Genomic DNA, 57,492 nt, shown 5'->3' with positions numbered 1-57,492 from the left:
ACCCCGTCACCGTGAACCTTCAAGCCTTTCAGCCCGACTTCACGCCACGCCTCGCCTTCCCTGGCAATCCACCAGACCGGCATTTCTGCCCAATCCAGCGGATCATCACCAAAGGGGTACAACCTGAGCCAGCCCCGAATCCCGTACGGGTCGGCCAACCGACCCAAAACGACGATATCGTTGCCGTTCAAAGCCAAAACGACTTAGGCAGCCTTGGCGGCGTTTTGCTTGACCAGACGGGCAACGGTCGGCGACAGCTGGGCGCCGTTCTTCAGCCAGTGCTCCAGACGGTCGGTAGCGATACGCAGGCCCTCGGCATTGCCGGAAGCAACCGGGTTGTAGAAGCCGATACGCTCGACGAAACGGCCGTCGCGACGGTTACGGGAATCGGTAACAACCATGTTGTAGAACGGACGCTTCTTGGCGCCACCACGGGCAAGACGGATAACAACCATGAGAATACTTTCGTTAGCTGGAAAAAAGACCGGAGATTATATCGCTTTATCAAGGAAAAACAAGCCACTTAGATAGACAAAGAGAGGCCGCGCGACGCATAGACCGCCAGTAGCCGACAGACGGCGATAGTGGCGAACCAAATATTTGCTATCCTCCGCTGCGATGAACAGAGCAAAGGACAATTCTTCGGCAACCACTCCGGAAGCCAATATCAAGGGCATTCTCGAATGGCTCGCCTTGGCGCACGGCTCCTCCGGAACGGAAGACGGCGAGCAGTTGCATCGTCAGCTGATCCGCCTGCGCGACACGCCGATACCCGGCCCGCAGCGGCTCAAGTTACTCGACCTGCTCTTCGGTCAGGCCGAGCGCTACACCAAGGCCGAGCTGCCACAGCTGAACAAAATCAGCCTGCCGATCCCCCGGAAGCTTCGGCAAAGAGTACGAACGCTACTCGATGTTCTTGAGACGCTGACCCAGGATTATTTCAACACCCTGGCTGATCTTTTCGACCCCCAGGGCGACAACGCACCCCGCATGCCGCACATGTCGCTGCGCCGCGCCATGCACGCCATATCCTGGCAGGTTCGCATTGCCCACATGATCGCCTCGCCGATGCCGATCGGATTGTGGCAGCAGTTGCATGCCGCCTTCCGCACAGCCCGCCGGCTCGGCCTGGACGAATTTCCAGGCCCCCATTCCGGACCGAGCATACGACGCATCTACACCTCCATCCTGCTATCCGCCATTGCCCAGCCGGTATCCTTTTCCGCCGACGAACTTGAGTTCATCAGCGAGTATATCGACACGTGCACACCCGACGTCGCCCTGCTCGACACACCCCCTCTCGATGCCCGGGGAATTTTCTGGATCGATCCGGACAAGGACTTCCCGGCCCATGCATTGATCCGCCGCATCCCCAGTCCGGAATCCGAGGTGTTGTATTTTTCCTGCGACGCACTGGCCGAACTGGCACTCGAGCATCGGGCCGGACTCCTCAAGGGCGTGGATGCACAGGACATCGGCTTGCCGCGATTTGCCGACACCCACGCCGGGCCGGGCGTCCTGCTCCGCCTGAACCAGCTTTGGGGCCACCCCGCCAAACGCCGCTTCCCCCGACGGCGGCAATCGTATCGCGCCCAGCTAAGTTCCGGCCTGGGCAACCTTTGGCATTTGATGAAAACCCCGGAAACGCGGGTTGAGCAAAGCGAGTGGATGGTCACCAACGAAAGCCCGGAAGGCTATGCGCTGATGCACATGTCCGGACAGACCCACGACGTCCGGGTTGGCGACATCGTGGCTTTGCAGGCGAGTAGCGAGCAAGCCGAGAGTCCCCAGATTTGGCACATCTGCATCATCCGCTGGGCCATTTCCGAAAATCCCGAGCATATCGAACTCGGATTGCAGCTACTCGCCCCCAAGGCCATCTCGGTAGAAGTAGCACATCCATTCGATCTCGATGCCAGCAAGGTACCGGCACTGATCCTGCCCGCCACCCCGCCGCTGCATCCCAAGCAATCGCTGATTGTTCCCCCTGGGCTCATCCGGGAAAATGCGCGGCACATCGTCGTGCTGCAGGAAGAAGAAAACCTGAGCATTCGCGAACTGCAAGCCGACGAATTGCGCGAACAAACCAGTTCGGTGGAAATCTTCAGCGTTTCGCCGGACGGCTCATCGTAGCCACGATCAGCCCGCCGAAGAGCACCACCGCCCAGGACAGGTGGAGCCAAACGAGGAATACCGGAAACACGGCAAACGCCCCATAGATGCTCTTCAGGGTCGCCGAGCCGACCAGGAACATCTCGAAGCCTTTTTGCATCACCGAGAAAGCCAGTGCCGCAAACACCCCGCCGATCACGGCCGCGCGCCGGGGAACCTGCGCATTGGGAACCGCGTAGTACAGAAACGAGAAGAACAGCCCGAGCAGCAGCATCGCCACTCCCTTCAACGCCATTCGACGCACCCAGAGCGACTCGTCGAACAAACCCAGGGAGGTTGTGACGGCAAACGACATGACGCCGGCCACCGCGCCGAGGACGAACGGCCAGACCATCATCACGAAGGCATAGAGGCGAATACGCGCAAGAAACGGGCGTGGCCTGACCTGCCAAAGATGGTTGAATGCCCGCTCGATAGTGTTCATCAACAGGAAAGCCGTGACACCCAGGAGGCCGATACCCGCCAGGGTAAGCTGCTGCGCCTTTTGGGAAAACTTTCCAATATTGCCGGCAATTGCCCCCGCCGCGCCGCTGGGCAGCAGGGCCTCGCGAACCAGCAGGTCGAGCCGACCGACCAGGACGTCGAAAAATGGGATCGCTCCGGCAACGGCCAGCACCACGGCGACAAGAGGCACCAATGCCATCAGTGTCGTGAACGCGAGGGCCGAACTGGTCTGCATCATGTTTTCGCTGAGGAAGCGGCGAAAGATGCCGACCGGGCCGGCAGGACTGGAGTTGGCCGATCGCGACCGGGGACGCTTTTGCATGGGACCGTATAATAGCCGACCATGCAAGACATTCTCATCCTCTATTACAGCCGTCGCGGCTCGCTTCGAGCCCTGGCCGAACGCATTGCCAACGGCATCGAGGCCGTTCCGGGCATGCAGGCTCGTTTACGCACCGTTCCCCGCATCTCTGCGGTATGCGAGGCGACAGAGCCGACGATCCCTGACTCCGGCGCGCCCTACGTCGAGCTTTCCGATTTGCAGGAATGCGCCGCACTTGCCCTGGGCAGCCCGGTTCGCTTCGGCAACATGGCGGCCCCGATGAAATACTTCTGGGATAGCACCGTCGCCGCGTGGCAGAACGGTACGCTGGCCGGCAAACCGGCCTGTGTTTTCACCTCGAGCGGCAGCCAGCACGGCGGCAACGAGGCAACCCTCCTGTCGATGACACTTCCCTTGCTGCATCACGGCATGCTGGTCATGGGCCTGCCCTTTACCGAGCCTGATCTGACGGCAACCACGACGGGCGGAACGCCCTATGGCGCCAGCCATGTCGCCGGACCATCCGGCAACCCGCAACTATCCAATGAAGAAAGCCGCCTGGCCTTTGCCTTGGGCAAGCGCCTGGCCCTTCTGACCGAGAAACTGAATTGCCCGTGAACGTCCAACAACGCTATCAAACCATTGCCAGCGCCAGCCTGATTCTACTCATCGCGCTCTGCCTCGCCTGGGAAGGCTGGCTCGCCCCGCTCAAACCAGGAGGCTCCTGGATGATCCTCAAGGGCGCCCTGCTGCTGCTTCCGCTCTTCGGCATCCTCCGCGGCAAGCGCTACACCTACAAGTGGCTGTCGCTGTTCATCCAGTTCTACCTGCTCGAGGGCACCACCCGAGCCACCAGCGACACAGGATTGTCGCAATGGCTGGCTGCCGGCGAAACGCTGCTGTCGGCGGTGCTCTTCGTATCAGTTGTTCTCTACATCCGCGCCACGCGCTTGCCGCCGGTCAAAGAAAAAGCCGCCCAGTCGAACTGAAGCGGCTTTTCATCGCGTGCTCGCCGAGGGAACTCAGACGTCGCCCTGGGCCTTTACCTTGTCCAGGCTGGAGTGCAGCTTGTTCAACGCGTTCAGGTAAGAGCGTGCCGAAGCGATCACGATGTCGGTATCGGCACCATTGCCATTGACGATGCGATCATCCTTGGACAGTCGCGTCGTCACCTCGCCCTGCGCATCGGTACCGGTCGTGATGGCATTGACCGAGTACAGCAGCAGTTCGGCACCGCTGCCGACGATAGTCTCGATCGCCTTGAAGGTTGCATCGACCGGACCGCCACCACTGGCTTCACCCTTTTTCTCGACGCCGCCGACATTCAGGATGACCTTGGCAAAGGGCATTTCGCCGGTTTCCGAACAGACGTGCGAGTAAACCAGCTTGTAGTGTTCCTGATCCGGCGTCACGACCTCCTCGGAAACCAAGGCATGCAGATCTTCATCGAAAATCTCATGTTTGCGGTCGGCCAGTTCCTTGAAGCGGGCAAAGGCGGCATTCAGCACCTCGTCGCTTTCCAGCTCGATACCCAGTTCCTGCAGACGCGTCTTGAAGGCATTGCGGCCAGAGTGTTTGCCGAGCACCAGCTTGTTCTGGCTCCAGCCCACATCCTGGGCCCGCATGATCTCGTAGGTTTCGCGATGCTTGAGCACGCCGTCCTGATGGATACCCGACTCGTGCGCAAAGGCATTGGCACCGACCACGGCCTTGTTCGGCTGTACCGGATAGCCGGTGATCTGCGACACCAGCTTGGAGGCCGGGACAATCTGCGTCGTGTCGACACGGGTTTCAACCGGGAAGATATCCGGACGGGTGCGTACCGCCATGACGATCTCTTCGAGCGCTGCATTACCGGCCCGCTCGCCCAGACCATTGATCGTACACTCGACCTGGCGCGCCCCGGCCAGAACGGCGGCCAGCGAATTGGATACCGCCAGCCCGAGGTCATTGTGGCAATGCACCGACCAGACAACCTTGTCCGAATTCGGCACGCGCTCGATCAGCTGGCGCATGGTTTCGGCGTATTGGAAGGGAATGGCATAACCCACCGTGTCCGGTACGTTGATCGTCTTGGCACCGGCCTTGATCACTGCCTCGAAGATACGGCACAGGAAATCGATTTCCGAACGACCGGCATCCTCCGCCGAAAACTCGATGTCATCGGTGTATTGCCGCGCCCAGCCGATGGATTTGACCGCCTGCTCAACCACCTGGTCCGGCGTCATGCGCAGCTTCTTCTCCATGTGGATGGGCGAAGTCGCGATGAACGTGTGGATACGTCCCGACTTGGCCGGCTTGATCGCTTCGCCGGCACGATTGATATCGTTCTCGTTGGCACGAGCCAAGGAGCAGACGGTCGAATCCTTGATCGCCTGAGCAATGGAGTGGATGGAATCGAAATCACCGGGAGAAGCGGCGGCAAAACCCGCCTCGATCACATCGACCCGCATTTTCTCCAGCTGGCGGGCAACGCGGATCTTCTCCTCCTTGGTCATCGACGCGCCCGGACTCTGTTCGCCGTCGCGCAGGGTCGTATCGAAAATTACCAGATGCTGTTTCATGGGATCTCCGGGAATTACTGGGGCTTGCGCTTGAGCAGGCCGATAGCCGCCTGAACATAACCGGACAGGCCATAGAGGACAAAGAAACCGAACAAGGCAATTTCCGGGCTGTAGGCAACCAGCGCAAAACCGAGGGCAATAGCGGCGATTACGAAGAACGGCACGCTCTTCTTCAGATTGATGTCCTTGAAACTATAAAAGCGGATGTTGGACACCATGGTTACCCCGGCAAATATCGTCAGCACGCAGGCAAACCAGCGCACGTCGCTACCGGCCACGCCCGTCTCGATCATCACCCAGACCAGGCCGGCTACCAGCGCCGCGGCGGCCGGAGACGGCAGGCCCTGGAAATAGCGCTTGTCCATGACTTCGAGCGTGGTATTGAAACGGGCCAGGCGCAAGGCGGCACCTGCGCAGTAGATGAAAGCCGCGATCCAGCCCAGCCGACCAAGATCGCGCAAGGCCCATTCGTACATGACCAGCGCCGGTGCTGCGCCAAAGCTGACCATGTCGGACAGCGAATCGTATTCGGCGCCAAACGCCGACTGGGTATTGGTCAGTCGGGCCACCCGACCATCCAGGCCATCGAGCACCATGGCGATGAAAATGGCCATGGCGGCCCGGGCAAAATCGCCCTGCATCGCCTGAACGATGGCGAAAAAGCCGGCAAACAAGGCAGCCGTTGTGAACAGGTTGGGCAGCACGTAAATGCCGCGCCGCTTGACTTCTGGGTTGAACAGCGACTTACGGGGTTTGAGTTCGGTCATGGGGCTGATATGAACGGGCAACCTGCAGAGGATACACCCGGAAAGCATCGAAATCCGCAAACAACAAGGGCGGTGCAGTTTCCCACACCGCCCGAAGCGAAGGCAGCCTCAACTGCGCGGGCGCAGAGCGGCCACCAAGCTAGAGACCTGCTTAGTTCTTGGACTGGTCAACCAGTTTGTTCTTCTTGATCCACGGCATCATGTCGCGCAGCTGGCCACCGACCGTTTCGATCGGGTGCACGGCGTTCAGGCGACGACGGGCAGTCATCGAAGGATAGTTGGTACGACCTTCAAGGATGAACATCTTGGCGTATTCGCCGGTCTGGATGCGCTTCAGGGCATTGCGCATGGCGACGCGCGACTGCTCGTTGATGACTTCCGGACCCGTCACGTACTCGCCGTACTCGGCGTTGTTCGAGATCGAGTAGTTCATGTTGGCGATACCACCTTCGTACATCAGGTCGACGATCAGCTTCAGTTCGTGCAGGCACTCGAAGTAGGCCATTTCCGGAGCGTAGCCGGCTTCAACCAAGGTTTCGAAGCCCATCTTGACCAGCTCGACGGCACCGCCGCACAGAACGGCTTGCTCACCGAACAGGTCGGTTTCGGTTTCTTCACGGAAGTTGGTCTCGATGACGCCACCCTTGGTGCCGCCATTGGCAGCCGCGTAGGACAGGGCGATGTCCTTGGCCTTGCCGGACTTGTCTTGGTAGATGGCGATCAGGGACGGCACACCGCCACCCTTCAGGTACTCGGAACGCACGGTGTGGCCCGGGCCCTTCGGCGCGACCATGATGACGTCCACGTCGGCGCGCGGCACGACCTGGTTGTAATGCACGTTAAAGCCGTGGGCGAAAGCCAGGGCAGCGCCCTTCTTCAGGTTCGGCGCGACTTCTTCGTTGTAAACCTGCGGGATGTTTTCGTCCGGCAACAGGATCATGACAACATCAGCGCCCTTGACGGCCTTGGCGATTTCCTCAACCTTCAGACCAGCAGCTTCGGCCTTCTTCCAGGAAGCGCCATCCTTGCGCAGACCAACGGTGACCTTGACGCCGGAGTCCTTCAGGTTCTGGGCGTGGGCATGGCCCTGCGAGCCGTAACCAACGATGGTGACCTTCTTGCCCTTGATCAGGGAGAGATCGGCGTCCTTGTCGTAATAAACTTTCATGAAATCCTCTTTCTGAGCAAATAGTTAGACTTTGAGAATACGATCGCCGCGACCGATGCCACAGACACCGGTACGGACGGTTTCGAGAATCAGGCCGGCATCGAGCGCGGCGATGAAGGAGTCGAGCTTGGAGCTTGCGCCGGTCAGTTCGATCACATAGGTCGATTCCGTGACATCGATGATGCGACCACGGAAAATATCGGCCATACGCTTCATCTCTTCGCGATCCTTGCCGGTGGCGCGAACCTTGATCAGCATCAGTTCGCGCTCGACGTGCGCAGCCTCGGAGAGATCGACCACCTTGACGACATCAACCAGCTTGTTGAGCTGCTTGGTGATCTGCTCGAGCACCTCGTCGGAGCCCCAGGTCAGGATGGTCATCCGCGACAGCGACGGATCTTCCGTCGGCGCCACGGTCAGCGATTCGATGTTGTAGCCGCGCGCAGAGAACAGGCCGGCCACGCGGGACAGCGCCCCGGCTTCGTTTTCAATCAGGATGGAAATGATATGACGCATTTTTTCTTTTCCTCCCCCGCTCAGATATCTTCGGCGAGGATCATTTCAGTCAGGCCCTTGCCCGCTGCCACCATCGGGAACACATTGGCACCCGGATCGATGATGAAGTCCATGAACACCAGGCGATCCTTGTACTCCGTGAAGGCCTTGCGCAGCGCCGGCTCGACATCTTCCGGTCGCTCGATGCGCATGCCGACGTGACCGTAGGATTCGGCCAGCTTGACGAAATCCGGCAGCGACGTGACGTAGGACTGGGAATACCGCTTGGAGTAGAACATTTCCTGCCACTGACGGACCATGCCCAGCATGCCGTTGTTCAGGTTGATGATCTTGATCGGCAACTCGTACTGCTTGCAGGTCGACAACTCCTGAATACACATCTGGATCGAGCCCTCGCCGGTGACGCAGGCCACCTGCGAACCCGGATTGGCGAGCAGAACGCCCATGCCGTACGGCAGGCCGACACCCATGGTGCCCAGGCCACCGGAGTTGATCCAGCGACGCGGCTTGTCGAACTTGTAGTACTGCGCAGCGAACATCTGGTGCTGGCCGACGTCGGAAGTGATGAAGGCATCGCCACCAGTCACTTCATACAGCTTCTCGACCACGTACTGCGGCATGATGTGCTCGGACTGGCGATAGGCCAGCGAGTTGCGGCCGCGCCACTCATCGATCTGCTTCCACCAGTCGGCGACCTCCGGATCCGCGGTGAAACCGCCGTCCATCAGCTTGAGAATTTCGTCGAGCACGTCATTCACATTGCCGACGATGGGCACATCGACCTTGACGCGCTTGGAAATCGACGACGGGTCGATGTCGATATGGATGACGCGACGCTTCTCTTCGCCGAAATGCTCCGGATTGCCGATCACGCGATCATCGAAACGGGCGCCGATGGCCAAGATCACGTCGGCGAAATGCATCGCGTTGTTGGCTTCGAAAGTACCGTGCATGCCCAGCATGCCGACGAACTGCTTGTCGGTCGCCGGATAGCCGCCCAAGCCCATCAGGGTATTGGTCACCGGGAAATTCAGCTTGCGGGCCAGCGTGGTCAATTTTTCGGCTGCGTCGGACAGGATCACGCCGCCGCCGGTATAGATGATCGGGCGCTTGGCTTCCTGCAGGATTTGCACGGCCTTCTTGATCTGTCCCAGATGCCCCTTGACCACCGGGTTGTACGAGCGCATCTGCACCGACTTCGGGTAGTCGAACTCGCAGACCTGAGCCGTGATGTCCTTCGGAATATCGACGACGACCGGGCCGGGACGGCCGGTGGAAGCGATATGAAAGGCCTTCTTGATGGTCAAGGCGAGATCCTTGACGTCCTTGACGAGGAAATTGTGCTTGACGCAGGGGCGGGTGATGCCGACGGTATCGCACTCCTGGAAGGCATCCTGGCCGATGTACTGGGTCGGGACCTGGCCGCACAGCACGACCATCGGGATGGAATCCATGTACGCGGTGGCAATGCCGGTCACCGTATTGGTGACGCCCGGACCGGACGTCACCAGCGCAACGCCAACTTTCTGCGAAGAGCGCGAATAGGCGTCTGCGGCATGAACGGCGGCCTGCTCATGGCGAACCAGGATGTGCTTGACGTCCTCCTGCTTGAAAAGGGCGTCGTAAATATGCAGAACGGAACCACCTGGGTAACCGAACACATAATCGACCTTTTCTTCTTGCAGGCACCTGATTACAATTTCTGCACCGCTGATCATCATTCTTGAGCCCAAAAAAGCTGTTGCCTAAAAGGGCGTAACCTTAATCGACCGCCAATTTTCGGTCAAGGTTTCCTGGCATATCCCCATACCGCTCAAGGCCTTTAGGAAGAGACCACCCTGGCATCGCCCCAACAACTTTCCTGCTTTCTCGAATCGATCGAACGCCGGGCCTTCAAGCAAGCGATGTTTGCCGTCCATGACGAGGAAGCGGCGCTCGACATCGTTCAGGACGCCATGCTCAAGCTGGCCGAAAAATACGGCGACCGGCCGGACGACGAATTCCCGATGCTCTTTCAGCGCATCCTGCAGAACACCATCCGCGATTACTATCGGCGCAGCAAAGTCCGTTCGATGTGGACAACGCTGCTGTCGGCCTTCTCATCGGACGAGGACGACGACCACGATCCGCTCGAAACGCTCGCTGCCGACGAAGATGACGCCGGACCCAAAACACCGGAAAGCAAGCTGCTGCAGGCACAAACCTTGAATTTGATCGAAGATGAAATAAAAAAGCTGCCGGCACGTCAACGTGAAGCCTTCCTGATGCGTTACTGGGAAGACATGGACGTCGCTGAGACCGCAGCGGCGATGGGCTGCTCAGAAGGCAGTGTCAAGACCCATTGCTCGCGTGCCACCCACACGCTGGCAACCGCCCTGTCGGCAAAAGGTATAAAGCTATGAACGAAGAACGTTATGCATATCGCGTTCGGCAAGCGCTGAACCACGGATTGAAGGACATGCCGCCGGCCGCCTCGCGGCGCCTGGAAGCCGCCCGTCATCTGGCGCTGAGTCGCCAGAAGCAGGCTGCCCCGCAGATGGCCTTGGCCGGTTTCGGCATCTCTTCCTTCCGCGTGGGCTCGCACGTTCCCTATCTCAAGCAGATTCTTGCCATCGCGGCATTGCTGCTGGGCATGTGGATTTCCTTCTACTGGCACAGCGTTCAATACGTAACCGCCCTGGAAGAAGTGGATAGCGCACTGCTCACCGACGACCTGCCCCCCGATGCTTTCCTGGACAACGACTTCTTCGAATGGCTATTAGACGACTCGCCGGAGGAGTGATCCTCACCCTCGGACTGAATGCCGCCATCGCCGTCGAACCGCCGACAACGGCCATTATCGGCACACCGCCGCAACCGGGATGGAACCAGCTCAACGCCCAGCAAAAAAGCACGCTTGCACCGCTGTCCAAGAACTGGGACAGCATGGAGAACATCCGCAAGAAAAAATGGCTGGGCATCGCCGACCGCTACCCGACGATGAAACCCGACGAGCAGCAACGCATGCAGGACCGCATGCGGGAGTGGGCGACACTGTCACCATCCGAACGCAACAAGGTGCGAGACACCTACAAGGACTTTAACCAGCTCCCAACGGAGCAGAAGCAGGTCGTCAAACAGAAGTGGGAGGCTTACTCGAGCCTCAGCCCCGAAGAGCGACAACGCGTCCGCGAGTCCGGCCGCTCGTCAAAACTGCTGACCCCGGTCACTGCACCGGCCGGCACCGAGTCAGCTCCCACCCCAACTCACACCACCAACCCGCAAAACCAATGACAGTCGAACAACCAAGCTTGCAACGACGCCTCGTCTGCATGCTGTATGAAGGACTGGTCGTTTTTTCCATCCTGCTGATCGGCTTTCTTCTCCCTCAGGTCGTGCTGTCGGGTTTTGGCTGGAACGCTGGCGCCAAGGCGCTCTGGATTCATGTCCTGCTACTGCTGATGGTCTATTTTGTCTGGTGCTGGCTCAACGGCGGCCAAACACTGCCCATGAAAACCTGGAAAATGCGCCTGGTCGACGAAAGTGGCGGGCCGTTGCGTCCGCTGCAAGCCGTACTGCGCTACCTCGCTGCCTGGCCCAGCATCCTGCTGCTGGGGGTCGGCATTGCATGGGCCTTGCTGGACAAAGACAAACAGTTCCTGCATGACCGGATCGCCGGTACCCGAATTACCAGCGCCGGTTGATCAGCGACGCTCCACCCACCACAGCATACCCATCGCAACGAGCAGAAACAGGGCCGACGGCGCCATCGCACTGAACAACGGCGACCACGAATTGATCGCCCCCAAATTGGACGACAGGCCGTTCAAGGCATAGAAGAGAATACCGAGCATGACGCCGGCAAATATCTTCAGGCTGACCCCGCCCACCCGGTTGTGTGAGTACCCGAACGGCAGCGCAAGTGCCACCATGACCAGAGCAGCCAGCGGATAGAGCAATTTTTTCCAGAGCGCGATCTGGTAACGCTCCGTTTTTTGCTTGTTATCGCTGAGATGTCGGGTGTAATTCAACAGCCCGATCAGCGACATGCGTTCAGGAGAGACCATCAACGCTGCCAACAGATTCGGCGTGACATTGGAGTGCCACTCGCCGTCAGGACTCTTCTCAACCCGCGCCAGATCCCCTTCCAGAACTGTTCTGACAACATCCTGCAAAATCCATCGATCCGGCAGCTGAAAATCCGCCTGACGAGCATCCGTCACCGATTCGAGCTGGTTTTCCTGGCTGAATTTGTAGATGCGGATGCCTTGCAGTGGAGCATCTGGCATAGCGCTGCGAATGTTGATGAAACTACGTCCATCCTTGACCCACAAACCGCTATCAAAGCCGCTCTGGGCGATCACTGTGCTCATGGCCTTGGCCCTGATTTCCCGTCCCAGCCGCTCGCTGAAGGGGACCAGGGCTTCACCCACCACAAAAGTCAGCAACGCCAGCAGCAAGGCCGCCCTGAAAAGGGTTTTCAGCAAATCGCCCGTGGCCAGCCCGGAGGCCCGCAGAACGGTAATTTCCGAATGGCGAGCCAGCGTCGATAAGGCATACAGCGCCCCAATCAACGTCGCAATGGGAATCAACTCGTAAATCAGGCCGGGCATGCCCAAAGCAACGAACAAGGCAGCATGAAACACCGTGTACCCGACCTTGCCGACACTACGCAGTTCGTCAATGAAGTTAAAGAAAGCAAATAACGCCAGAAAAGCGGCGAGTACCAGAAAGACCGACGCAAATGTCTCGCGAATCAGATAGCGCTGGTAGAGATTGAGACGAAACATCAATGCCCCCAGCGCTGCCACGGCATGCGCACGACGATCCGTTTGTAGAACAGCGCCACCAGCGGCAAAAGCATCACGGCATGGGCCGCCCAGACGCCCACCCAGAAGGACAGCTTGCCTTGCGCCACCCAAGCCTGGCTCACCGAGAGCAGATTATTGTAGATGGCGTAGATCAGGATCGCGATCAACATGTTGGCCGAGCGCCCGGCCCGCGGATTCACATAGGAAAGCGGAATGGCCAGAAGGCACAGGATCAGGGCCGAAACCGGCAAGCCGATCCGCCACAGCAGTTCGCCACGAGCGACGTTGCTGTCCTCGAGAATCAACTCGGTAATTGGCATACCCTTTGGTGACAGCGAGGAGGAAGCCGGTTCGCCATCCTCGACCCGCGCCCGGTAGCGTTCGAACTCCATGACCTTGAAAGCCGGACTACCCGGCTCCACCTCGTAACGCCGTCCGTGCTCCAAGACGACAAAACGGTCGCCGTTGCCGGCCGTTTCCTGAAAGCCCGAATCGGACACGACTACGCCGAACCTGCCTTCCTGATAGGAGGCGACGAAGACGTTACCGACATTGCTGCCGTCCTCACCCACACCTTCCACGAAGAATACCCGCTGTCCTTTCTTGACTTCCCGGAAAGCGCCGGGCGACACCTGAGAGAGTTCGCTACGCGCAGAAAGGCGCTCACGATACTCGGCCGAACTGGAATTGGCCCAAGGCGCAAGAAAACCGGAAACGGCGGCAATTGCAAGAATGATCGGCAGGGCAAAACGCAAAACGGGCGAAATCCAGCCAGTCAGCGGCAAACCCGCAGAAAACCAGACCACCATTTCGGAATCCCGATAAACACGGGACAAACTGAGCAAAATGGACACAAAAAGCGTCAATGACAGCAAAACAGGCATGAAATTGAGCGCCGAAAACCCCAGCAAGGACGCCACCGCTTCCGGCGCAATGCGGCCGCCCGCTGCTTCCTTGAGCAAACGAATCAAATGGGTCGAGGTCAGAATGGCCAGCAGCGCAACGCTGATGCCGGCAGCTGCCTGGGCAAATTCGCGCCGAGCGGCGCGCTCGAATATCATGCTTTGACGAAACCGAAAAAATGCGAGGATAATCCCTCGAATACTGATATTTCCTTGATCAGGAGCAGCTTGTGGAATTTAGCATAAAAAGCGGAAGCCCGGAAAAACAGCGCAGCGCCTGCGTGGTCGTCGGCGTTTTCGAATCGAGGAAACTGACCCTCCCGGCAGAATTGCTCGACAACGCGTCCGGCGGCTACATTGCCGACATCGTGCGCCGTGGCGACATGGAAGGCAAGGCAGGCAGCACACTGCTGCTACACAACGTGCCCTCCACGCTTTGCGACCGCATCCTGCTGGTTGGCTTGGGCAAGGAAAAGGAATTCCGCGAAAAGGAATTCGCCAACGCCATCCGTACCGCCGTCAAGGTACTCAACGAAACCGGCGCCTTCGACGCCACACTTTTCCTGACCGAACTCCAGGTCCGGAAGCGCAGCATCACCTGGCGCGTCCGCCAGACAGTCATTGCAGCGCTGGATGCCACCTACAGGTTCGATCAATTCAAGAGCAAGAAGGAAGAAATTCGCCGCCCGTTGCGCAAGCTGACGATCAGCGTCGAACGTCGTAACGAACTGGCCCCCGCCGAAGAGGGCATGCATCAGGGTCAAGCCATTGCCGAAGGCATGGCACTGGCCAAGACGCTCGGCAACCTGCCGCCCAATGTTTGCCACCCGAGCTATCTGGCCGAACAGGCGAAGACCATGGCCAAAGCATTCAAGCTCGACTGCGAAGTCCTTGAGCGCGACGACATGGAAAAGCTCGGCATGCACTCGCTGCTTGCCGTCGCACGGGGTTCGCACCAACCGCCGAAGCTGATCGTGCTCAGTTACAAGGGGGCAAAAACCAGCGAAAAGCCCATCATACTGGTCGGCAAGGGCGTCACTTTCGACACCGGCGGCATTTCGCTGAAACCGGGTGCCGAAATGGACGAGATGAAATACGACATGTGCGGTGCCGCCAGCGTCCTGGGCACCATGCAAGCCATTGCCCGCATGGCCCTGCCGATCAACCTGACCGTCATCGTTCCGGCCACCGAAAACATGCCCGGGGGCAACGCGACCCGTCCCGGGGACATCGTCACCTCGATGTCCGGCCAGACCATCGAAATCCTGAACACCGACGCCGAAGGCCGCCTGATCCTGTGCGACGCGCTGACCTACGCCGAACGCTTCGACCCAGACACCCTGATCGATGTCGCCACACTGACCGGCGCCTGCGTCGTTGCCTTGGGCAACATCGCCACCGGTCTGTTCGCCAACAAGGATGGCCTTGCACGCGACCTGCAGGATGCGGGCGAGGAGGCCAACGACCGCGCCTGGCACATGCCACTGTGGGACGACTACCAGGAATTATTGAAGAGTCCCTTCGCCGACATGGCGAATATCGGCGGGCGATACGGCGGTGCCATTTCAGCCGCCTGCTTCCTGTCGCGCTTCACCAAGAAATTCGACTGGGCTCACCTCGACATTGCCGGCACCGCCTGGAAATCGGGTGCCGACAAGGGGGCCACCGGACGGCCGGTTCCCCTGTTGACGCATTACCTCCTGCAACGCGCGGGCAAGCTCAATTGACCCAAGTCTTCTTCTATCACGGCGCCAGCGACCGGATCGCCGCCGCCTGCGCCTTGCTGAGCGGCGCCTACGCCAAGAAAAAACCGATGCTGGTGTACGCAACCGAACCGGAAGTCGCCGGCAGCATCGACCGGATGCTATGGACCCATTCGGCCCTCAGCTTCGTGCCGCACTGCCGTGCCGATTCGCCGCTGGCCGCTGAAACGCCGATCCTGATCACCGACAAGCTCGACACCATCTCGCAGGATGAACGTCTGATGAACCTGAGCCGGGATATTCCGCCGGGTTTTTCGCGCTTCGAAAGCCTGATCGAAGTGGTCGGACAGGACGAAGACGACCGCAGCGCCGCGCGCGATCGAGTCAAGTTCTACAAGGATCGCGGCTACGAAGTCCGCTACTTCGATCTCAGCGGTCGCTAAAGGATTCCCGTGCCCAGCCCCATCCTCGCCCGCGCCGACGCCCTGATGCACCGCAAGCGCCAGGCGGAGACCGAATTCGACGATGTACCGACTTTGACCGATGCAATCGACGACGAAGATGACATTCCCGTACTCGTTGACGAGGCCAGTTCTACGATAGAGGAGTCCCCCCTCCCGAGCGCACTGCCGCTGCCTGACGACGACTACGCCATTGTCGCCCAGCCCCCCGTCCTCCATTCACACGAAACGGCGGCTTCGCAGCAAGAAACCACGCCCACTCGTACCCCGATCAATGCCGATCTACACGAGCAACTAGCTTGCGAACTGGCACGTCGCGTCGAACAACGCCTGGCCACCGAACTGCCCCGCATCATCGAATCGACTTTGCGTGACTTTCTGGCAGAGCAGGCCATGATTGCTGCAGCCCCGCACCGCGACTGAGACGAGGCTGAGATCACGCCGAAGCCGGAGCGGCGCTCCGGTATAATTGCGGGTTTCCCCCTTTTCCGAGAAGTCCATGGAACTCGCCAAAGCCTTTGAACCCGTCGACATCGAACGCCGCTGGTACCCCGCCTGGGAAGGTCAGAATTATTTCGCTGCCGGTGTAGACGGCGACAAGCAAGACAATTTCTGCATCCTGCTGCCGCCGCCCAACGTCACCGGCACGCTGCACATGGGCCATGGCTTCAACCAGACGATCATGGACGCGCTGACCCGCTACTACCGGATGCGCGGTCACAACACGCTGTGGCAGCCGGGCACCGACCACGCCGGCATCGCCACGCAGATCGTCGTCGAGCGCCAGCTGGACGCCCAGGGCATTTCGCGCCACGACCTCGGCCGCGAGAAGTTCCTGGAAAAAGTCTGGGAATGGAAGGAATACTCGGGCAACACCATCACCCAACAGATGCGCCGCATGGGCACCAGCCCGGACTGGACGCGCGAGCGTTTCACGATGGATGCCGGCCTCAACAAGGTTGTCACCGAAACTTTCGTCCGCCTCTACAACGAAGGCCTGATCTACCGCGGCAAGCGCCTGGTGAACTGGGACCCGAAGCTGCACACCGCCGTCTCCGACCTCGAAGTCGTGCAGGAGGAAGAAGACGGCTTCATGTGGCACATCCGCTACCCGCTGGCCGACGGCTCGGGTAGCCTGGTAGTCGCCACCACCCGTCCGGAAACCATGCTCGGCGACACCGCCGTGATGGTTCACCCGGAGGACGAGCGCTACAAGCACATGATCGGCAAGATGGTGAAGCTGCCGCTGACCGAGCGTGAAATCCCGATCATCGCCGACTCCTACGTCGATCTCGAATTCGGCACCGGCTGCGTCAAGGTCACGCCGGCGCACGACTTCAACGACTACGCCGTCGGCCAGCGCCACGGCCTGCCGATGATCTCGATCCTGACGCTGGACGCCAAGATCAACGACGCCGCCCCGGAGAAATACCGCGGCCTCGACCGCTTCGACGCCCGCAAGGCCGTCGTTGCCGATCTGGAAACGCTCGGCATCCTGGAAAAGACCGACAAGCACAAGCTGAAAGTGCCGCGCGGTGACCGTACCGGCGTCGTCATCGAGCCGATGCTGACCGACCAGTGGTTCGTTGCCATGTCCAAGCCGGGTGCCGACGGCAAGTCGATCACCGAGCAGGCACTGGACGTCGTCCATTCCGGCGAGATCAAGTTCTATCCGGAAAACTGGGTCAATACCTACAACCAATGGCTGAACAACATTCAGGACTGGTGTATCTCCCGCCAGCTGTGGTGGGGCCATCAGATTCCGGCCTGGTACGGGGTCAATGGCGAGGTGTTCGTCGCCCAGAACGAGGAAGAAGCCCGCAAGCAGGCCGACAAGGCCGGTTACGCCGGCCAGCTGACGCGCGATGAAGACGTGCTCGATACCTGGTATTCGTCCGCCCTGTGGCCGTTCTCGACGCTGGACTGGACCGGCGATGAAGCGACCGACGCGGCCAACCAGGTGCTGCAACAGTATCTGCCGTCGTCCGTGCTGGTCACCGGCTTCGACATCATCTTCTTCTGGGTCGCCCGCATGGTCATGATGACCAAGCACATCACCGGCAAGATCCCGTTCAAGCATGTTTACGTGCATGGCCTGATCCGCGACGGCGAAGGCCAGAAAATGTCCAAGTCCAAGGGCAACGTGCTTGATCCGATCGACCTGATCGACGGCATCGGCATCGACGCGCTGGTCGAGAAGCGCACCTTCGGCCTGATGAACCCGAAACAGGCCGAGAGCATCGCCAAGAAGACCAAGAAGGAATTCCCGGAGGGCATCCCGGCCTTCGGCACCGACGCGCTGCGCTTCACCTTCGCGTCGCTCGCCTCGCCCGGCCGCGACATCAAGTTCGACCTGAACCGCTGCGACGGCTACCGCAATTTCTGCAACAAGCTGTGGAATGCCACCCGCTTCGTGCTGATGAACGTCGAAGGTCACGATCTGGCCCTCGAACACCAGCAGGGCGGCCCGGCTTGCGGCGGATCCGCCCCGCTCGAATTCAGCTTCGCTGATCGCTGGATCGTCAGCCAACTGCAGCGCGTCGAAAAGGAAATCGAACAGCACTTCACCGACTACCGTTTCGACCTGGTTGCCCAGGCCGTCTATAAATTCATCTGGGACGAGTTCTGCGACTGGTACCTGGAAATCGCCAAGGTCGAGATCCAGACTGGCAACGACGCCCAGCAGCGCGGCGCCCGCCGCACGCTGGTACGCACCCTGGAAGCCGTACTGCGCCTCGCCCACCCGCTGATTCCGTTCATCACCGAGGAACTGTGGCAAACCGTGGCGCCGATTGCTGGCCGCAAGACGCACGATTCGATCATGCTCGCCGCCTACCCGCGCGCCGAGGAATTCAAGATCGACACCGCCAGCGAAGCCAAGGTGGAGCGTCTGAAGGCCCTGGCCTACGCCTGCCGTAACCTGCGCGGCGAGATGGGCATTTCCCCGGCCCAGCGCACGCCGCTGATCGTCGCCGGCGGCGGCGATGAAATCCGCGAGTTCGCGCCAATCCTGCAAGCTCTGGGTAAGCTCTCCGAGGTACAAATCGTGGACGACATGCCGGCCGACGCCGTGGCACCGGTCGCCGTGGTCGGCGAGACGCGCCTGATGCTGAAGGTCGAGATCGACGTGGCTGCCGAGAAAGAGCGCCTGAAGAAGGAAATCGAAAAGCTGGAGAAGCAGATTTCCATCGCCCAGGGCAAGCTCTCGAACGAAGGCTTCGTTGCTCGCGCCCCGGTGGCCGTCGTCGAACAGGAAAAACAGCGGGTTGCCGAATTCACGGCGACGCTGGAGAAACTCAAACCGCAACTGGCCAAACTCGGCTGAATAAAGAGCGTCCATGCAAGATAACCGCAGCTTCTTCACACAAATATTCACCACCCTGATGATCTTCTCCCTGGCCGTCGGGGCCAGCACGGTGGCGTTCATCTACTCCTGGCCGTGGGAAAAGGCCAATCCCGAGTGGAAACCGAACTTCCGCCTGGTCGCCCTCTGCGGCGAGAAAAAGGAAGCCTGCGGCATCAGCTACGGTGAACTCGCCGCAGCGAAGGCAAAGGGAGAGATCAGCGGCCTGGAACCGATCGACGCAGCCGGCGAGTTCGAGGAGCCACAGAACTGGCTCAAATGGAGCAGGAACGATGGCGTCTATGAAGTGAAGGCATCCTCCTGGCACTTCCAGACGAGCATCCGCTACAAGATCGAACAGGATGCGCCGGTCCTCGTTGCCGTCCAGGACGTTGATGTTGCCAAGGCCTTCATCTACGGCATGGGCGCCGCCATGTTCCTGGTCATTGGCCTCAATCTGCGCCGCTTGCGCCACTAAGCGCCATACGGACGATCAACCGGAACGACGGCCAGACTTCAAGTCTGGCCGTTTTTTTCGCCTTGTCGCAAGCGAACGGGTATCAGCCCACGCAGCGCATTACCGAGAAAGAAGTCGCCATCCAGATCGGCCGGATAAAGCACGGCTTCGCGCGCCCTGCCGCTGGCCAGCAATTCGGCCCGCAGCACGCCCGGTAGCGCACCGCACGCCACCGGCGGGGTCAGCAGCACGCCATCCCGCTCGACAAACACATTGCTGCGCGCCCCTTCGGCAACCTCTCCACGCTCATTGACGAAGATCAGATCGAACACTGGCGAATCGGCCGGCAGCCCCCGCAGGGCCGCATCGTACAGAGGGCGAACCGTCGTCTTGTAAGCGCGCAGCGGATCGCTGCTGTCGACACGAGCCTCCGCCAGTTCGGCCAATCGCACGAAGTGCGGCGCATCGGCCAGTGCAATGGCCTGGATCTCGATATCGCCGGCCTTGTCCAGCGTCAGGCGTACGCGCCAGACACCCTGCGCAGGCTGCTTGCCCAGTTCGCGGCAAATCCGCTGCTCATCGAGCGGAAAGCCGAACCATTGAGCAGAGCGACGAAGCCGCGCCAGATGGCCCGCCCACATCGGATAGACACCATTCTCGCGGCGCAAAGTCTCGATCAACCGTAGGCCAGGATCGATATTGCGCAGGAACTCAGCTTTCAGCAGGCACTCCCGCCATTCGGCGTCGGGCAAGGAATCGGCTACGATACCGCTACCCACACCCATTCTCCCCCGATGCCCGCTGGCTAGTTCCAGCGTCCGGATAGCCACATTCAGCCGAAAGTCCCCGTTCGGGGCCAGGAAACCGAGGGCGCCCGTATACAGGCCGCGCGGCGTGCCTTCGAGTTCGCCGATGATCTGCATGGCCCGGATTTTCGGTGCGCCGGTAATCGATCCACAAGGAAAGAGCGCGCGCAGGACGGCCTCGAAATTCTCCCGGCCAATCCGTGCCGAGACCTCGGAAACCATCTGCCAGACTGTCGGATAGTCCTCGATCCCGAACAGACGGTCGACCGAGACGCTGCCCGGCTCTGCCAAACGGCCGAGGTCGTTACGCAGCAGATCGACGATCATCAGGTTTTCTGCACGATCCTTGATTGAATCGCGCAAGACCTCGCTCGGCAAGCTGCGCGCTGCGGTGCCCTTCATCGGTCGTGTCAGTAGACGCTCACCATGCCGCTCCAGAAACAATTCGGGGGAAAGTGAAACGATGCCGCCGCACGGACCGCCGACAAAGCCGCCATAACGTACCGGCTGACATCGGCGCAAGCGCGCATATACGGCCAACGGCGACCCGAACCAGGAAAATTTGATCGGAAAGGTGTAATTGACCTGATAGCAGTCGCCATCGGAAATGAAGCGCTTGATCCGTTCGACCGCCAACTTGTAGCACGACTCATCCACGGTTGGGGACAGATCGCCGATACCGGCGATCTCGCCTCCTTCGTTGGCGTCCAACCAGACCTCCGCTTCAGGCGCCGACAAGGCAATACGTTCGCGAAAACGCCAGAAGCGGGCAAGGACATTCTCTCCTGGCTGCCACCCCGGAGGGGCCGAACGCGGCTCAAGCAGGTATCCGAGTTCATATGCCACGGCTGCCACGACCCAACCGGGCTGCTCAACGAGAAGCTGCATTGCCGAAGCGAAGGATGCAGCATCGCGAACTTCGAGGCAGTCGATCAACCCCTCGAAACGCCAAGCGGCAGGTTCGCCAGCCGGCGCCTGCCTGTCTTCAAAAAATGCGGTGACTGCGGAGCTTATTTGCGCTTCAGGTAAAACTCGAAGACCCGGTTCTCTTCCTTTTGCTCCAGCAATTCGTTACCGGTCTGCTTGGCAAAGGCGGGAAAATCCTTCAGCGAGCCTGGATCGGTCGCCAGAACGCGCAGAATCTGGCCGGTTTCCATTTCAGCCAGGGTCTTCTTGGTACGGAGAATGGGAAGCGGGCAGTTCAGCCCCTTGACATCGAGATCGCGATCAAATTCCATGGTCATTCTGCGGATGAATTCAAGCCGCGATTCTAACTCTAATTGCGTTTTTCCTTGAGTTCATCGATCTGGCGACGTTTCATTTCGCGCAGCCGGGCATCAATCGACGACATTTCGTAGAAATTTGCATCCCCGGCCTTTTGTGCCAGTTGCAACTGCTCGATGGCACCGGCAGTCTGCCCCTGCAGAATGAACACCTCAGCCAGCGCCCGATGCTGCATGGCCCGCTGCCCCAGTCCGGCGTAACTTTCGGCGCGCAGCTTGTGCAGCCTGACATCCTCGGGATAGTTGCGCAACTGGGCTTCGGAGAAACGCAAGGAATCGTCAAAGCGACGCGCTCCGGCAAGGGAAGCCCCGTAACCGTAGAGCAATCCCAGATTCAGCGGGTAACGCACCATCGCGTCACGATATATGGCCAGACCACCGGCCGTATCGCCCTGCGCCAGGCGCAAGTCGGCCCGCAGGCGCTCCAGCATGGCGGCCGTCACCTTCAGACGCCGCGCTGCCTCGATTTCCTTCTCCGCCCCGGCCCAGTCCCGAAGTCGATAGCGGGCATAGGCCAGTCCGTAGTGAATGGCCCCCTCGGAGGCGAACTTCTTCTCCTGAAGCAAGGCCTCGAAATCCTTGACGGCTTCGCGTGGCGTCCCCTGCATGGCCCTGACCTTGGCGCGTACCAAGTGGAAATCGACGCTATCGACCACCTGGCGATAGGGTACCGCCTGCTCGCGGTTCTGCATGTCGGTCAGACGCTCGCCCGACAACGGGTGGGTACGCAGATAGGCCGTCGCATTGTTTTCGTAGAGGCGAACCGCCTGCTGCAAGCGTGCGAAGAATGCGGCCATGCCGCGCACGTCGTACCCGGCCTTGCGCAAAATATCAAAACCCTGGCGATCGGCTTCACGCTCGAAATCCCGCGAAAAGGCCAACTGCGCCGAAATGGCGCCAGCCTGCGTGGAGGCAATCGCCGCGCCCGCCACCTGGCCGCTCGAACGCGCCGCCAGCAAGGCCAGGGCCATGGCCACCATGGAGGCCATGCCGATCTGCTTCGATTGATAAATCTGGCGTGCTATGTGGCGTTGCGTCACGTGCGAGATTTCGTGCCCAAGCACCCCGGCCAGTTCCGATTCAGTCTGCGACGACAGGATCAGGCCCGTATGCACCCCGATATAGCCGCCCGGCATCGCGAAGGCGTTGATATTCTGGTCATTGATGGCGAAGAAAGTGAATCCGAAGCCGGGGTCGTTGCTGACCGCCGCCAAACGCCCACCCAACTGATTGAGGTAGGTCTCCACATCCGAGTCATCGAGATAGGCGGGTTCCCGCCAGCGAATGTCATGCATGATCTGCAAGCCGATTTTCTTCTCGGTACTCAGCGAAAACTCGCTGCTCGCAATATCGCCGAGTTCCGGCAGCTCATCGGCCCGGACGGGCTGAATCGCCAGGGAACAGGCAAGCGTCAGGGCGACGAATCGTTGGGTCAGGCGCATGGTGCTATGATAGCGCAGCCTTCCATATCGCCATCCAGGCTGATAGTAACCAAACGTAAAGCTCGTGACCGACTCCACACTGACCCATTTTGATCGTGCCGGCCAGGCCCACATGGTCGATGTCGGCGCCAAAGCCGAAACCGCCCGTATTGCCCGCGCCGCTGGCAGCATTTTCATGCGCCCCGAGACACTGGCCCTGATCCGCAGCGGATCGTCCAAGAAAGGCGACGTGCTTGGCATTGCCCGCATCGCCGCCATTCAGGCATCGAAGCGTACCGGCGACCTGATCCCGCTGTGCCACCCCATCGCATTGACCCGCGTCGCAGCAGAATTCGTCATCGACGAGCTGCAAAGTGCGGTCCACTGCGAAGTGACAGCGGAGTGCTTCGGTCGTACCGGCGTCGAAATGGAAGCTCTGACCGCCACCTCGGTCGGCCTGCTGACCATCTACGACATGGCCAAGGCCGTTGACCGTGGCATGCGCATCGAGAACATTCGCCTGCTGGAAAAGTCAGGCGGCAAATCGGGCCACTGGCTGGCCGAATAATCACGCTGAAAACCATGCTTGAATTACGCAGACAATTCCTTAAAGGAGGCCTGTCGGCCGCCCTGCTCACGCCGCTGCTCGGTACCGGCCTGCTGACGCCCACTCGCGTTCTCGCGGCCGACTGGAACAGGCCCGCGTTCACCGCCCGCAATATCGGCGATGCCCTGAAAGCCTACGGCAGTACCAACGCTGCCGAAAGCCGTGAGATTCTGATCAATGCACCCGAGATTGCCGAAAACGGCGCCAAGGTCGAGATCGAAGTCACCAGCAATATCGCCAACACACGCAGCCTGGCCGTGTTTGCCGACAAGAACCCGATGCCGCTCTGTTCGTCCATCGAGTTTTCAGGCTCCGCTCTTCCCTACCTCCGCGAGCAAATCAAACTGTCGGAAACCACGCGCATCCGTGTCGTTGCCAAGACCGCAGAAGGCAAATTCCATGTCGCCTTTCGGGAAATCAAGGTAACCCTCGGGGGCTGTGGAGGCTGATCATGGGAGAACAAATCAAGATTCGCGCGCAAAACCAGGGCGAAACCACCGATATACGGATCCTGATGCAGCATCCGATGGAAACCGGTCAACGCAAGGATGACAAGGGGCAGACCTTTCCGGCGCAATTCATCCAGACGTTCACGGTCAGCCTGAACGGCAAGGTCATCATCGATGGGCAGCTCAACACCTCGGTCTCGAAAAACCCGCTATTCACGTTCAAGGCACGAGGCATCAAATCCGGTGACAAACTCAGCGTCGCATGGACAGACAATACTGGCGACAAGCGACAGGACGAAACCACTGTCCCCTGACAGCCCAAAACCATAGGGTATAAACGAAAAAAAGCCCGCCTGAATCAGGCGGGCTTTTTAATTATCTTGGTATCCGAGTCAAACGCCCTGGATATTGGAAGCTTGCTTGCCCTTGGGGCCCTGAACGACGTCGAAAGACACCTTCTGGCCTTCCTTCAGGGTCTTAAAGCCATTCATGTTGATAGCGGAGAAGTGTGCGAAGAGGTCTTCACTACCATCATCCGGCGTGATAAAGCCAAAACCCTTGGAATCATTGAACCACTTAACGGTACCGAGTGCCATGTTTGCTACTTTCTTACAAAAATCAAACGAATTTCCGGGTCTCCCCGACTCCCTGTTTGCGCTCAACGACCCGGTGCTCACGGCAATCCCGATGCAGCTTGAAGCCAAACACAATGGCTTTCTACGCGACTTGAAATATGTCGTCAACAAGTTTCTATGCCGCAGCGCAGCATATTCCGGGCAAGAGAATTGCTTGTTCCAGACTGGATATTGGGCGATTCATCCTCATATGATGTATTGCACATTGAGTCGGACTGTATAGAATCGAACGCATGGCTACAAAGATTCAGGAAGGCGGACAACTCGAGGCCCAGCGCAGCAAACTGGGGCCGCCAAAGATGTACAAGGTAGTGTTGCTGAACGACGATTACACGCCGATGGATTTCGTCATCACCATTCTGCAGCGTTTTTTTTCTCTGGACACTGAACAAGCAACGCGAATCATGCTCAAAGTTCACAACGAAGGACGGGGTGTCTGTGGAATTTTTCCACGCGACATCGCCGCGACCAAAGTAGAACAGGTACTTGCGTTCGCCCGCCAGCATCAACACCCGCTAGCCTGCATCATGGAGGAAAACTGATGATTGCCCAGGAACTCGAAGTCAGCCTGCACATGGCTTTTGTCGAGGCGCGTCAAAAACGCCACGAGTTCATCACTGTCGAGCATCTGCTGCTGGCGCTGATCGACAATCCTTCGGCTGCGGAGGCGCTGCGTGCCTGTGGCGCCAAGACCGACACGCTGCGCAAGGACCTCTCCAACTTCATCGACGAACATACGCCGACGGTATCCGGCGAGGACGACATCGACACGCAGCCTACCTTGGGTTTCCAGCGCGTCATCCAGCGCGCCATCCTGCACGTGCAATCCTCCGGCAAGAAGGAAGTCAATGGCGCCAATGTCCTGGTGGCCATCTATGGCGAAAAGGATTCGCACGCGGTCTATTTCCTGCAGAAGCAAGGCGTCACTCGCCTGGACGTGGTCAATTTCATCTCGCACGGCATCAGCAAGGTTCCGCAGCAGAAGGCCGCGCCTGAAGGGGAAGTCGAAACCGAGGGCGAGAAGACCGAGGCCGGCCCGCTTGAGCAGTACACCATCAATCTGAACGCACTGGCGTTGCAGGGCAAGATCGATCCGCTGATCGGCCGCGACAAGGAACTGGAGCGCGTCATCCAGACGCTGTGCCGCCGCCGCAAGAACAACCCCCTGCTGGTCGGCGAAGCCGGTGTCGGCAAGACTGCTATTGCCGAGGGGCTGGCGCGCAAGGTAGTTGAAGGCGATGTGCCGGAAATCCTGGCCAAGGCGAATGTTTACGCACTGGACATGGGCTCGCTGCTGGCCGGGACCAAATACCGCGGCGACTTCGAGCAGCGCCTGAAGGCCGTGCTCAAGGCCCTGCAGGACAACCCGAACGCCATCCTGTTCATCGACGAAATCCATACACTGATCGGCGCCGGCTCTGCCTCCGGCGGCACGCTGGATGCCTCGAACCTGCTCAAGCCGGCCCTTTCCTCAGGTCAGCTGAAGTGCATCGGTGCGACGACCTACACCGAATTCCGCGGCATCTTCGAAAAGGACAGCGCGCTGTCCCGCCGCTTCCAGAAGATCGACGTCAACGAACCTTCGGTCGCCGAAACCGTCGAGATTCTCAAGGGCCTGAAAGCCCGCTTCGAAGCGCACCACGGCATCAAGTACTCAGCAACGGCCATTTCGTCGGCCGTCGAACTGTCGGCCCGCTACATTACCGACCGCCACCTGCCGGACAAGGCCATCGACGTCATCGACGAGGCCGGTGCGGCACAGCGCATCCTGCCGAAATCGAAGCAGAAGAAGGTCATCAACAAGACCGACATCGAGGAAATCGTCGCCAAGATCGCCCGCATCCCGTCGCAGCACGTCACGATGGACGATCGCAGTGCGCTGAAGAACCTCGACCGCGACCTCAAGGCCACCGTCTTCGGCCAGGACAAGGCAATCGACGCGCTCGCCAAGGCGATCAAGATGGCCCGCTCCGGCCTCGGCAATCCGGGCAAGCCGATCGGTTCCTTCCTGTTCAGTGGCCCGACCGGCGTCGGCAAGACGGAAGTCGCCAAGCAGCTGGCCTATTTCCTGGGTATCGAGTTGCAGCGCTTCGACATGTCCGAATACATGGAGCGCCACGCGGTCTCCCGTCTGATCGGCGCCCCCCCGGGCTACGTCGGCTTCGACCAGGGCGGGCTGCTCACCGAGGCGATCACGAAGAAGCCCTACACCGTGTTGCTGCTCGATGAAATCGAGAAAGCGCATCCGGACATTTTCAACATCCTGCTGCAGGTCATGGACCACGGCACGCTGACCGACAACAACGGACGCAAGGCCGATTTTCGTAACGTGATCATCATCATGACCACCAACGCCGGTGCTGCCGACCTGCAGAAGACGAGCATGGGCTTCACCGCCTCCAAGCAGACCGGCGACGAGATGGTCGAGATCAAGCGCCTGTTCACGCCGGAATTCCGCAACCGGCTCGATGCGACCATCTCCTTCGCGCCGCTGGACCACGAGGTGATTCTGCGTGTGGTCGACAAGTTCCTGATGCAGCTCGAAGAGCAGTTGCACGAGAAGAAGGTCGAAGCCAGTTTCACCGAGGCGGTCAAGGAAATGCTGGCCGAGAAGGGCTTCGATCCCTTGATGGGTGCCCGCCCGATGGCGCGCCTGATCCAGGACACCATCCGCTCTGCACTGGCCGATGAATTGCTGTTCGGCAGGCTGGCCAGCGGCGGCCATGTCCTGGTCGGACTCGACAAGGACGGCAAGATCAAACTCAGCTTTGAGGAAGAAAAGGCCGAAGCAACCGTCTGACGATTGCCATTCGCCCCCAAAGCCGTGCAACATTGCACGGCTTTTTTATTTTGAGGATTGCAGAATGAGCTTCAAGACCCCCGACCTGTGCGACGCTTTCGAAGCCGAACTGGGCAAGACCGTGCGCGTCGTCGCGCCCATGTTCCAGCGCTATGGCGGCAGAACCAGTTTTTCCGGCCAGATCGTCACCCTCAAGCTGTTCGAGGACAACTCGCTGGTACGCGAGGTATTCGGCGAAGACGGCAAGGACAAGGTTCTGGTCATCGACGGCGGCGGCTCGCTGCGCTGCGCACTGGTCGGCGACCAGCTGGCCATCCTCGCCCACAAGAATGGCTGGGAAGGGGTGGTCGTCTATGGCTGCATCCGCGACTCCGGCGACATCAACGGCGTCGACATCGGTGTCCGTGCCCTTAACACTCACCCGCAAAAGACCCTCAAGAAGGGAGTCGGAGACAAGAACGTCGCCGTCACCTTCGGCGGCGTCACCTTTAATCCTGGCGAGTGGCTCTACGCTGACGAGGACGGCGTCCTGGTCGCGACGCATCCCCTCGCCTGATTTCTTCGGGGACAGGGGAGGCCTGAAGCCACCCCTGCTCCGCAAAGGTGCCCGTCAGTCCTCGAGGAGCACGGCGCTGTCGCAACCGATGCGCAAACCGCCCCAGTGACGGCCATTGACCATGATCGGCAAATCGATTTCCGAGAGAATCTCGCCGGTATCCCGGACATAGGTCTGCAGCAGGAGCGGTTTCAGGTTCTTGGCTGCACGCTGGCCGGTCGGGTCTTCCCAAATACGCCGGGTTCGGTTGCCGACCAGATCTGCATCGTAGTCGCCCGTCAACGGCTTCGAGTATTTCAGGTGATGAACGGCGGCATAGCCCTTGGTATCGACGATCAGGGCAAAGATACCCCCCTTGAGCAAGGCCAGTGTCTCTTCACCAAGCGGCCTGACGTCGCGCTCGAAATCAGCGATATAACTGACCTCGTATTTCTGCGGTTTGGTGTTCAGCAGCGGACGGTAATTCTGGTCCCAGATGTTCACACCGCGTGCTTCCAACTGGGCCAACCTGGCCTCCATGGTCACCAAGGCCTTGCGCGCCTGCTCGACGTTGTAATCGAACACTCCGCGCCCGATCTTGAACCGGGAAACCAATTCCTGGACGCTTTCGGTCGCGGCACTCAGCTTGCCGGTCGAATGCTCCGAGGATTCCATGCTGGCCGCGACCTCGTTGGACAAGGTGTGCACCTGCACCACCGCCTCATGCACCTGGCCGTTGGTCGCTGACAACTCCTCCATCGCCGAGGCAATCTGATTGAGCTGATCGCCGGTCCGTTCGAAATCGCTGACCATGCGCTGAAATTCCCCCGACGATCGCTCGACGACCTGGCGCGCTTGCTGAATGTCGGTGTTGATCATCTCGTTTTCCCGCTGTGTTTCCTTGACCAGCGAAATCATTCCACCGATATTTTCATTGATTTCCTGCGTCGCCACATTGACCCGCTCGGCCAACTTGCGAACCTCATCAGCCACCACGGCGAATCCGCGGCCCATTTCGCCGGCGCGTGCCGCTTCAATCGCTGCGTTTAGTGCCAGCAGGTTGGTCTGGTCGGCAATATCCTTGATCAGCCCGGCGATCTGCCGAATGCTGTCGGAGCGCGTCGCCAACTGATCGACGGTGCCATTGAAGCTGTTCAGCTTATCGCTGACCGACTGCACCTTGACGACAATTTCATGCATTTCGCTCAGGGAATGCCGCGCCGAATCGAGGTTCGAATCGGTGGAATGAGAAATCGTTTCGGCGGAAGCCGATACCTCGTGAATCGCCTGTGTCGCCTCGTTGCTGGCGCCGAATACCGCATCGGCGATCTCACCCTGGCGACTTGCCCGACTCGCGGTCACCGCAACCGTTTTTCTCACCAGCACCGCTTCACGGGCGATATTGACGCTCATTTGCCGTACTTCACTAATGATCTGGCGCATCTTGTCGGCAAAGCGGTTGTAGGATTGGGCCAGCGTACGCAGTTCGTCGTGGCTGATCGTTGGCAGGTTGCGCGAGAAATCGCCCTCGCCGCGCGCGATCTCGTCGAAGATCGTCGAGATCAGGCGAACCGGGCGAAGTATCAGATAACGAATATAAACAATCTGCAATACGTTCCACAGTAGCGCGACGACCGTCAGCCCGACCATCAGCATCAATCCGTTGTCCAGGCTGGCCAAAACCCGCTGCAAGGCCTCGGGATTGGCTCCGGAAGCGTTCAACGCTTCAGTGACGACACCCTTCTGATGGAAGTAGATTCCCAAGTAGCCGACATCGATGAAAAAGAGCAAAAGGAAGCTCATCAACTTCTTGGTCAGCGAATTCCAGAAAGTTCGCTCGTTCCAGTCATATAGTTGTCTCAGAATTTCCATATTAGTGGTCGTAATTTATAAAATTCGACGGATTCAACACTCAATTTCAAGAACGGTCAAGACAAGTTGCCTGCGCGAAATCCGGGAAAACGCTGTATATCCCGACCCAAAAATGCTGCATCGCATTTCATCGAAGCAAACGGCGTTTCACAATGCAAAACAAAAACAGCAAGCCAATGATATAAAACAAAAAAATATTGTCTTATGTCTTATATAAGACTATTGCTGCTCTGCGGAAAAATATCTATACTTCTCCCATCGACGTTGAAACGGCAAACACCGGTACAACGCCGTCCCCCAAACCAAATCTCTTGAGGAATTCACATGAGCACTCGCGAACAGCAAATCGCCGCCCTCGAAAAAGACTGGGCAGAAAACCCCCGCTGGAAAGGCGTCAAGCGCGGCTACTCCGCTGCCGACGTCGTCCGTCTGCGCGGCTCCCTGCAACCGGAATACACCCTGGCCCAGCGCGGCGCCAAGGTTCTCTGGGACAAGGTCAACGGCGGTGCCAAGAAGGGCTACGTGAATGCTTTCGGCGCCATCACCGCCGGTCAAGCCATGCAACAGGCCAAGGCTGGCCTGGAAGCCGTGTATCTGTCCGGCTGGCAAGTTGCTGCCGACGGCAACACCTCCGAAACCATGTACCCGGACCAGTCGCTGTACGCCTACGACTCCGTGCCGACCATGGTTCGCCGCATCAACAACACCTTCAAGCGCGCTGACGAAATTCAGTGGTCGCGTGGCATCAACCCGGGCGACGAAGGCTTCATCGACTACTTCCTGCCGATCGTTGCTGACGCTGAAGCCGGTTTCGGTGGTGTGCTGAACGCTTTCGAACTGATGAAGAACATGATCGCCGCCGGTGCTGCCGGTGTTCACTTCGAAGACCAGCTGGCTGCCGCCAAGAAGTGCGGCCACATGGGTGGCAAGGTGCTCGTCCCGACCCGTGAAGCCTGCGAAAAGCTGATCTCCGCTCGTTTCGCCGCTGACGTCATGGGCGTTCCGACCCTGATCCTGGCCCGCACTGATGCCGAAGCTGCCAACCTGATCACTTCCGACTACGACGAGAACGACAAGCCGTTCCTGACCGGCGAACGCACCCAGGAAGGTTTCTTCCGCGTCAAGAACGGTCTGGAGCAGTCCATCTCCCGCGGCGTCGCTTACGCTCCGTACGCTGACCTGGTCTGGTGCGAAACCGGCGTGCCGGATATTGGCTTCGCCCGCGAATTCGCCCAAGCCGTTCTGGCAGCCTGCCCGGGCAAGCTGCTGTCCTACAACTGCTCGCCGTCCTTCAACTGGAAGAAGAACCTGAACGACTCGCAGATCGCCTCCTTCCAGGAAGAACTGTCGGCCCTCGGCTACAAGTACCAGTTCATCACCCTGGCTGGCATCCACGTCAACTGGTACAACACCTTCAAGTTCGCCAAGGCCTACGCTGGCGGCGAAGGCATGAAGCACTACGTTGAAATGGTTCAGGAACCGGAATTCGCCGCTCGCGAACAAGGCTACACCTTCGTCTCGCACCAGCAGGAAGTTGGTACCGGCTACTTCGACGACGTCACCACCGTCATCCAGGGCGGTTCCTCCTCCGTCAAGGCCCTTACCGGCTCGACCGAAGAAGAGCAGTTCCACTAATCGAATTTACGATTGAGGCATCCTCGCCGCCTATCCGGCGGCGTTCAGAGACCGACTCCCAAAAGGAGTCGGTCTTTTTTTTGCGCCTCTCGGCAAAAGTGGAGTGCTCGTAAGCGTCTCTAAGATCGCGCACCAAATATCAACATCGATAAAATCAATAAACTTGCCAATCAATTTTCATCAGGGTAGTCTTATCGTCAGATAACCGGCGCTGGCGCGCCGAGGCAAAACCATCGAAGGGGAGTCCGTGATCCGCTGGCGTGCTCGAACAGGAAGCTTGTCCCTGCAGAACCGTATCACGCTGATGACCCTGCTCGTCTTCCTTCTGGGCATCTGGTCAGTGACGCTCTATGCGACCCGCAGCCTGCGCGAAGATTTCATACAGGTCATCGGAAACCAGCAATATTCGACCGTTTCCACCCTGGCCACCCAACTCAACGACGAACTGGAGGAAGGGCTCTCACAACTGGGCCATATGGCCGGCGAAATCGACCCCGACCTGTTGCGATCACCGCAACGCCTGCAGGATTACCTTGTCAGCCATTCCGAGCATATTCGCCCCTTCAACGGCGGCCTGCGCGTTGCGGACCATAATGGCAAGACCCTGGCCAGCTTTCCTTATTCTGAAGACCGCATCGGCATTTCCTATGCCGACCGCGACTACATGATTACCGCGCTCACGGAAGGGCGGGCCAATATCGGCAAACCCACCATTGGCAAACTCCTTGGCACGCCGGTCATCGGGCTGGCCTACCCGATCAAATCGGAGAGCGGGCAGACGATTGGCGCCGTCGTCGGCGCGATCATCCTCGGCGACTCCAGCATTTTCCAGAAGATAGTCCGAACCCGTTACGGCCAAACCGGTGGCTATCTGATCATTGCGCCCAGGCACCACATCGTCGTCGCGAGTACCGACAACAGCCGGAACATGACGCCCACGCCACCGCCGGGAAGGAATGCGATGAACGATCGTTACGTCGCCGGCTACGAGGGCTATGGCATTGCCCTGAGTTCGCGAGGCATTGAGGAAATATCGGCCGCCAAGCGTATCCCGATTGCTGACTGGCTCCTGGTCAGCGTATTGCCGACCGCAGAAGCGTTTGCCCCGCTGAGCGCGCTGCAGCAGCGCGTGCTGATGTCCGCCCTGCTGCTCAGCATGCTGGCCGGGGCACTCGCCTGGTGGCTTGTCCGGCGCACGCTCCGCCAGCAGTTCGCGCCCATGCTGCTGGCGACCGAAGCGCTGACCGACATGAGCTCCCGCAACCGCATTGCCGATCAGCCGCTCGATGTGCAGCGGCAGGACGAAGTCGGCCATCTGATCGGCAGCTTCAACGTGCTGCTCGATTCGCTGCGCCAGCGCGAGCAGGCTTTGAAAGACAGTGAACAGCACTATAGAACCCTCGCCAACGGCGGATCGGCACTCATCTGGACATCGGACACCGACAAGCTGCGCAATTACGTCAACGAGCCCTGGCTCCGCTTTACCGGACGTACGCTGGCGCAGGAAACCGGAGAGGGCTGGACTGAGGGCGTTCACCCTGACGACCTGGCGCATTGCCTGGAGACCTATGTCAGCCATTTCGAGCGTCGCGAACCGTTCAGTCTGGAGTATCGATTGCGCCACGCGAGCGGCGAATATCGCTGGATACTTGACGACGCCACGCCGCGCTACGACAGCGACGGCAACTTCATTGGCTACATCGGCTTCTGTCACGATATTACCGAACGCCGACTGGCCACGGATGCCCTGCTCCGGGCGGCCAGCGTCTTTTCCCATGCACGCGAAGGGATCGTGGTCACCGGTACCGACGGAACGATCGTCGACACCAACGAGGCATTCACCCGGATCACCGGTTTCAGCCGCGAGGAAGCGATAGGCCATAATCCCAGCATCCTGCGCTCGGGAAATCATCTGCCGGAATTCTACGAATCGATGTGGAAACAGCTCCTCGAGCAGGGGCACTGGACCGGCGAGATATGGAACCGGCGGAAAAATGGCGAGGTTTATGCCGAACTGCTGACCATCAGCTCAGTCTGCGACTCCACTGGCAAACCGACGAATTACATCGGCCTTTTTTCCGATATCACGGCCCAGAAGGAGCATCAACGCGAACTGGAATCGATTGCCCACTACGATGCGCTCACCGGCCTGCCTAACCGCGTCCTGCTGGGTGACCGCCTACGCCAGGCCATGCTGCAGTCGGAGCGTCGCAGCCTCCTGCTCGGAGTAGCCTATATCGACCTCGATGGCTTCAAATCGATCAATGATGGCTTCGGGCATCAGACCGGCGATCAATTCCTGATTGCCGTCGCCCAGGGGATGAAAGATACCCTGCGTGAAGGCGACACGATCGCCCGCCTGGGCGGTGACGAATTTGTCGTCATCCTCCTCGACCTGCCGTCGCACCAGATCGCCATACCGCTCCTTGAGCGCCTGCTTGCTGCGGCTGCCCGGCCCATCCAGCTGCATGGAACGGGACACCGGGTATCGGCCAGCATCGGCGTCACCTTCTACCCTCAGTCAGAGCCGGCCGACGCCGACCAGCTATTGCGCCAGGCCGATCAGGCCATGTACCAGGCCAAACTGGCTGGCAAGAATCGTTACCACTTCTTCGACATCGAGCAAGATCGCTGCACCCGTGGGCGACATGAGAGCATCGAACGCATTCGCGAGGCCATCGCGAACGATGAGTTCATGCTGCTCTACCAACCCAAGGTCAACATGCGCAACGGTAGCCTGGTCGGAACCGAAGCCCTGCTACGCTGGCGCCATCCGGAACGAGGAACGCTGCTGCCTGCCGAGTTCCTGCCGGCCATCGAAGAGCATGCCCTGGGGAAAGCACTGGGGGAATGGGTCATTGCTCAGGCACTGATTCAAATCAGTCGCTGGCAAAAACTCGGCCACGCGATCCCGGTCAGCATCAACGTCGGCGCCTCCCAGCTGCAGCAACATGATTTCGTGGAGCGCCTGGATACCGCCATCGCTTTGCATCCCGATGTGTCGCCCTCGCTGCTGCAACTCGAGATACTGGAAACCAGCGCGCTGGAAGAATTGGCCCACGTATCGAAGGTCATTGCCGATTGCCGGCAACTCGGCATTCATTTCGCGCTGGACGACTTCGGTACCGGCTATTCCTCGCTCACCTACCTCAAACGCCTGCCGGCCCAAGCCCTCAAGATCGATCAGAGCTTCGTCCGCGACATGCTGGACAATGCCGATGACCTGGCCATCCTCGAAGGCATCATCGGCTTTGCCCATGCCTTCTCGCGCGAACTCATCGCCGAAGGCGTCGAAACCGAGGCACATGGCGAACTGCTGCTACAGCTGGGTTGCGAACTGGGGCAGGGTTTCGGCATTGCCAGGCCCATGCCCGGCGACGATATTCCCGCCTGGGTGAAGCGGTGGACACCGCCCGCTGTCTGGTCGACCGCCCGGCGTATCGGGCGTGACGAACTGCCGACGCTCTACGCGATGGTCGAACACCGCGCCTGGATGCGCCAGGTTACCACCTACCTCGCCGGCCAACGCGACACGCCCCCCGAACTTGACCCGGGACTTTGTCGTTTCGGCAGCTGGCTGGGCAGCAAACTGGTCAAGGCAACACCCGACGAAGTGGCCGAAATCGCGGCAGCGAGCAAGCTGCACGAACAAGCCCACCGCATGGCACAGGAACTGATTTCCGATTGCCGCCATGGCAAGCGCACGAACGTCGGCAGTCGCCTCGCCGAGCTCGACCGCTTGCGGGATGAACTCACCCGTAGCCTATTCAGTTTCTGCAACGAAGCCGGGGACAGTCGGCCAGCTCCGGACCGGAACATGTCGCACCAGTCCTGAGGTCCTCCCGGGCATGCCGGTGCGCCCCGGCGAAGCGGGCCAAAACAGTTCTCGACCAACCGTCCCCGACTAAACGGAAGGCCGGGTCAACATCCAGCCAAGCACCACCAGTGCGATACACGACGGCAGATACCGCCACGGCTCGGGCAAGCCGTACCAACCGCCCAGCGCGCTGATGCCCATCATGATTGCCGCCGCCCATTTGGCAGAAACCGGAATCGCCCGATGATCGCGCCAGGCGCGGATGGCCGGACCGGCCTTGGGATGCGCCAGCAGCTTTTCCTCCCACTCCGGATGGGAGCGAGCAAAGAACCAAGCCGCCAGTATCAGGAACGGCGTCGTCGGCAACAGCGGCAGGAAAGCCCCGATCACGCCGAGAACGACGGAAAGTGCCCCCAGCGCGCGATAGACCGGCGCCTTCATCAGCGCAGCTCCCAGTAGCTGGGCCGGCTGTAGTTATCCTTCAGCAGGTCGATGAACAGCCTGACCCGCAGTGGCAGATGGCGGCGCTGCGGAAAGACGGCGTAAATGCCCATCGGAGGCGCCTGCCAGGCGTCGAGCACCGAGGTCAGGCGACCTTCCTTGAGGTCTCGCCCGACTTCCCACAACGAGCGCCAGGCGAGGCCACGCCCAGCCAGCGCCCATTCATGCAGCACGGCGCCATCGTTGCATTCGAACGTGCCGCTGACCTTGATCGTTTCCGTTTCCCCGCTGTCGGGATGGCGAAAGATCCAGCCCCGCTGCTGGCCAAGCGACAAACAGTTGTGTCCGGCCAGATCTGCCGGCGAGCGCGGCACACCATGCTCGACCAGGTAAGCCGGACTGGCCACCACCATGCGCCGCATCTCGCCGAGCCGCACACTGATCAGGCTGGAATCGGTCATTTCGCCGATACGCACGGCGCAATCGATGTTCTCGTTGATCAGGTCGACCAGGCGATCGCTCAGGTTCAGATTGACCCGCACCTCCGGGTTGGCCTGCATGAAATCCCCCACCAGCGGCGCCACATGCTGACGGCCGAATCCGGCCGGGGCGGATACCTTCAGATAGCCGCTGGCTTTCAGGCCGCCCAGAGAAACCGCCGCTTCGGCATTGGCCAGGTCGTTGAGCAGTTTCTGGCAGTCTTCGAGAAAGGCTTGCCCCTCGAAGGTCAAGGTCAGCTTGCGCGTCGTGCGCACCAACAGGCGTACCCCCAGTCGGGACTCAAGGGCATCGATGCGGCGACCGATGATCGCCGGGGTAACCCCCTCGACCCGCGCCGCCGCCGACAAACTGCCCCGGGTTGCGACGCTGGCAAAGGCTTCAATCTGCTTTAGACGATCCATTTAATACTTTAAGTAAAAGATGAAGTGATTTTAGCCATCTTTCAAGTCTTATAGAAGACCCATAAAATGCCTTCCATCGCAGTATCCGAAACCACCATTTTTCAGGAGTTCCGCATGGCCCTCAACCTGCCCGCCGGTATGCAAATTACCGCCCCCGTGAAGCCCGAATGGGAATCCATCCTCACCACCGAGGCACTGGAATTTGTCGCCAAGCTGCACCGCGCCTTCGAAGGCCGCCGCCAGGAACTGCTCAAGGCCCGCATCGAGCGCCAGGCCCGCATCGATGCCGGCGAAATGCCGGATTTCCTGCCGGAAACCGCCCACATCCGTAGCGGCGACTGGAAGGTCGCCCCGGTGCCGGCCGCCCTGCAGTGCCGCCGCGTCGAAATCACCGGCCCGGTCGAAGCCAAGATGATCATCAACGCCTTCAACTCGGGCGCTGACTCCTACATGACCGACTTCGAAGATTCCAACAGCCCGAACTGGGACAACCAGATCCAGGGCCAGGTTAACCTGTACAAGGCCATCCGCCGCGAACTGTCGTTCAAGAACGAAGCCGGCAAGGAATACAAGCTGAACGACAAGATCGCCACGCTGCAGATCCGTCCGCGCGGCTGGCATCTCGACGAGAAGCACGTCCTCGTTGACGGCCAGCGCGTTTCCGGCGGCCTGTTCGACTTCGGCCTGGTCTTCTTCCACAACGCCAAGGAACAGATCGCCCGCGGCGCCGGCCCGTTCTACTACCTGCCGAAAATGGAAAGCCACCTCGAAGCCCGTCTGTGGAACGACGCCTTCGTGATGGCCCAGGACCACGTCGGCCTGCCGCAAGGCACTATCAAGGCCACCGTGCTGGTCGAAACCATTCTCGCCACCTTCGAGATGGAAGAAATCCTCTACGAACTGCGCAACCACTCCGCCGGCCTGAACGCCGGCCGCTGGGACTACATCTTCTCCTGCATCAAGAAGTTCAAGAAGAACAAGGACTTCTGCCTGGCTCAGCGTAGCGCCATCACGATGGAAGTGCCCTTCATGCGCGGCTACGCCCTGGCTCTCGTCCAGGCCTGCCACAAGCGCGGCGCTCCGGCCATGGGCGGCATGTCGGCCCTGATTCCGATCAAGAACGACCCGGTCGCCAACGAAAAGGCGCTGGCCGGCATCCGCCACGACAAGACCCGTGACGCCAACGACGGCTTCGACGGCGGCTGGGTGGCCCACCCGGGCTTGGTGCCCATCGCCATGGAAGAGTTCGTCAAGGTGCTGGGCGACAAGCCGAACCAGTTCGAGAAGCAAGTCTCCGGCAACTTCGGCCCGGCCCAGTGGCTCGACTTCCAGCCGACCACGCCGATCACCGAAGCCGGCCTGCGCAACAACATCAACGTCGGCATCCACTACCTCGGCTCCTGGCTGGCCGGCAACGGCTGCGTGCCCATCCACAACCTGATGGAAGACGCCGCCACCGCCGAAATCTCCCGCTCGCAGGTATGGCAGTGGGTGGTTTCGCCGAAGGGCGTGCTCGATGACGGCCGCAAGGTCACCGTCGAGATGGTCCGCCCGATGATTGCCGAGGAACTGGCCAAGGTGAAAGCCTCGGTCACTGCCCAGGGCGAAGACACCGCCAGCTACGACAAGGCCGCCGTGATTTTCGACGAGATGTCGCTGACCCCGGAATACCCGGAGTTCCTGACGCTGCCGCTGTACGAGGCGATGGCCTAAACCAGAACAACCAATCCAAGCGTAAGCAGAGGACGAGCGCCGGGGAAACCCGGCGCTTTTTTATTGTCCGCTTGTCTGCCCGCTACCCGGACAAGCGCCTCCTCCGAAAAAGTTGACGCCGATCAAATCTCATTGAAATTAATTGACTCTTTCGTGTGGTACGCACGCCCCGGTTCTCAGTGTGACGCCATAATTGGCGCCTTTCGGTGGAGTCCATTCACGACTGTCATGAAGTTGAATACAAAGGTCACCCTGTTTTTCATCAGCATTGCAGCCGCCTTGCTCGCGGTGCTGATCGCCATCAGCCTGTATGCCTTCCGCAGCTTTTCGATAGCCTCGGCAACCGAGCATATCCGGACGGCCGGCGAAATCGTCCGGGTCCACCTGACCGAGTCGATGATCAATGGGGTGATCGACAAGCGTGAACGCTTCCTTCAGCGGCTGGTGGAGGTTCAGGGATTGAAATCGGCACGTGTCATTCGTGCCCCGGATGTCGAGAAGCAGTTTGGCAAGGGCCTGCGCCTCGAGTCCGAGGTCGATGACATCGAGCGCCGCGTCCTGCACGACGGCAAGCCTCACTTCGAACTGACGGTCATCGACAACGAGACCATATTCCGGGGCACCATTCCCTACATCGCCACCGCCAGCGGGAACCCAAACTGCCTGCAATGCCATCAGGTAGCCGAAGGCACGGTTCTTGGGGCCGTCAGCATGAGCATGTCGCTCAATACCCTGAAAGAAAAGGCCCTGATGACCGTCGCCGGCATTGCCGGGGTCGTGACGCTGTTTGCGCTGCTTCTGGTCCTGCTGTTGCGCCGCCTGCTCCGCCCGATATCGGAAACCGCCAATGCCGTCGAGGAGACTGTCCAACGCGCCCTGCGAGGCGACTTCAAGGGACAGGTCGAACAGCATACCAACGATGAGATCGGGCAGATCGCGGTGGACATGAACCGCCTGCTGACCTTTCTCGACGATGGCCTGAACCGTATCGGCGGCAATGTCGCCCGCCTCACCGAACGCACGCCGGCGCCCGGGGAGAACCTGCTGACGGCCACCATCGACATGGTCGACGGCTTGACCAGCGCCGCGCACTTCAAGCAGGCCATCGAAGAGGACGAGACCAAAACAGAGATCTACCAGCGGCTTTCACGGACATTGCAGAACGAATTCGGCATTCCCGAGTTCTCGATCTACGAAATCAGCAGCAACAAGAAACAAATGAAGGGCGTCATGGTCGATGGCGAGATGGCCGATACCTGCCGCTGGTGCGACCCGCAGATACTGGTCCGCCCCGAAGCCTGCCGTGTTCGCCGGACGGGGCACATCATCGACGGTATCGACAACCCGGAGATCTGCTACGCCTTCCGCCCTCCCGCCGAGCTTGGCGAGCGGCAGCATGTCTGCTTCCCGATCATCCAGTCCGGTGCCGTCGGTAGCGTTGTCCAGTTGCTGGCCACGCCGAGCGATCGCGAACGGCTCAGTTCGCAGATTCCGTTCATCAATGTGTATCTGCGTGAGACCGCCCCGGTTCTGGAAACCAAGCGCCTGATGGAAAGCCTGCGCAACTCGACCCTGACCGATCCGATGACCGGACTCAACAACCGGCGCTTCCTTGAGGAGTACATCGAAACCCTGGTCGCCAGCGTGCACCGGAAGCGCTCGCATGCGGCGATCCTGATGCTCGATCTCGACTACTTCAAGATGGTCAACGACACCTATGGCCACGATGCCGGCGACGCCGTTCTCAAGTCGCTGTCCACGCTGCTGAAGCAGTCGGTGCGTGCCTCGGACCTCGTCATTCGCTATGGCGGCGAAGAGTTCCTGATCATCCTCATCGACACGGTCGGCGATGCGGCCGTCAAGGTTGCGGACAACATCCGCTGCGCCGTCGAGAACCTGAAGGTCCAGGTCAGCGGCATCGTGCTGCAGAAAACCATCTCGATCGGCATTGCCGACTTCCCGACCGACAGCGAGACCTTCTGGCAAGCCGTCAAGTTCGCCGATGTGGCCCTCTACCAAGCCAAGGAGCGGGGTCGCAACCGGGTCATCCGCTTTGCCCCGGAGATGTGGTCGGACTCGAAGACGTACTGAACGCCGCCCGGCGGAATTGAAGCGCGCCCCCCGTCGGGAAACGGGGGAAATCCACTATTGCTGCGCTTCTCGGGGATGTCCAAGCTGTCGTAACATCGCAGCCTCCTCACCGGAACAACATCGCCGAAGTCATGGATATCCTGATCGACATCATCCTCAAGGCCGGCCGCTCGGCGGTCGAACTGTCCTTGTTCGTCCTGCTGCCCGTCATGGTGGTCATGCTCGCGCTGATGCGATTGCTCGAAGCGCGTGGCGCCCTCGACTGGGTGGTTGCCCGGCTGGGGCCGCTGCTGCGCCCGTTCGGGCTGACCGGCCTGGGCGTCTTCGCCGCCCTGCAGATCAACTTCGTCAGTTTTGCGGCCCCGATGGCGACGCTGACCATGATGGAGCAGCGCGGTACCTCGGATCGCCACCTGGCCGCCACCCTGGCGATGGTATTCGCCATGGCCCAGGCCAACGCAGCGTTTCCGATGTTGACCATGGGTCTCCGGTTCGGGCCGCTGCTGGCCTATTCCCTGATCGGCGGACTCTGCGCGGCAGCGGCCACCTACTATATCTTCGGCCGAAACCTCTCGGCCAGTGAGGCCGTTGTCGACGAAACCCTCCACCACCCGGTTGCCGAAACCGCCAAGGGCATACTCGATGTCATCAACCGCGCGGGTGCCGAGGCCTTCAAGATCGCCGTCGGCGCGATTCCCATGCTGGTGCTGTCGCTGGTGGCCGTGACCGCCCTGAAACGCTTCGGCGCCATCGATGCGCTGACGGCCTGGATTGCCCCCGGCCTGCAGTTGGTCGGCATCGATCCCATCCTGATCCTGCCCTCCCTGACCAAGTATCTGGCAGGCGGCACGGCGATGATGGGGGTCATGGACGAGATGCGGCGTGCCGGACAAGTAAGCCTCGAACTGCTCAATGCGAGCGCAGGTTTCCTGATCTCGCCATTCGATCTGCCCGGCGTTGCCGTCCTCATTTCTGCTGGCCGGCGCGTGGCCGCCGTCTGGAAGCCTGCCGCGGCGGGGGCCTGCCTGGGTATCGCCGTACGCACCCTGGGGCATGCCTTCGCTGCTTGATTAATTACTTTTTGTAAAAGACAAACAGACTTTTAGGCCTCTATTGGCTACACAATCCATGCAATAAACTTGAAGCATCGTTTCTGGAGACCACACGATGCTTTCCGCACTGACACAACTGCTCATTTTCCAACTGGCCGGCGAGTTTGTCGCCCGCAGCCTCACCCTGCCGATCCCCGGACCGGTACTCGGCATGCTGTTCCTGTTCTTCGCCTTGCTCTTGCGCCAAGGCCCCAGTGCGGAGCTGCAAACCAGCAGCCAGAGCCTGCTGCAACATCTCTCCCTGCTTTTCGTTCCGGCCGGCACCGGGATCATGCTTCATCTGCACCGGGTTGCCGCCGAATGGTTGCCGCTCCTGCTCTCCCTGCTCATCAGCACGACCGTGACGCTGATCATCACGGCCCTGGTGATGAAACTATGCCAGCGTAATGCCGGTGCGACAGGAGACACCGCATGACGCAGGATATCGGGCAAATCTGGGTTTATCTCGCGGCCTCGCCGCTGATGGGCCTGACCATCACCCTCCTCGCCTACCAGGGCGCCTTCCGGATCTATCAGCGTTCCGGCTGCAATCCATTGGCGAATCCGGTGCTGATCGCCGTCACCGCCCTCGTGGTCTTCCTCAGCATCACGGGAACCGCTTACGAGACCTACTTTGCCGGAGCCCAGTTCGTCCATTTCCTACTCGGTCCGGCGACCGTTGCCCTGGCCGTCCCGCTCTACATGCAAATGAAACGGGTGCGCGCCATGTTGTGGCCGGTGCTGGCCGGCCTCCTCGCCGGCAGCCTGACCGCCATCGGGTCGGCCGTGCTGGTCGGTCGCCTGTTTGGCGCCAGTGAAACCACCCAGCTGTCCCTGGCCCCGAAATCGGTGACCACCCCCATCGCCATGGGCATTGCCGAGAGAATCGGCGGCATTCCGTCGCTGACGGCGGTGTTGGTCATCGTCACCGGCATCCTCGGCGCCCTGGGCGCTCGCTGGGTGTTCGACGCCATGCGATTACGCGATCCGGCCATCCGGGGCTTTGCCATCGGCGTCGCATCGCACGGGATCGGCACGGCACGGGCGTTCCAGGTCAATGAGCAAAGCGGGGCCTTCGCCGCTCTGGCCATGGGCCTGAACGGTGCACTCACCGCCTTGCTCGTTCCTGCTCTGGCGCGCTGGATGCCGCTCTGACGCGGGAAAAACGGAATCGCCGTGGAACGCGGCCCAGCTTGCCATATCGCTTGCCATTCACAGATAATTAGGAGAAACTGACAAAAGCAACAAATCACCGTAACTGGAGGCGCATATGGATGAAGGTTCGGACGACGATCTGGTCTTTATCGAAGAGGAACGGCAGCCACAGGGATCTTCGGTTCAGGATCCGACCTGGCGCATCCTGATTGCCGATGACGATCACGATGTGCACGAAGCGACGGAATTCGCGCTGTCCGGCATCGAAATTCTCGGCCGGAAACTGGAGTTGATCCACGCTTTTTCCGGCAAGGAAGCGATTGCGCTGCTGGAGCGCGAGCAGGACATCGCCGTGATCCTGCTCGACGTGGTGATGGAAAGCGACGATGCCGGGCTTAAAGCCGTCGAAGCGATACGCCAGGAGCTGATGCTGCTCAACATCCGCATCATCCTGCGCACCGGCCAACCGGGGCAGGCCCCGGAAGCGGATACCATCGCCCGCTACGACATCAACGACTACAAGACCAAAAGCGAACTCACCCACGCCCGGCTATTCACCACGCTCACCTCGGCCATTCGCTCCTACAGCCAACTGAAGTGCCTCGACACAAGCCGCATCGGCCTGGAAAAGATCGTGTCGGCAAGCAACCAGTTCATCGCCGAGAAGGGACTGAACGCATTTGCCGACGGCGTCATCACGCAACTGGCCAGCCTGATCGGCATTGCCCCCGAAGGTCTGGTCTGCGCCACCGATGATGCCGGCAACCCCGAGCAATACCGGGTCATCGCGGCAGCCGGCCGCTATCGGCATCTCATTCAGCACCGACTGGAAGAAATCGATAACGTGCATATCGCCCGTTCGCTGAGCCAGGTTCTGCACAATCACTGCAGTATCGTCGGCACTCGGGATATCACCCTCTTCTTCCGCAAGAATAGCGAAGAGGGCTTCGCGGCATATATCGAATCGGTGGCCCCCATTCGGGACGTAGACCAGCACCTGCTCGAAATCTTCTGCACCAATATTGCGCTTTGCGCCAAAAACATCGATCTGGTCACCGAGCTGCGTCTGGACGCACTGGTCGACCGCCAGGTCAACCTGCCCAATCGCAACGCGCTGGTTGCCGAACTCGATCGCCGGGGAAAGCAGGGTACGCCATCCGACGTGATCACCCTGATCGATGTCGACCAGTTTGCGGCAACCAACGACATGCTTGGGCATGCTTACGGCGATGCGCTGCTCCTCGCGATCGCGCAACGCCTGCGCGCCCTTTTCGACAGCCGCGTATTCGTCGCGCGTCTCGCCGGCGACGCCTTTGCCCTGACCGGCCCGGCCCAGCTTCTGGAACCGGACGGCATCCACCGCCTGTTTGCCCATCCTTTCCTGATCGACGACATCGACCATTCGGTCTCCGTATGCCTCGGCATCGCATCCTGCGCGGGCTGCACCGATAGCCAGGATGCCCTGAACAATGCCTACATCGCATTGCGGCGAGCCAAGGCGCTCGGGATCGGGCAATCGATCACGTTCTCGCCCGAAATCGGAGAAGCTGCCCGCCAGCGGACCTCGCTGCTCAGGGATTTGCGCCAGGCATTCGAGCTGCGCGAGCTGTCCATCGCCTATCAGCCGCAGATCGACCTGCAGTCCGGCCGCGTCATCGGCGCCGAGGCATTGATGCGCTGGCGGCGCCGCAACGGTGAATTCGTGCCGCCGGAACAGTTCATCCCGATTGCCGAACAGTCCGGCCTGATCGTCAGCATCGGTCGCTGGATGCTGCCGGAAGCCCTGCGTGCGTTGAAACGCTTCCATCAGGCCGGCCTCGGCGAGCTGCACATGGCCATCAATGTCTCCAACATTCAACTGAGACAGCCGAGCTTCCTCGATTTCATCAATGCCAGCCTCGCCGAAACCGGCGTATCTCCCGAGCATCTCGAACTGGAGATTACCGAATCGATTGCGCTGGAAAGCCTGGAAACGATGATTTCCCTGCTCAACCAGCTTCGCAGTCGCGGCATCACCATCGCCATCGACGATTTCGGGACCGGCTATTCGTCGCTCAATTATCTCGAGCAACTCCCCATCGACCACTTGAAAATCGACCGCTCCTTCGTCACCACGCTTGCCTCGAGCGAACGGGGCAGCCGTATCGTCCGGACCATTGCCCTGCTCGGCAACGAACTCGACCTCAGGACCGTTGCCGAAGGGGTCGAGAATCAGGCCACCGGGGATCGCCTGCGTGCCTTCGGCTGCCATGCGGCCCAGGGCTATCACTACGCCCACCCCATGGATGAAGCCGCCTTTCTGCTCTGGCTCAAGGAACACGCGTGACCCGCTGCGCCCGGCTTGCCGCTGCCCTGGCAGCCTGCACCCTGCTGGCGGGATGCATGGAGAAGGAACCGGTCCGCGTCGGCTTCATCGGCGACCTGACCGGCGTCTCGGCCGATCTGGGCGAAGCCGGTCGCAACGGCGTGATACTGGCGATCGAGCAATACAATCAGGCAGGCGGCGTGAATGGCCGACATATCGATCTGCTGGCCCGCGACACAGCCAGCAAAACCGAAACCGCCGTCGAGTCGGCCCGCGAATTGCACGACGCCAATGTCGTCGCCGTCATCGGCCCGATGACCAGCAACATGGCCGAGGTTCTGTTGCCGTTTCACGATGCCGCGCAGCTGGTCCTGCTTTCACCCACCGTCTCGACGGCCAAGTTCGTCGGTCGGGACGACTATCTTTTCCGCGTCAACTGGACCACGCGCGACGACGGGCAGCAGGCCGCCAAGGCCTGCCTGCAGCGCGGCATACGCCGCCTCGCCGCGGCCATCAACCTGGACAATCGCACCTATGCGGACAGCTGGCTTCACGAATTCAGCCTGACCTTCGAAGAGGGCGGCGGAAAGATCATCGCGACCCAGCCCTTCCATTCCGCCGATGAAAGCATCCGATCCGTCGTGGACAACCTCCTGGAGTCGCGTCCGGACGGACTGGCCTTCATTGCCGGCGCCGCCGACACGGCGCGTCTGGCCCAAATGACCCGCAAGCTGAACCGGGACATCCCGCTGATTGCCACCGAATGGGCCGGAACAGAGCAACTAATCGAACTGGGCGGCGCCTCGGTGGAAGGCATGACGATACTCCTGCCGTTCAATGCCGATGACAATTCGCCGCATTACTACGATTTCCAGCAACGCTACATCCGGCGCTTCGGCCGTCAGCCCGGCGCCAGCAGCGCGCTGGCCTACGATGCCGCCACGGTCCTGCTCGATGCGCTGGGACGACGCCCGAACGGCATGCCGCTCAAGGACGCACTGACCGAGCTTGGCCCGTTCCACGGGTTGCAGGAAACCATCCAGTTCGACCGCTATGGCGACACGCAACGCACCGCCACCATGGCGATCGTCCGTAACGGCCGCTTTACGCGCAATCCATGATCCTCAGATCCCGCTGGCATCTCCGGAGTTCACTGACCCTGCTGCTGATCGCAGCTTCGGCCATCGCCCTGCTGATCGCCTTCGTACTGTTGCTTGCCTATTACCAGCCGCGTCTTGCCGCGCAAACCCGGGTCGAACTCGCCGCCCGCAGCGACACGCTGGCCCGCCGCACCGAACGCGTCCTGTCCATCCTGCAGGGACAACTCGAACTGATCGCCGCGAACATCAAGGATGGGGATGACGACACATCGCGCGAACAAATGGATTATCTGATCAATCAGGGTGCATTCTCGGCGGTCTATCACATCGACAGCAATGGACTCATCGCCTATGCATCGGTACACCGGGATAACCGGAAGCAGGCCGCCGAACTGATCGGCTCCGACCTGAGCAACGACCGGCTTCGCCAGGTCGTCATGCAGCGCCTGTACACCGTCTGGAGCGACAAGCACCTCTCGCCGGCCTCCCATCGCCTGGCCGTTGCCATCGGCGTATGGACCGGCAAGGAGGTCATCATCGGCGAAATCCCCCTAGCCTACATTCTCGACACGGTCACCGATTCGAGCACCCAGGCCGACTGGTCAATCTGGGTTACCGACGGCTATGGCGACATCCTGGCCGACTCCGAGCATAGCGAGCGCGTCGGCGTGGTCAACGTGGCCAACCTGCCGGTATTTTCCCAGGCGCAAACGAAATTCCAGGCCGTCGACCAAGGCCGTTTCGAAGGCCGGAGCTACGACATGGCCGTGTCCCGATCGGCGCTGATGAACTGGTATTTCATCGTGCGCACGCCGGCTGGCCTGGCCTCCCCGCAATTGCGCACAGCGCTCAACCTGGGCGTCACCGCGATGATTTCCCTGATGCTGCTCAGCCTGCTGTTCGCGCCGGTCTGGGCGGCCCGCACCGCCCGCCCCATCGACGCCATTGCCGAACGCGCCAGGCAACTGGTTGAAGGAAAAACCGGTGGCGACTGGCCCCGCAGTTCGGTCATCGAACTGAACCAGCTGTCCACCGACATCGAGCGCATGTCAAATGCGATTCGAGAACGCGAGCGGGAACTGGAAACCATCGTCGAATCGTCGCCCGTCGGCATGCTGCTGACCGAGCCGAGCCCCAGCTTCGTTTTCGCCCGGGCCAACGAAGCCATCCTGCGACTGTTCGGTTATCAACGCGACCAGATAGTCGGCAAGACCGGGCTGGAGCTGGGGCTCTGGAAGCACCGTACCGACCGCGAAGCGATGCTCTCCCTGCTGGACAAACAGGATATCGGCCAGATCGAAAGCTGGATGTGCCGCCAGGACGGCAGCGAATTTCTCGCACTCCTTCAGGCGCGCGCGGTCGAGATCGGCGGCGCCAAGCGGACGATCTGGGTGGTCGAAGACATTACCGAGTTTCGCCGTATCGAAGGCGAGGTACGCGAACTCAATGCCGAGCTGGAGGTCCGCGTCCAGAAACGAACCGAACAACTGCGCAAGGCCAATACCGAGCTATCGACCACCGTCGAACATCTGAAACTTGCCCAAAACGAACTGGTTCGCTCGGAAAAGCTGGCCTCCCTGGGCTCCCTTGTAGCAGGCGTAGCACATGAACTGAACACCCCTATCGGCAATGGCGTAATGGCCGTAAGCACCATGCGGGACTCGCTCAAGCGCTTCCGCGCAGACAGTGCGAACGGCATGAAGCGCTCCGTGCTCGACAGTTTCGTCGAAGCAATCGACACCGGATCGACGATTGCCGAGCGCAACCTGGAACGCGCGGCCGAACTGGTGACCAGCTTCAAGCAGGTTGCCGCGGACCAGACCAGCTCCCAGCGCCGCAGCTTCAAGCTTGACGAAGCCGTCCGGGAAATCGCCCTGACCCTGGGCCCGACGCTCAAGCACAGCGTTGCCAAGCTCAGCCTGGACATTCCACCGGCCATCACGATGGATAGCTACCCCGGGCCCCTGGGCCAGATCATCACCAACCTGATCACCAATGCCACGGTCCATGCTTTCAGCGACCGGGATCGCGGCACGATCACGGTGCATGCCGAAGCCGAGTCGGATCGCCTGAAGCTGCGCATCGGCGACGACGGCATCGGCATCGCCCCCGACATGCTGTCGCGAATATTCGATCCCTTCGTCACCACCCGGATGGGACGCGGCGGCACGGGGCTCGGTCTGCACATCGCCCACAACATTGCCTCCAACATACTCGGCGGAAGCATCTCGGTGAGCAGTACCACCGGCCAGGGCACGACATTCGAACTGAATATCCCGCTGACGGCACCGGCCCCGGATAGCACGTCAGCCTGAGAGCCGCCGGTATCCTCCGGTCATTCGGCTTAGGGTAAGTACCAATGGCCGTAAAACCCGGACAGACGAAGAATTCGGCCATGTTGCCACGCGTCCCGTCCAAGTCCCCAAAACAAACCTGGCTCTGGCTTGCCCCCTATTTCGCAATCGGTGTTTTTGCCGTAGCCATGCTCATTGTCACCGCCATACTCCAGTGGCGCGAGCTGGATACGGCCCGCTCGGCCCTGGAGGGCGACATGCACTGGGCGGAGCGGACCATCGAATCCCGCCTCCACGCCCACCAGGACTTCCTGGCCGAATTGGGGCGCGAGCAGGAATTCAAACAACTGACCTACGAGACCTTCCAGGTTCGCGCTTCGCGCTACGTGCGGGAAAACAGCGAAATCCAGGCCATTATCTGGGTCAATACCGACGGCAAGGTCGAATGGGTAGCGCCCAACGAAGCAACGGCGACCTTTGTCGGCGAGCAGATCGAAGGCAACCGGCTGAGCGCCTTGCAGGAAGCACTGCGCACCCGTCGGGAACTGGTTTCCCCGGACTATCGGGATGTCACCCAGCGCGCGCTCCATGACATCATTCTCCCGGTCCAGCGCGGCAGTGCCGACCTGGGCGCCTTCATCGCCCTGCAATCGCTGGAGGGCCTGCTCAGGTCCACGCTGCCCGCCGTCTTCACGACCCGCTACAGCCTGACCGTCGTCAGCGCCGACAACCGGGAGGTTTACAGCAATTCCTCAGTGAAGCCGACGGATCGCCAGCTCTCGGGCCTGATCAACCTGGAGCTGCCGAACAACCGGCTCGGGCTGAACATCGTCGCCTATCGCGGCGGCGGCGCCTGGCTCCCCTTCCTTCCTGCCGCATTGATCATCGTCCTGACCTTGATCGCAACGGTCACCCTGATCCTGCTGCGCCGCCACGCCAGGCATCGCGCCGCCACCGAAGAGGAATTGCGGGCGGCCTACGCCTTCCGCCAGGCCATGTCGAACTCGCTCATCACCGGGCTGCGCGCCATCGACCTCGACGGCCGGATCACCTTCGTCAACGCCTCGTTCTGCCGGATGACCGGCTTCAACGAAAATGAGCTGGTCGGCATCAAGCCGCCCTACCCTTACTGGCCGCCCGAGGAATTCGACAAGCTGCAGAACAACATCGACACGGCCCTGGCCGGAAAGGCGCCGGCCAGCGGCTTCGAAATGCGGATCATGCGCAAGAACGGCGAACGTTTTGACGTGCGCCTCTACTTCTCGCCGCTGATCGACACCAACGGCCAGCAGATCGGCTGGATGGCCTCGCTGAACGACATCACCGAACCCAAGCGGGTCCGTGTCGAACTGGAGCGCGCTCACGAGCGCTTCGTCACGGTCATCGACGGCCTCGATTCGGCCGTGCACGTTGCCGATGCCCAGAGCGGCGAGATCCTGTTCGCCAACCGGGCTTTCCAGAACATTTACGGATTCGACGCCGTCGGCCGCGACACGGCGCTGGTCACCGCCCCCTGCCGCCCGCCGCCCGATGCCTACCTGCACGACCCGGCGCTGATCGGCGGCGAGGAACTGCCCTGCGAAATCTACGACGGCGAAATCCAGCACGCCCTGTCGGGCCACTGGTACCACCTGCACGAGCGCGCCATCCGCTGGGTGGACGGCCGTACCGTCCGCGTCCAGGTAGCTGCCGACATTACCGACCGCAAGCACATCGACGAAGTCAACCTGCAGCAGCAGAAGCGCCTGGAACAAACCTCGCGTCTGATCACCATGGGCGAGATGGCCTCGTCGCTGGCCCACGAGCTGAACCAGCCACTGTCGGCCATCGCCAATTACTGCGCCGGCTGCGTCAAGCGCATGCAGGCCGGCAACTACAAGCTGGACGATCTGCTGATCGCCATGCAGAAAGCATCGAGCCAGGCCGAGCGGGCCGGCAAGATCATTCGCCGCATGCGCGACATGGTCAAGAAAGGCGACCCCAACCGGCAACCCATTGCCTTGCCGGAACTGATCGACGAAGCCCGCGCCTTCGCCGACATCGAAGCCCAGCGCACCGGAACGCAGATCATCGTGGACATCCCCGAGGACTTGCCACGCATCGTCGTTGACCGCATCATGATCGAACAGGTACTGCTCAATCTGGTGAAGAACGGCATCGAAGCCATGAACGACATTCCGGTCGAGCGACGCCAGTTGCGCCTGCTGGCCCGACTGGTCGACGAGCGGATGATGGAGGTCACCGTTTCGGATCAGGGTCATGGACTTGCGGCAGAGGACGTCGAGAAGATTTTCGCCCCCTTCTACACGACCAAGCCGGAAGGGATGGGGATCGGGCTTGCCATTTGCCGCTCCATCATCGAGTTCCACCAAGGGCGACTGTGGGTCAGCCCACGGCGGGATGGCGGTACCGAGTTCCACTTCACCGTACCGACCGAGGAAAGCAACGGGGATAGCAATGAGTGAGCAGACACAAACCATTCATGTGGTCGATGACGACGAGGCCATGCGCGATTCGATGACCTGGCTCCTGGAAGGAGAAGGCTACAAGGTCGCCTGCTTCGACTCGGCGGAGGCCTTTCTCAAGGCTTATCGCGACGATATGCGCGGATGCCTGGTACTCGATGTCCGCATGCCGGAAATGAGCGGGCTCGAACTACAGGAGAAGCTCGACAGCCTGGGCTCGCAGTTGCCGGTCATCTTCGTCACCGGCCATGGCGACGTTCCGATGGCGGTCAGCGCCCTGCAGCGTGGCGCCTGCGATTTCATCGAAAAACCGTTCCACAACGAAGACCTGCTATCGCGTATCGTCCGCGCCCTGGGGCTCGACCGGGAACAAGCGGAACGCCGCCAGCGCGACGGCGCCATTTCGTCACGACTGGATCAACTCACCCAGCGCGAGCGCGAGGTGATGGACCTCGTCGTCGCCGGCAAGTTGAACAAGCAGATCGCCGACGACCTGAACATCAGCATGAAGACCGTCGAAGCCCACCGGGCGCGGGTCATGGAGAAGATGGGCGTGCGCACCCTGGCCGAACTGGTCAAGGCCGTGATGTCGGTGCACTGAGCCGTGGCGACGCCGCCCTGTCGTCAATGACCGGTCAGCGGCCGGGAGACGTCACAGCGGAATGATGTCGTCGCCACCAACGCCCATTCCGCCAAGGTAATGGGTCTGCTGACGCACTTCCTTGCGGCGCAGCAGTTTTTCCTGAACCTTGGCCGGCAGATCGGTGAACATGATCACCTCCTTGGCAATCAGCAACTCGATCAAGTCCTCGACAGCCCGCACGAAGCCCCGGTCCAGCTGATCCAGTTCGCTCTGCCGCCAGCGTTCGTGGAGAAACTGGAGTACATCGGGATGATCACTGGGCAGCAACTCCTGCGCCTCCCTGACGGGCGTCGAATGCAATTCGCTGATCTGCCCCTGATCGTCCCTGCTCACGTAAAGCATGCCGGCTCCTTCCTTTGTCATGCGGAGGAGTCTGCATCAGCCCGGCGGCCTTTGCAATTGGACCTCCGTCCAGTTCCGCCCATACCGTCTCAGTAATTCCTGACCGGTGCCTTGGGCGGCATTTTCGGCGTTCCGAAGTAAGTCGCCGGCGGCGCCTTGTAGCCGACGGCCTTGCCCTTGTCGTCGTAAATGATCTGGGTCGACTGCTCCTGCGGCTTGGCGCGGCTTGCCGTGATTTCCATGGTGGCGGCCCGGCCCGGCGTGGTCCTGTCCATTTCGGAGCGTACGATACGCATCCGCTCGACGGAAATGCGCTTGTCCACCGCCTCGGTCGAAAAACCGCGCTTGACCAGGGTTTCACGAATATTGAGGAGATTTTCGAGTTCCTTCGAGGTGCGCAAGGAACGCACCGGTTCGCCCCAACTCTCCTTGGGCTTGGCGACAGCGATGTTGAACTCTTCCGGCTTGCTGACCATGCGGGCGATCTCCAGGCGATTCTGCCGCATCGCCCATTCCAGCGCGCCATCGCCCCAATCGTTTTTCGGCGTCCGATCGGCGCCCTTTTCGATCAGCTTGCGCGCCATATCCTGATGCCCTTCATAAACCGCCATCATCAGTACGCTGGAACCATTGGTGCTTTGGGCGTTGATATCCGCCCCCTGCTCGATCAGGTAATCGGCCACCTCGGCGTGTCCGCTGAACACGGCGTAGTGCAGTGCCGACCATTTCCGGCTCGGCGCGTTGATCCGCGCACCCCGTTCCAGCAACCATTTGACCGCCTCGAGTTGCCCGCGCCACGCAGCCAGGGCCAGCGCCGATTCGCCGTTGGCGTTGAGAAAATCGATATTCGCCCCGCGCGAAATGAACAGCCGCATCAGTTCGATCTTGCCTTCCCAGGCCCCGATCATCAGTCCGCTACCGATCCGGCTGCCCGTGTAATCGGGCGACATGCCGGCATCCAGCCACTGCTCGGCCTGGCGAACATCGCCGAGTTCCATGCTGTTGGTAAAAGCGACCGGATCGGGCGTCGCACTCGCGGAAAAAACCGGGGCCGCCGCCAACAGCAAGCCTCCCATCCCGATTATCATGGCGACCAGTCTTTTTGCAGTCCGTCTCATTGCGTTTCCATTCCCACAGGCCAGCCTCCATTTTCTCATGACCCAAACCGATTACCGGTTATTTGCTGCGCTGGCGCTGTCGCTCTTCCTGCATTTGCTCCCTGTCCTGCCGGGCGTATTCGATAGTTCCCGGCCCGTTCCTCCCGCCGCGTCACCGCTGCTGGCGGAGTTGCGCCCACCGCCCCCGGAGGAGGACGCCTCCCCTCCCCTGCATCTGCCGCCGCCCCCGACAACATCCGCAGCACCCCGCCCGCCCCCTGCACGAAGCAAGGCGGAAGCACCCACGACCTGGACCCAGGCTGTCCGCGAACAGCTGAAGAAACTCGACAGGGCGGGCCAGTTTTATCCGGCCGAAGCGATTGCGCGGGGGCTGGAAGGCGAGGTACACGTGTTGCTGATCATCGATGAGAGCGGGCAGGTCGTTGCCACCCGGATCGAGCAGGGAAGCGGCCACCCCATCCTCGACGAAGCGGCCCTCCGGGCCGCCCGCACGCTGAACTCGCTGCCGGCAGACGCCCCACGGCAAACCGTTCTGCCGGTTCGCTTCCGCCTGCGCTGACCCTCCCGAATCCGCCAAGCAGTATCACGTCAGCCTGCCACCAGGCAGTACCTTGCAGTCCCGATCAAACCTCGCAGAAAGCGCTTTACCCCCTCAAAGACCTTGCGGCTCTGCGCCGCTGGTGATGTCCATCTCGCTCTCCATCGTCAGCAGCATAGGCGGCGAGACAATCGACAGCCACTATATCTTCGACATGCCCCCCTGTGCGGCGTCGGTCGTCCCGCTGTTCGATACGCGGCTCATCCTTCTGAACAAATAGTCCGATCCGGGCGCGCCCAGAGCTCACGCCGCGACGGAATGCTCCTGATTTCGTGCCCCTAAAGACGCTCCTCCTGCATATCCACCTCGCTCCAAAAACAGGGTCCGACGCACTGGCGAACGCTCGGAGATGACCGTGGCAAGCGCAAAGAAGCCATCACGCTCTTGCGCATTGTTCAATTTTAGAGCAGTCTAATGGAGTTCTCATTTATTAAAATAGCATAACAGGGGGAAAGCTATGTTTTCACACTTAACACTGCGTACGCGACTCGCGCTGATTGTTCTGGCGGCACTGGCCGGGATGCTCCTGCTGGCGAGCATCAGTGCGGTGCAGTCCCGCTCCAGGCTGATGGAAGACAAGAAGATGCTGATTCGTTACGGCACGCAGGGCGTATTCAATGCGGTCATGCACCTACAGAAACAGGAAAACGAAGGCAAGCTGACACGCGAGGAAGCCCAGCGCCTGGCCAAGGAAATCATCCTCAACGCCCGCTACGGCGGAGTCGACGGCAAGACAGAGTACTACTACGCCTGGACCAGCGAAGGGGTCGGCGTTGTCCACATCAAGCGCGAATTGGAAGGGCGCCCGATGGTCGAAAAACTGAAAGACAGCAAGGGCCGGTATACGCTCAAGGACATGCAAGCTGTCTTGAGCACCGCCCCGGAAGGCTTCCTGGATGCCGAATTCCCGCGGCCCGGCGGGACGGAAGCAGTGCCCAAGTTGCTGTTCGTGATGGCGGTGCCCAACTGGAACTGGATGCTCGGCACCGGCATCTACATCGACGATGTCGACGCGGACTTCCGCAAGAACCTTCTTCAGTCGTCGCTGGAGGCGCTTGGCCTCGCCCTGCTGATTGGGCTGCTCGGATTCCTGATCGCCCGCAGCGTCCTCCTCCAGATTGGCGGAGAACCCAGAATGGCGAATGAAATCATGCAGCGCGTGGCCGATGGCGACCTTACTGCACAGCTCGACAACATGCCGAAAGGCAGCCTGCTGCATTCGCTCGGCAATATGGTCGGCTCGCTGCACCGGATGATCAGCAGCATCAATTCCGATGCCGCAAAGCTGGTAGCCAATGCCGAGCACATCGCCCGTGCCTCCGACGAAGTTACCCAGGCAGCCGAACAGCAGACCGACTCGACATCGTCAATGGCGGCGGCCGTCGAGGAGTTGACAGTCAGTTCCAACCACATCTCCGACAGCGCCCATGAAACGGCCCGGGAAACCTCCGAGGCAGCCGAACTGGCTGCCCAAGGCAGCGCACGCGTCCTGCAGGCAAGTACCGCCATCGAGAAGATCGCTTCGACGGTATCCGACGCCTCCGGCCGCATCCATGCGCTGGAAGAACGCGCCAGGCAGGTGTCCACCATCGCCAGCGTGATCAAGGACATCGCCGGCCAGACCAATCTGCTGGCCCTGAACGCCGCCATCGAAGCCGCACGCGCCGGCGAACAGGGGCGTGGCTTCGCCGTCGTGGCCGACGAAGTGCGCAAGCTGGCCGAACGGACCTCCAGCGCAACCCTCGAAATTGAACAGATGATCAGCGGCATCCAGGCCGATACCATAGGTGCCGTGGAAGCCATGAATGCCGCTCTGCCCGAGGTTCAGGAAGGCGTCCAGCTGGCCTCCTCGGCATCGGATTCGCTGCTCGCCATCGAGAACAGCTCACGCCGCACCCTGGAACGCGTTGGCGAGGTCGCCGATGCGACCAGGGAACAGAGCTCGGCGAGCACCTCGATCGCCCAGCGTGTCGAGCAGATCGCCAACATGGTCGAAGAAACGACAGCAACGATCCGGGGTACAACCCAATCGGCGCACGAACTCGAAACCATCGCCGGCAACCTGCGTGAACTCGTCGGCCGCTTCAAGACCTGAACCTCCGGGGCTGGACAGGCCCCTCGCCGACTACGGCATCGTCCCCGCCTTGCCGCGGACGATGCCGCGTGCAGCCTGCGCTTCCCGGGGCATAGGGCCTTTACACCGCCCCATCGCCCCGCAGGGCCGCTATCCGTTCCGGCGGATAACCGAGCCCCAGCAAGACATCGTCGGTATGCTCTCCCAGCGCCGGGCCGATCCAGGTGGTAGCGCCCGGCGTTTCAGACAAGCGCGGCACGATACCCGGCATGCGGAAGGCCCGGCCATCCGGCAGGGTAGCCGACTGGAACATCTGACGGGCGATGAACTGCGGATCGGCGAACATGTCGAGCGCCGAATAGACGCGTGACGACGGCACCTCCGCCTCCGCAAGAATCGCCAGCACCTCCTGCTCATCGCGGGCAGCGCACCAGGCGTCGATCAGACCATAGATTTCCTCGCGGCGCGCATCCCGGCCGGCGTTATCGGCAAGCGTCGGATCGTCGGCCAGATCCTGACGCCCGATGGCCGTCATGAAACGCCTGAAGATGGCATCGCCGTTGGCGCCGATGGTGACATGCTTGCCGTCGCGCGTGGTGTGCGTGTTCGATGGCGTGATGCCAGGCATGATGTTCCCGGTCCGTTCGCGCACGAAGCCGAACACATCGCACTCGGGCACCAGCGACTCCATCATCGCGAAAACCGCCTCGTAGAGCGCCACATCGACAACCTGCCCGGCGCCGCCATTGACTTCCTTGTGGCGCAGCGCCATCAGCGCACCGATGGCGCCCCAGAGTGCGGCAATCGAATCGCCTATCGAGATGCCGGTACGCACCGGCGGCCGATCCGGAAATCCGGTGATGTAACGCAGCCCGCCCATCGATTCGCCGACCGCGCCGAAGCCCGGCTGGTCCTTGTACGGCCCGGTCTGGCCGAAGCCGGAAAGGCGCACCATGACCAGCCCCGGGTTATCGGCCTTCAGCTGCTCCCACCCCAGGCCGAGTTTTTCCAGCACGCCCGGCCGGAAGTTTTCGACCAAGATATCGGCCCCCGCGATTAGGCGGCGCACGAACTCGCGCCCTTCCGGATGCTTCAGGTTGGCCGTCACCGATTTCTTGTTGCGTGCCTGGACGTACCACCACAAGGATGTCCCTTCATACAGCTTGCGCCACTTGCGCAGCGGGTCGCCGCCGTCCGGCGATTCAACCTTGATCACCTCGGCGCCGAATTCGGCCATGATGCGGGTGCAGAAGGGACCGGCAATCAGCGTACCGAGTTCGACGACGCGCAACCCGGCGAGCGGCTTCGCAGCATCCTTCATATCAAGGCTCCCAGTGATCAACGTGCATTTTCCGGCCGAGCAGCCGGTCTATCGTAACCCCGACCGACTGCGGGGCGCCACTGGTTGCCAGGCTCAGGTGGCCGCTGCCGCCGCCGAGCAGGCCGCCTGCTGCCAGCAGGCGTTCGAGCTGCCGTGCCACCGCCTCTCCGGTGTCCAGCAAGCGCGTCCCCTCGGGCAGGCGCCGGGCTATCGAGGCGGCAACCCAGGGGTAGTGCGTACAGCCCAATACCACGACATCCGCCCCGGCCTCCGCCAGCGGCGCCACATAGTCATCGAGCAGGCGCTCGACCAGCGGGCTGCCCGGTCCCTCGCCCTCGATCGCTTCGGCCAGCCCCGGACAGGCTTGCGT

Annotated in this window: 54 protein-coding genes (2 of these 54 running past the window's edge); 33 read left to right on the top strand and 21 right to left on the bottom strand. The window is 60.7% G+C overall.

Annotated features, from left to right (window positions below; translation table 11 throughout):
• Together rimM and rpsP are read right to left on the bottom strand one after the other, a co-directional pair.
• Positions 1–191, bottom strand: the 5' portion of a protein-coding gene (gene rimM, locus F1002_RS13310; protein ID WP_150429527.1) for a ribosome maturation factor RimM. Its footprint begins 322 nt before the window's first position; the window shows 191 of its 513 coding nt (coding positions 1–191); its start codon is at positions 189–191; its stop codon lies beyond the left edge, outside the window.
• Between the two features lie 12 nt (positions 192–203).
• Positions 204–455, bottom strand: a complete 252-nt coding sequence (rpsP, locus tag F1002_RS13305) for a 30S ribosomal protein S16 (RefSeq protein ID WP_150429526.1) — start codon at positions 453–455, stop codon at positions 204–206.
• Between the two features lie 163 nt (positions 456–618).
• Here rpsP and F1002_RS13300 point away from each other — a divergent pair, with 163 nt between their 5' ends.
• Positions 619–2,133, top strand: coding sequence for a hypothetical protein (locus tag F1002_RS13300; protein WP_150429525.1), 1,515 nt, complete (start codon positions 619–621; stop codon positions 2,131–2,133).
• Here the strand turns inward: F1002_RS13300 and F1002_RS13295 are convergent.
• Positions 2,105–2,938 (bottom strand): YihY family inner membrane protein, encoded by an 834-nt coding sequence (locus F1002_RS13295; RefSeq protein ID WP_150429524.1) that lies wholly within the window; start codon positions 2,936–2,938, stop codon positions 2,105–2,107. The two genes, F1002_RS13300 and F1002_RS13295, sit on opposite strands and share 29 nt — an antisense overlap.
• A gap of 21 nt (positions 2,939–2,959) precedes the next feature.
• On the opposite strand from F1002_RS13295, the gene wrbA reads away from it, so the two are divergent.
• Together wrbA and F1002_RS13285 are read left to right on the top strand one after the other, a co-directional pair.
• Positions 2,960–3,556, top strand: a complete 597-nt coding sequence (gene wrbA / locus F1002_RS13290; RefSeq protein WP_150429523.1) for an NAD(P)H:quinone oxidoreductase — start codon at positions 2,960–2,962, stop codon at positions 3,554–3,556.
• Positions 3,553–3,927 (top strand): DUF2069 domain-containing protein, encoded by a 375-nt coding sequence (locus F1002_RS13285; protein ID WP_191090406.1) that lies wholly within the window; start codon positions 3,553–3,555, stop codon positions 3,925–3,927. The genes wrbA and F1002_RS13285 overlap by 4 nt, the downstream gene beginning before the upstream one ends.
• Positions 3,928–3,960: 33 nt before the next feature.
• Here F1002_RS13285 and F1002_RS13280 read toward each other — a convergent pair whose 3' ends face one another.
• The 5 genes from F1002_RS13280 to ilvB form a co-directional block, all read right to left on the bottom strand.
• Positions 3,961–5,502 carry a 2-isopropylmalate synthase gene (locus tag F1002_RS13280; protein WP_150429522.1) on the bottom strand — a complete coding sequence of 514 codons (1,542 nt, stop codon included), beginning with the start codon at positions 5,500–5,502 and terminating at the stop codon, positions 3,961–3,963.
• Between the two features lie 14 nt (positions 5,503–5,516).
• Entirely contained in the window at positions 5,517–6,269 is a 753-nt protein-coding gene (pssA, locus tag F1002_RS13275) for a CDP-diacylglycerol--serine O-phosphatidyltransferase (protein WP_150429521.1), read from the bottom strand.
• Positions 6,270–6,420: 151 nt separating this feature from the next.
• Positions 6,421–7,437 carry a ketol-acid reductoisomerase gene (gene ilvC, locus F1002_RS13270; RefSeq protein ID WP_150429520.1) on the bottom strand — a complete coding sequence of 339 codons (1,017 nt, stop codon included), beginning with the start codon at positions 7,435–7,437 and terminating at the stop codon, positions 6,421–6,423.
• A 24-nt stretch (positions 7,438–7,461) separates the two neighbouring features.
• Positions 7,462–7,953: an acetolactate synthase small subunit gene (gene ilvN, locus F1002_RS13265; RefSeq protein ID WP_027459068.1), complete on the bottom strand. Its 492-nt coding sequence runs from the start codon at positions 7,951–7,953 to the stop codon at positions 7,462–7,464.
• A gap of 20 nt (positions 7,954–7,973) precedes the next feature.
• Positions 7,974–9,674 carry a biosynthetic-type acetolactate synthase large subunit gene (gene ilvB, locus F1002_RS13260; RefSeq protein ID WP_150429519.1) on the bottom strand — a complete coding sequence of 567 codons (1,701 nt, stop codon included), beginning with the start codon at positions 9,672–9,674 and terminating at the stop codon, positions 7,974–7,976.
• Between the two features lie 117 nt (positions 9,675–9,791).
• Between ilvB and F1002_RS13255 the strand changes: the two genes are divergently transcribed.
• Genes F1002_RS13255 through F1002_RS13240 form a run of 4 tightly spaced genes read left to right on the top strand, consistent with a single transcriptional unit; the run spans position 9,792 to position 11,636 of the window.
• A complete protein-coding gene (locus F1002_RS13255) occupies positions 9,792–10,355 on the top strand; it encodes an RNA polymerase sigma factor (protein WP_150429518.1) in 564 nt (187 codons plus the stop codon).
• The gene (locus F1002_RS13250) at positions 10,352–10,735 is read left to right on the top strand and encodes a DUF3619 family protein (protein ID WP_150429517.1); all 384 of its coding nucleotides are present in this window, start codon (positions 10,352–10,354) and stop codon (positions 10,733–10,735) included. The genes F1002_RS13255 and F1002_RS13250 overlap by 4 nt, the downstream gene beginning before the upstream one ends.
• Positions 10,732–11,226 (top strand): DUF3106 domain-containing protein, encoded by a 495-nt coding sequence (locus F1002_RS13245; RefSeq protein ID WP_223879594.1) that lies wholly within the window; start codon positions 10,732–10,734, stop codon positions 11,224–11,226. The genes F1002_RS13250 and F1002_RS13245 overlap by 4 nt, the downstream gene beginning before the upstream one ends.
• A complete protein-coding gene (locus F1002_RS13240; RefSeq protein ID WP_150429515.1) occupies positions 11,223–11,636 on the top strand; it encodes an RDD family protein in 414 nt (137 codons plus the stop codon). Before F1002_RS13245 ends, F1002_RS13240 begins: the two co-directional genes overlap by 4 nt.
• On the opposite strand, the gene lptG is transcribed toward F1002_RS13240, so the two are convergent.
• Complete coding sequence (lptG, locus tag F1002_RS13235; protein WP_191090405.1) at positions 11,637–12,722, bottom strand: LPS export ABC transporter permease LptG; 1,086 nt, start codon at positions 12,720–12,722, stop codon at positions 11,637–11,639.
• Entirely contained in the window at positions 12,722–13,804 is a 1,083-nt protein-coding gene (lptF, locus tag F1002_RS13230; protein WP_150429514.1) for an LPS export ABC transporter permease LptF, read from the bottom strand. The genes lptG and lptF overlap by 1 nt, the downstream gene beginning before the upstream one ends.
• A 71-nt stretch (positions 13,805–13,875) precedes the next feature.
• Here lptF and F1002_RS13225 point away from each other — a divergent pair, with 71 nt between their 5' ends.
• The 5 genes from F1002_RS13225 (at position 13,876) to F1002_RS13205 (ending at position 19,630) form a co-directional block, all read left to right on the top strand.
• The gene (locus F1002_RS13225; protein WP_150429513.1) at positions 13,876–15,372 is read left to right on the top strand and encodes a leucyl aminopeptidase; all 1,497 of its coding nucleotides are present in this window, start codon (positions 13,876–13,878) and stop codon (positions 15,370–15,372) included.
• A complete protein-coding gene (locus F1002_RS13220; RefSeq protein ID WP_150429512.1) occupies positions 15,369–15,791 on the top strand; it encodes a DNA polymerase III subunit chi in 423 nt (140 codons plus the stop codon). Before F1002_RS13225 ends, F1002_RS13220 begins: the two co-directional genes overlap by 4 nt.
• A gap of 9 nt (positions 15,792–15,800) precedes the next feature.
• Positions 15,801–16,232, top strand: coding sequence for a hypothetical protein (locus tag F1002_RS13215; RefSeq protein WP_150429511.1), 432 nt, complete (start codon positions 15,801–15,803; stop codon positions 16,230–16,232).
• Positions 16,233–16,308: 76 nt separating this feature from the next.
• Positions 16,309–19,134, top strand: a complete 2,826-nt coding sequence (locus F1002_RS13210; RefSeq protein ID WP_150429510.1) for a valine--tRNA ligase — start codon at positions 16,309–16,311, stop codon at positions 19,132–19,134.
• Positions 19,135–19,147: 13 nt separating this feature from the next.
• Positions 19,148–19,630, top strand: coding sequence for a hypothetical protein (locus tag F1002_RS13205; protein ID WP_150429509.1), 483 nt, complete (start codon positions 19,148–19,150; stop codon positions 19,628–19,630).
• A gap of 38 nt (positions 19,631–19,668) precedes the next feature.
• Here the strand turns inward: F1002_RS13205 and pabB are convergent, their stop codons facing one another.
• The 3 genes from pabB to F1002_RS13190 all read right to left on the bottom strand — a co-directional run bounded on the left by pabB (position 19,669) and on the right by F1002_RS13190 (position 23,140).
• Positions 19,669–21,303: an aminodeoxychorismate synthase component I gene (gene pabB, locus F1002_RS13200; RefSeq protein ID WP_150429508.1), complete on the bottom strand. Its 1,635-nt coding sequence runs from the start codon at positions 21,301–21,303 to the stop codon at positions 19,669–19,671.
• A 122-nt stretch (positions 21,304–21,425) separates the two neighbouring features.
• The gene (locus tag F1002_RS13195; protein WP_150429507.1) at positions 21,426–21,653 is read right to left on the bottom strand and encodes a sulfurtransferase TusA family protein; all 228 of its coding nucleotides are present in this window, start codon (positions 21,651–21,653) and stop codon (positions 21,426–21,428) included.
• A gap of 38 nt (positions 21,654–21,691) precedes the next feature.
• Positions 21,692–23,140, bottom strand: coding sequence for a M48 family metalloprotease (locus tag F1002_RS13190; protein WP_191090404.1), 1,449 nt, complete (start codon positions 23,138–23,140; stop codon positions 21,692–21,694).
• A 64-nt stretch (positions 23,141–23,204) separates the two neighbouring features.
• Here F1002_RS13190 and moaC point away from each other — a divergent pair, with 64 nt between their 5' ends.
• From moaC to soxZ, 3 genes are read left to right on the top strand one after another with little or no spacing between them, the layout of a single operon-like run.
• Positions 23,205–23,687: a cyclic pyranopterin monophosphate synthase MoaC gene (gene moaC, locus F1002_RS13185; RefSeq protein ID WP_150429506.1), complete on the top strand. Its 483-nt coding sequence runs from the start codon at positions 23,205–23,207 to the stop codon at positions 23,685–23,687.
• 14 nt (positions 23,688–23,701) lie between these two features.
• Positions 23,702–24,175, top strand: a complete 474-nt coding sequence (gene soxY / locus F1002_RS13180) for a thiosulfate oxidation carrier protein SoxY (protein WP_150429505.1) — start codon at positions 23,702–23,704, stop codon at positions 24,173–24,175.
• Positions 24,176–24,177: 2 nt separating this feature from the next.
• Positions 24,178–24,489 (top strand): thiosulfate oxidation carrier complex protein SoxZ, encoded by a 312-nt coding sequence (gene soxZ / locus F1002_RS13175; RefSeq protein WP_150429504.1) that lies wholly within the window; start codon positions 24,178–24,180, stop codon positions 24,487–24,489.
• A 78-nt stretch (positions 24,490–24,567) separates the two neighbouring features.
• Here the strand turns inward: soxZ and F1002_RS13170 are convergent, their stop codons facing one another.
• Complete coding sequence (locus F1002_RS13170; RefSeq protein ID WP_150429503.1) at positions 24,568–24,771, bottom strand: cold-shock protein; 204 nt, start codon at positions 24,769–24,771, stop codon at positions 24,568–24,570.
• A 272-nt stretch (positions 24,772–25,043) separates the two neighbouring features.
• Between F1002_RS13170 and clpS the strand changes: the two genes are divergently transcribed.
• The 3 genes from clpS (at position 25,044) to rraA (ending at position 28,166) form a co-directional block, all read left to right on the top strand.
• Positions 25,044–25,352, top strand: a complete 309-nt coding sequence (clpS, locus tag F1002_RS13165) for an ATP-dependent Clp protease adapter ClpS (RefSeq protein WP_150429502.1) — start codon at positions 25,044–25,046, stop codon at positions 25,350–25,352.
• Complete coding sequence (clpA, locus tag F1002_RS13160) at positions 25,352–27,610, top strand: ATP-dependent Clp protease ATP-binding subunit ClpA (RefSeq protein WP_150429501.1); 2,259 nt, start codon at positions 25,352–25,354, stop codon at positions 27,608–27,610. Before clpS ends, clpA begins: the two co-directional genes overlap by 1 nt.
• Before the next feature lie 64 nt (positions 27,611–27,674).
• The gene (rraA, locus tag F1002_RS13155) at positions 27,675–28,166 is read left to right on the top strand and encodes a ribonuclease E activity regulator RraA (RefSeq protein WP_150429500.1); all 492 of its coding nucleotides are present in this window, start codon (positions 27,675–27,677) and stop codon (positions 28,164–28,166) included.
• 54 nt (positions 28,167–28,220) lie between these two features.
• Here rraA and F1002_RS13150 read toward each other — a convergent pair whose 3' ends face one another.
• Entirely contained in the window at positions 28,221–30,017 is a 1,797-nt protein-coding gene (locus F1002_RS13150; protein ID WP_150429499.1) for a methyl-accepting chemotaxis protein, read from the bottom strand.
• Between the two features lie 324 nt (positions 30,018–30,341).
• Between F1002_RS13150 and aceA the strand changes: the two genes are divergently transcribed.
• The gene (aceA, locus tag F1002_RS13145; RefSeq protein WP_150429498.1) at positions 30,342–31,652 is read left to right on the top strand and encodes an isocitrate lyase; all 1,311 of its coding nucleotides are present in this window, start codon (positions 30,342–30,344) and stop codon (positions 31,650–31,652) included.
• A gap of 277 nt (positions 31,653–31,929) precedes the next feature.
• On the top strand, positions 31,930–35,487 hold the full coding sequence (locus F1002_RS13140; protein ID WP_223879593.1) for an EAL domain-containing protein: 3,558 nt from the start codon (positions 31,930–31,932) through the stop codon (positions 35,485–35,487).
• Positions 35,488–35,556: 69 nt separating this feature from the next.
• On the opposite strand, the gene F1002_RS13135 is transcribed toward F1002_RS13140, so the two are convergent.
• Together F1002_RS13135 and F1002_RS13130 are read right to left on the bottom strand one after the other, a co-directional pair.
• The gene (locus F1002_RS13135) at positions 35,557–35,910 is read right to left on the bottom strand and encodes a YbaN family protein (RefSeq protein WP_150429497.1); all 354 of its coding nucleotides are present in this window, start codon (positions 35,908–35,910) and stop codon (positions 35,557–35,559) included.
• Positions 35,910–36,812 (bottom strand): LysR family transcriptional regulator, encoded by a 903-nt coding sequence (locus F1002_RS13130; protein WP_150429496.1) that lies wholly within the window; start codon positions 36,810–36,812, stop codon positions 35,910–35,912. Before F1002_RS13130 ends, F1002_RS13135 begins: the two co-directional genes overlap by 1 nt.
• Before the next feature lie 114 nt (positions 36,813–36,926).
• Here F1002_RS13130 and aceB point away from each other — a divergent pair, with 114 nt between their 5' ends.
• The 10 genes from aceB to F1002_RS13080 all read left to right on the top strand — a co-directional run bounded on the left by aceB (position 36,927) and on the right by F1002_RS13080 (position 51,627).
• Complete coding sequence (aceB, locus tag F1002_RS13125; RefSeq protein ID WP_150429607.1) at positions 36,927–38,525, top strand: malate synthase A; 1,599 nt, start codon at positions 36,927–36,929, stop codon at positions 38,523–38,525.
• A gap of 228 nt (positions 38,526–38,753) precedes the next feature.
• Positions 38,754–40,616 carry a GGDEF domain-containing protein gene (locus F1002_RS13120; RefSeq protein ID WP_150429495.1) on the top strand — a complete coding sequence of 621 codons (1,863 nt, stop codon included), beginning with the start codon at positions 38,754–38,756 and terminating at the stop codon, positions 40,614–40,616.
• Between the two features lie 131 nt (positions 40,617–40,747).
• The gene (locus tag F1002_RS13115) at positions 40,748–41,686 is read left to right on the top strand and encodes a nucleoside recognition domain-containing protein (protein ID WP_150429494.1); all 939 of its coding nucleotides are present in this window, start codon (positions 40,748–40,750) and stop codon (positions 41,684–41,686) included.
• A 97-nt stretch (positions 41,687–41,783) separates the two neighbouring features.
• Complete coding sequence (locus tag F1002_RS13110) at positions 41,784–42,143, top strand: CidA/LrgA family protein (RefSeq protein WP_150429493.1); 360 nt, start codon at positions 41,784–41,786, stop codon at positions 42,141–42,143.
• On the top strand, positions 42,140–42,862 hold the full coding sequence (locus tag F1002_RS13105) for an LrgB family protein (protein ID WP_150429492.1): 723 nt from the start codon (positions 42,140–42,142) through the stop codon (positions 42,860–42,862). The genes F1002_RS13110 and F1002_RS13105 overlap by 4 nt, the downstream gene beginning before the upstream one ends.
• A 115-nt stretch (positions 42,863–42,977) precedes the next feature.
• Positions 42,978–45,188 carry an EAL domain-containing protein gene (locus F1002_RS13100; RefSeq protein WP_150429491.1) on the top strand — a complete coding sequence of 737 codons (2,211 nt, stop codon included), beginning with the start codon at positions 42,978–42,980 and terminating at the stop codon, positions 45,186–45,188.
• Entirely contained in the window at positions 45,185–46,288 is a 1,104-nt protein-coding gene (locus F1002_RS13095) for an ABC transporter substrate-binding protein (protein ID WP_150429490.1), read from the top strand. Before F1002_RS13100 ends, F1002_RS13095 begins: the two co-directional genes overlap by 4 nt.
• Complete coding sequence (locus tag F1002_RS13090; protein WP_150429489.1) at positions 46,285–48,582, top strand: ATP-binding protein; 2,298 nt, start codon at positions 46,285–46,287, stop codon at positions 48,580–48,582. Before F1002_RS13095 ends, F1002_RS13090 begins: the two co-directional genes overlap by 4 nt.
• Before the next feature lie 80 nt (positions 48,583–48,662).
• Positions 48,663–51,026: a PAS domain S-box protein gene (locus tag F1002_RS13085; protein WP_150429488.1), complete on the top strand. Its 2,364-nt coding sequence runs from the start codon at positions 48,663–48,665 to the stop codon at positions 51,024–51,026.
• Complete coding sequence (locus tag F1002_RS13080) at positions 51,019–51,627, top strand: response regulator transcription factor (protein ID WP_150429487.1); 609 nt, start codon at positions 51,019–51,021, stop codon at positions 51,625–51,627. Before F1002_RS13085 ends, F1002_RS13080 begins: the two co-directional genes overlap by 8 nt.
• Before the next feature lie 51 nt (positions 51,628–51,678).
• Here the strand turns inward: F1002_RS13080 and F1002_RS13075 are convergent, their stop codons facing one another.
• Both F1002_RS13075 and F1002_RS13070 read right to left on the bottom strand, forming a co-directional pair.
• Positions 51,679–52,032 (bottom strand): tryptophan synthase subunit beta like protein, encoded by a 354-nt coding sequence (locus F1002_RS13075; RefSeq protein WP_150429486.1) that lies wholly within the window; start codon positions 52,030–52,032, stop codon positions 51,679–51,681.
• A gap of 68 nt (positions 52,033–52,100) precedes the next feature.
• Positions 52,101–53,087 carry an ankyrin repeat domain-containing protein gene (locus F1002_RS13070; protein WP_191090403.1) on the bottom strand — a complete coding sequence of 329 codons (987 nt, stop codon included), beginning with the start codon at positions 53,085–53,087 and terminating at the stop codon, positions 52,101–52,103.
• A gap of 79 nt (positions 53,088–53,166) precedes the next feature.
• On the opposite strand from F1002_RS13070, the gene F1002_RS13065 reads away from it, so the two are divergent.
• From F1002_RS13065 to F1002_RS13060, 3 genes are all read left to right on the top strand, one after another.
• The gene (locus F1002_RS13065; RefSeq protein WP_191090402.1) at positions 53,167–53,688 is read left to right on the top strand and encodes an energy transducer TonB; all 522 of its coding nucleotides are present in this window, start codon (positions 53,167–53,169) and stop codon (positions 53,686–53,688) included.
• Positions 53,689–53,812: 124 nt separating this feature from the next.
• Positions 53,813–53,947, top strand: coding sequence for a hypothetical protein (locus F1002_RS21400; protein WP_255584487.1), 135 nt, complete (start codon positions 53,813–53,815; stop codon positions 53,945–53,947).
• Between the two features lie 237 nt (positions 53,948–54,184).
• The gene (locus F1002_RS13060) at positions 54,185–55,822 is read left to right on the top strand and encodes a methyl-accepting chemotaxis protein (RefSeq protein WP_150429483.1); all 1,638 of its coding nucleotides are present in this window, start codon (positions 54,185–54,187) and stop codon (positions 55,820–55,822) included.
• Positions 55,823–55,922: 100 nt separating this feature from the next.
• Here F1002_RS13060 and F1002_RS13055 read toward each other — a convergent pair whose 3' ends face one another.
• Positions 55,923–57,122 (bottom strand): CaiB/BaiF CoA-transferase family protein, encoded by a 1,200-nt coding sequence (locus F1002_RS13055; RefSeq protein ID WP_150429482.1) that lies wholly within the window; start codon positions 57,120–57,122, stop codon positions 55,923–55,925.
• Between the two features lies 1 nt (position 57,123).
• Positions 57,124–57,492, bottom strand: the 3' portion of a protein-coding gene (gene murI / locus F1002_RS13050) for a glutamate racemase (RefSeq protein WP_223879591.1). It continues 417 nt past the right edge of the window; only the last 369 of its 786 coding nucleotides appear in the window; its start codon lies beyond the right edge, outside the window — the gene reads right to left on this strand; the stop codon is at positions 57,124–57,126.

The organism is Dechloromonas sp. CZR5, assembly GCF_008711155.1.
Classification (GTDB): Bacteria; Pseudomonadota; Gammaproteobacteria; order Burkholderiales; family Rhodocyclaceae; genus Azonexus.
Note: the sequence above shows the minus strand (reverse complement) of the source record. Positions and strands in the feature narration are given on the sequence as shown.

What these genes read in the sequence shown, in the direction of transcription:
- rpsP (WP_150429526.1), bottom strand. Translation starts at nt 455, where the DNA reads ATGGTTGTTATCCGTCTTGCCCGTGGTGGCGCCAAGAAGCGTCCGTTC.
- F1002_RS13300 (WP_150429525.1), top strand. Translation starts at nt 619, where the DNA reads ATGAACAGAGCAAAGGACAATTCTTCGGCAACCACTCCGGAAGCCAAT.
- F1002_RS13295 (WP_150429524.1), bottom strand. Translation starts at nt 2,938, where the DNA reads ATGCAAAAGCGTCCCCGGTCGCGATCGGCCAACTCCAGTCCTGCCGGC.
- wrbA (WP_150429523.1), top strand. Translation starts at nt 2,960, where the DNA reads ATGCAAGACATTCTCATCCTCTATTACAGCCGTCGCGGCTCGCTTCGA.
- F1002_RS13280 (WP_150429522.1), bottom strand. Translation starts at nt 5,502, where the DNA reads ATGAAACAGCATCTGGTAATTTTCGATACGACCCTGCGCGACGGCGAA.
- pssA (WP_150429521.1), bottom strand. Translation starts at nt 6,269, where the DNA reads ATGACCGAACTCAAACCCCGTAAGTCGCTGTTCAACCCAGAAGTCAAG.
- ilvC (WP_150429520.1), bottom strand. Translation starts at nt 7,437, where the DNA reads ATGAAAGTTTATTACGACAAGGACGCCGATCTCTCCCTGATCAAGGGC.
- ilvN (WP_027459068.1), bottom strand. Translation starts at nt 7,953, where the DNA reads ATGCGTCATATCATTTCCATCCTGATTGAAAACGAAGCCGGGGCGCTG.
- ilvB (WP_150429519.1), bottom strand. Translation starts at nt 9,674, where the DNA reads ATGATGATCAGCGGTGCAGAAATTGTAATCAGGTGCCTGCAAGAAGAA.
- F1002_RS13250 (WP_150429517.1), top strand. Translation starts at nt 10,352, where the DNA reads ATGAACGAAGAACGTTATGCATATCGCGTTCGGCAAGCGCTGAACCAC.
- F1002_RS13240 (WP_150429515.1), top strand. Translation starts at nt 11,223, where the DNA reads ATGACAGTCGAACAACCAAGCTTGCAACGACGCCTCGTCTGCATGCTG.
- lptG (WP_191090405.1), bottom strand. Translation starts at nt 12,722, where the DNA reads ATGTTTCGTCTCAATCTCTACCAGCGCTATCTGATTCGCGAGACATTT.
- lptF (WP_150429514.1), bottom strand. Translation starts at nt 13,804, where the DNA reads ATGATATTCGAGCGCGCCGCTCGGCGCGAATTTGCCCAGGCAGCTGCC.
- F1002_RS13210 (WP_150429510.1), top strand. Translation starts at nt 16,309, where the DNA reads ATGGAACTCGCCAAAGCCTTTGAACCCGTCGACATCGAACGCCGCTGG.
- F1002_RS13205 (WP_150429509.1), top strand. Translation starts at nt 19,148, where the DNA reads ATGCAAGATAACCGCAGCTTCTTCACACAAATATTCACCACCCTGATG.
- pabB (WP_150429508.1), bottom strand. Translation starts at nt 21,303, where the DNA reads ATGCAGCTTCTCGTTGAGCAGCCCGGTTGGGTCGTGGCAGCCGTGGCA.
- F1002_RS13195 (WP_150429507.1), bottom strand. Translation starts at nt 21,653, where the DNA reads ATGGAATTTGATCGCGATCTCGATGTCAAGGGGCTGAACTGCCCGCTT.
- F1002_RS13190 (WP_191090404.1), bottom strand. Translation starts at nt 23,140, where the DNA reads ATGCGCCTGACCCAACGATTCGTCGCCCTGACGCTTGCCTGTTCCCTG.
- soxY (WP_150429505.1), top strand. Translation starts at nt 23,702, where the DNA reads ATGCTTGAATTACGCAGACAATTCCTTAAAGGAGGCCTGTCGGCCGCC.
- soxZ (WP_150429504.1), top strand. Translation starts at nt 24,178, where the DNA reads ATGGGAGAACAAATCAAGATTCGCGCGCAAAACCAGGGCGAAACCACC.
- F1002_RS13170 (WP_150429503.1), bottom strand. Translation starts at nt 24,771, where the DNA reads ATGGCACTCGGTACCGTTAAGTGGTTCAATGATTCCAAGGGTTTTGGC.
- clpS (WP_150429502.1), top strand. Translation starts at nt 25,044, where the DNA reads ATGGCTACAAAGATTCAGGAAGGCGGACAACTCGAGGCCCAGCGCAGC.
- clpA (WP_150429501.1), top strand. Translation starts at nt 25,352, where the DNA reads ATGATTGCCCAGGAACTCGAAGTCAGCCTGCACATGGCTTTTGTCGAG.
- rraA (WP_150429500.1), top strand. Translation starts at nt 27,675, where the DNA reads ATGAGCTTCAAGACCCCCGACCTGTGCGACGCTTTCGAAGCCGAACTG.
- F1002_RS13150 (WP_150429499.1), bottom strand. Translation starts at nt 30,017, where the DNA reads ATGGAAATTCTGAGACAACTATATGACTGGAACGAGCGAACTTTCTGG.
- aceA (WP_150429498.1), top strand. Translation starts at nt 30,342, where the DNA reads ATGAGCACTCGCGAACAGCAAATCGCCGCCCTCGAAAAAGACTGGGCA.
- F1002_RS13135 (WP_150429497.1), bottom strand. Translation starts at nt 35,910, where the DNA reads ATGAAGGCGCCGGTCTATCGCGCGCTGGGGGCACTTTCCGTCGTTCTC.
- F1002_RS13130 (WP_150429496.1), bottom strand. Translation starts at nt 36,812, where the DNA reads ATGGATCGTCTAAAGCAGATTGAAGCCTTTGCCAGCGTCGCAACCCGG.
- aceB (WP_150429607.1), top strand. Translation starts at nt 36,927, where the DNA reads ATGGCCCTCAACCTGCCCGCCGGTATGCAAATTACCGCCCCCGTGAAG.
- F1002_RS13120 (WP_150429495.1), top strand. Translation starts at nt 38,754, where the DNA reads ATGAAGTTGAATACAAAGGTCACCCTGTTTTTCATCAGCATTGCAGCC.
- F1002_RS13115 (WP_150429494.1), top strand. Translation starts at nt 40,748, where the DNA reads ATGGATATCCTGATCGACATCATCCTCAAGGCCGGCCGCTCGGCGGTC.
- F1002_RS13110 (WP_150429493.1), top strand. Translation starts at nt 41,784, where the DNA reads ATGCTTTCCGCACTGACACAACTGCTCATTTTCCAACTGGCCGGCGAG.
- F1002_RS13105 (WP_150429492.1), top strand. Translation starts at nt 42,140, where the DNA reads ATGACGCAGGATATCGGGCAAATCTGGGTTTATCTCGCGGCCTCGCCG.
- F1002_RS13100 (WP_150429491.1), top strand. Translation starts at nt 42,978, where the DNA reads ATGGATGAAGGTTCGGACGACGATCTGGTCTTTATCGAAGAGGAACGG.
- F1002_RS13090 (WP_150429489.1), top strand. Translation starts at nt 46,285, where the DNA reads ATGATCCTCAGATCCCGCTGGCATCTCCGGAGTTCACTGACCCTGCTG.
- F1002_RS13085 (WP_150429488.1), top strand. Translation starts at nt 48,663, where the DNA reads ATGTTGCCACGCGTCCCGTCCAAGTCCCCAAAACAAACCTGGCTCTGG.
- F1002_RS13080 (WP_150429487.1), top strand. Translation starts at nt 51,019, where the DNA reads ATGAGTGAGCAGACACAAACCATTCATGTGGTCGATGACGACGAGGCC.
- F1002_RS13075 (WP_150429486.1), bottom strand. Translation starts at nt 52,032, where the DNA reads ATGACAAAGGAAGGAGCCGGCATGCTTTACGTGAGCAGGGACGATCAG.
- F1002_RS13070 (WP_191090403.1), bottom strand. Translation starts at nt 53,087, where the DNA reads ATGGGAGGCTTGCTGTTGGCGGCGGCCCCGGTTTTTTCCGCGAGTGCG.
- F1002_RS13065 (WP_191090402.1), top strand. Translation starts at nt 53,167, where the DNA reads ATGACCCAAACCGATTACCGGTTATTTGCTGCGCTGGCGCTGTCGCTC.
- F1002_RS21400 (WP_255584487.1), top strand. Translation starts at nt 53,813, where the DNA reads ATGTCCATCTCGCTCTCCATCGTCAGCAGCATAGGCGGCGAGACAATC.
- F1002_RS13060 (WP_150429483.1), top strand. Translation starts at nt 54,185, where the DNA reads ATGTTTTCACACTTAACACTGCGTACGCGACTCGCGCTGATTGTTCTG.
- F1002_RS13055 (WP_150429482.1), bottom strand. Translation starts at nt 57,122, where the DNA reads ATGAAGGATGCTGCGAAGCCGCTCGCCGGGTTGCGCGTCGTCGAACTC.